Annotated in this window: 57 protein-coding genes and 1 pseudogene (1 of these 58 cut by a window edge); 27 read left to right on the top strand and 31 right to left on the bottom strand. The window is 65.9% G+C overall.

Annotated elements, in window-relative coordinates; translation table 11 throughout:
- Positions 1 to 652: the 3' portion of an ABC transporter substrate-binding protein gene (locus ACK6AU_RS11345; protein ID WP_185697086.1), read on the top strand. Its footprint begins 164 nt before the window's first position; only the last 652 of its 816 coding nucleotides appear in the window; the start codon falls outside the window, past its left edge; it ends in the stop codon at positions 650 to 652.
- Positions 653 to 876: 224 nt separating this feature from the next.
- Entirely contained in the window at positions 877 to 2,730 is a 1,854-nt protein-coding gene (locus ACK6AU_RS11340; RefSeq protein ID WP_409299356.1) for a DEAD/DEAH box helicase, read from the top strand.
- A gap of 153 nt (positions 2,731 to 2,883) precedes the next feature.
- On the opposite strand, the gene ACK6AU_RS11335 is transcribed toward ACK6AU_RS11340, so the two are convergent.
- Positions 2,884 to 3,480 carry a YceI family protein gene (locus ACK6AU_RS11335; RefSeq protein ID WP_185697084.1) on the bottom strand — a complete coding sequence of 199 codons (597 nt, stop codon included), beginning with the start codon at positions 3,478 to 3,480 and terminating at the stop codon, positions 2,884 to 2,886.
- A gap of 32 nt (positions 3,481 to 3,512) precedes the next feature.
- Entirely contained in the window at positions 3,513 to 4,064 is a 552-nt protein-coding gene (locus ACK6AU_RS11330) for a cytochrome b (protein ID WP_185697083.1), read from the bottom strand.
- A gap of 322 nt (positions 4,065 to 4,386) precedes the next feature.
- On the opposite strand from ACK6AU_RS11330, the gene ACK6AU_RS11325 reads away from it, so the two are divergent.
- Positions 4,387 to 5,793: an adenosylmethionine--8-amino-7-oxononanoate transaminase gene (locus ACK6AU_RS11325; RefSeq protein ID WP_185697082.1), complete on the top strand. Its 1,407-nt coding sequence runs from the start codon at positions 4,387 to 4,389 to the stop codon at positions 5,791 to 5,793.
- 70 nt (positions 5,794 to 5,863) lie between these two features.
- Positions 5,864 to 6,583, top strand: coding sequence for a 16S rRNA (uracil(1498)-N(3))-methyltransferase (locus ACK6AU_RS11320; RefSeq protein WP_185697081.1), 720 nt, complete (start codon positions 5,864 to 5,866; stop codon positions 6,581 to 6,583).
- Positions 6,584 to 6,667: 84 nt separating this feature from the next.
- Here ACK6AU_RS11320 and ACK6AU_RS11315 read toward each other — a convergent pair whose 3' ends face one another.
- From ACK6AU_RS11315 to ACK6AU_RS11305, 3 genes are read right to left on the bottom strand one after another with little or no spacing between them, the layout of a single operon-like run.
- On the bottom strand, positions 6,668 to 7,573 hold the full coding sequence (locus ACK6AU_RS11315; RefSeq protein ID WP_409299353.1) for a transporter substrate-binding domain-containing protein: 906 nt from the start codon (positions 7,571 to 7,573) through the stop codon (positions 6,668 to 6,670).
- A gap of 29 nt (positions 7,574 to 7,602) precedes the next feature.
- Complete coding sequence (locus tag ACK6AU_RS11310) at positions 7,603 to 7,953, bottom strand: RidA family protein (protein WP_409299351.1); 351 nt, start codon at positions 7,951 to 7,953, stop codon at positions 7,603 to 7,605.
- A gap of 22 nt (positions 7,954 to 7,975) precedes the next feature.
- Entirely contained in the window at positions 7,976 to 9,217 is a 1,242-nt protein-coding gene (locus ACK6AU_RS11305; protein WP_185697078.1) for a D-amino acid dehydrogenase, read from the bottom strand.
- Between the two features lie 107 nt (positions 9,218 to 9,324).
- On the opposite strand from ACK6AU_RS11305, the gene ACK6AU_RS11300 reads away from it, so the two are divergent.
- Positions 9,325 to 10,239, top strand: coding sequence for a LysR family transcriptional regulator (locus tag ACK6AU_RS11300; RefSeq protein ID WP_185697077.1), 915 nt, complete (start codon positions 9,325 to 9,327; stop codon positions 10,237 to 10,239).
- A 103-nt stretch (positions 10,240 to 10,342) separates the two neighbouring features.
- On the opposite strand, the gene trhA is transcribed toward ACK6AU_RS11300, so the two are convergent.
- Positions 10,343 to 10,960 carry a PAQR family membrane homeostasis protein TrhA gene (trhA, locus tag ACK6AU_RS11295; protein ID WP_409299348.1) on the bottom strand — a complete coding sequence of 206 codons (618 nt, stop codon included), beginning with the start codon at positions 10,958 to 10,960 and terminating at the stop codon, positions 10,343 to 10,345.
- 200 nt (positions 10,961 to 11,160) lie between these two features.
- On the opposite strand from trhA, the gene ACK6AU_RS11290 reads away from it, so the two are divergent.
- A complete protein-coding gene (locus tag ACK6AU_RS11290; RefSeq protein ID WP_409299346.1) occupies positions 11,161 to 12,075 on the top strand; it encodes a LysR substrate-binding domain-containing protein in 915 nt (304 codons plus the stop codon).
- A 35-nt stretch (positions 12,076 to 12,110) separates the two neighbouring features.
- Here ACK6AU_RS11290 and madM read toward each other — a convergent pair whose 3' ends face one another.
- The 9 genes from madM to mdcA form a co-directional block, all read right to left on the bottom strand.
- Entirely contained in the window at positions 12,111 to 12,875 is a 765-nt protein-coding gene (gene madM, locus ACK6AU_RS11285; protein ID WP_185697075.1) for a malonate transporter subunit MadM, read from the bottom strand.
- A gap of 1 nt (position 12,876) precedes the next feature.
- Positions 12,877 to 13,284, bottom strand: a complete 408-nt coding sequence (gene madL / locus ACK6AU_RS11280) for a malonate transporter subunit MadL (protein WP_185697074.1) — start codon at positions 13,282 to 13,284, stop codon at positions 12,877 to 12,879.
- A 67-nt stretch (positions 13,285 to 13,351) separates the two neighbouring features.
- Positions 13,352 to 14,287, bottom strand: a complete 936-nt coding sequence (mdcH, locus tag ACK6AU_RS11275; protein ID WP_409299343.1) for a malonate decarboxylase subunit epsilon — start codon at positions 14,285 to 14,287, stop codon at positions 13,352 to 13,354.
- Complete coding sequence (locus ACK6AU_RS11270) at positions 14,284 to 14,913, bottom strand: malonate decarboxylase holo-ACP synthase (RefSeq protein ID WP_409299341.1); 630 nt, start codon at positions 14,911 to 14,913, stop codon at positions 14,284 to 14,286. Before ACK6AU_RS11270 ends, mdcH begins: the two co-directional genes overlap by 4 nt.
- Entirely contained in the window at positions 14,907 to 15,710 is an 804-nt protein-coding gene (gene mdcE / locus ACK6AU_RS11265) for a biotin-independent malonate decarboxylase subunit gamma (protein ID WP_409299339.1), read from the bottom strand. The genes ACK6AU_RS11270 and mdcE overlap by 7 nt, the downstream gene beginning before the upstream one ends.
- Positions 15,707 to 16,558 (bottom strand): biotin-independent malonate decarboxylase subunit beta, encoded by an 852-nt coding sequence (locus ACK6AU_RS11260; RefSeq protein ID WP_409299337.1) that lies wholly within the window; start codon positions 16,556 to 16,558, stop codon positions 15,707 to 15,709. Before ACK6AU_RS11260 ends, mdcE begins: the two co-directional genes overlap by 4 nt.
- On the bottom strand, positions 16,551 to 16,850 hold the full coding sequence (locus ACK6AU_RS11255) for a malonate decarboxylase subunit delta (protein WP_022641603.1): 300 nt from the start codon (positions 16,848 to 16,850) through the stop codon (positions 16,551 to 16,553). Before ACK6AU_RS11255 ends, ACK6AU_RS11260 begins: the two co-directional genes overlap by 8 nt.
- Positions 16,850 to 17,719: a triphosphoribosyl-dephospho-CoA synthase gene (locus ACK6AU_RS11250; RefSeq protein WP_409299335.1), complete on the bottom strand. Its 870-nt coding sequence runs from the start codon at positions 17,717 to 17,719 to the stop codon at positions 16,850 to 16,852. The genes ACK6AU_RS11255 and ACK6AU_RS11250 overlap by 1 nt, the downstream gene beginning before the upstream one ends.
- A complete protein-coding gene (gene mdcA, locus ACK6AU_RS11245) occupies positions 17,719 to 19,395 on the bottom strand; it encodes a malonate decarboxylase subunit alpha (protein ID WP_185697068.1) in 1,677 nt (558 codons plus the stop codon). Before mdcA ends, ACK6AU_RS11250 begins: the two co-directional genes overlap by 1 nt.
- Before the next feature lie 246 nt (positions 19,396 to 19,641).
- On the opposite strand from mdcA, the gene ACK6AU_RS11240 reads away from it, so the two are divergent.
- Positions 19,642 to 20,208, top strand: coding sequence for an NADAR family protein (locus tag ACK6AU_RS11240; RefSeq protein WP_409299332.1), 567 nt, complete (start codon positions 19,642 to 19,644; stop codon positions 20,206 to 20,208).
- Here ACK6AU_RS11240 and ACK6AU_RS11235 read toward each other — a convergent pair.
- From ACK6AU_RS11235 to pilG, 6 genes are all read right to left on the bottom strand, one after another.
- Entirely contained in the window at positions 20,205 to 20,663 is a 459-nt protein-coding gene (locus tag ACK6AU_RS11235) for a chemotaxis protein CheW (RefSeq protein WP_409299330.1), read from the bottom strand. The two genes, ACK6AU_RS11240 and ACK6AU_RS11235, sit on opposite strands and share 4 nt — an antisense overlap.
- A complete protein-coding gene (locus ACK6AU_RS11230) occupies positions 20,656 to 26,535 on the bottom strand; it encodes an Hpt domain-containing protein (RefSeq protein WP_409299328.1) in 5,880 nt (1,959 codons plus the stop codon). The genes ACK6AU_RS11235 and ACK6AU_RS11230 overlap by 8 nt, the downstream gene beginning before the upstream one ends.
- Before the next feature lie 28 nt (positions 26,536 to 26,563).
- Positions 26,564 to 28,627 carry a methyl-accepting chemotaxis protein gene (locus tag ACK6AU_RS11225; protein ID WP_409299326.1) on the bottom strand — a complete coding sequence of 688 codons (2,064 nt, stop codon included), beginning with the start codon at positions 28,625 to 28,627 and terminating at the stop codon, positions 26,564 to 26,566.
- Positions 28,628 to 28,758: 131 nt separating this feature from the next.
- Positions 28,759 to 29,298 (bottom strand): chemotaxis protein CheW, encoded by a 540-nt coding sequence (locus tag ACK6AU_RS11220; protein ID WP_185697063.1) that lies wholly within the window; start codon positions 29,296 to 29,298, stop codon positions 28,759 to 28,761.
- A gap of 11 nt (positions 29,299 to 29,309) precedes the next feature.
- Positions 29,310 to 29,675 carry a twitching motility response regulator PilH gene (gene pilH / locus ACK6AU_RS11215; RefSeq protein WP_022641611.1) on the bottom strand — a complete coding sequence of 122 codons (366 nt, stop codon included), beginning with the start codon at positions 29,673 to 29,675 and terminating at the stop codon, positions 29,310 to 29,312.
- 57 nt (positions 29,676 to 29,732) lie between these two features.
- Positions 29,733 to 30,137: a twitching motility response regulator PilG gene (gene pilG, locus ACK6AU_RS11210; RefSeq protein ID WP_022641612.1), complete on the bottom strand. Its 405-nt coding sequence runs from the start codon at positions 30,135 to 30,137 to the stop codon at positions 29,733 to 29,735.
- Between the two features lie 294 nt (positions 30,138 to 30,431).
- Here pilG and gshB point away from each other — a divergent pair, with 294 nt between their 5' ends.
- From gshB to ACK6AU_RS11175, 7 genes are all read left to right on the top strand, one after another.
- Positions 30,432 to 31,403 carry a glutathione synthase gene (gshB, locus tag ACK6AU_RS11205; protein ID WP_185697062.1) on the top strand — a complete coding sequence of 324 codons (972 nt, stop codon included), beginning with the start codon at positions 30,432 to 30,434 and terminating at the stop codon, positions 31,401 to 31,403.
- 130 nt (positions 31,404 to 31,533) lie between these two features.
- On the top strand, positions 31,534 to 32,433 hold the full coding sequence (locus tag ACK6AU_RS11200; protein ID WP_085594470.1) for an energy transducer TonB: 900 nt from the start codon (positions 31,534 to 31,536) through the stop codon (positions 32,431 to 32,433).
- Positions 32,434 to 32,514: 81 nt separating this feature from the next.
- Positions 32,515 to 33,084: a YqgE/AlgH family protein gene (locus ACK6AU_RS11195; protein ID WP_185697060.1), complete on the top strand. Its 570-nt coding sequence runs from the start codon at positions 32,515 to 32,517 to the stop codon at positions 33,082 to 33,084.
- Entirely contained in the window at positions 33,084 to 33,521 is a 438-nt protein-coding gene (gene ruvX / locus ACK6AU_RS11190) for a Holliday junction resolvase RuvX (RefSeq protein ID WP_185697059.1), read from the top strand. Before ACK6AU_RS11195 ends, ruvX begins: the two co-directional genes overlap by 1 nt.
- Before the next feature lie 258 nt (positions 33,522 to 33,779).
- Positions 33,780 to 34,286, top strand: coding sequence for a bifunctional pyr operon transcriptional regulator/uracil phosphoribosyltransferase PyrR (gene pyrR, locus ACK6AU_RS11185; RefSeq protein WP_409299322.1), 507 nt, complete (start codon positions 33,780 to 33,782; stop codon positions 34,284 to 34,286).
- Positions 34,287 to 34,313: 27 nt separating this feature from the next.
- The gene (locus ACK6AU_RS11180) at positions 34,314 to 35,318 is read left to right on the top strand and encodes an aspartate carbamoyltransferase catalytic subunit (RefSeq protein WP_185697057.1); all 1,005 of its coding nucleotides are present in this window, start codon (positions 34,314 to 34,316) and stop codon (positions 35,316 to 35,318) included.
- Positions 35,315 to 36,586, top strand: a complete 1,272-nt coding sequence (locus ACK6AU_RS11175; protein WP_185697056.1) for a dihydroorotase — start codon at positions 35,315 to 35,317, stop codon at positions 36,584 to 36,586. The genes ACK6AU_RS11180 and ACK6AU_RS11175 overlap by 4 nt, the downstream gene beginning before the upstream one ends.
- A 70-nt stretch (positions 36,587 to 36,656) precedes the next feature.
- On the opposite strand, the gene ACK6AU_RS11170 is transcribed toward ACK6AU_RS11175, so the two are convergent.
- Complete coding sequence (locus ACK6AU_RS11170; RefSeq protein WP_185697055.1) at positions 36,657 to 37,076, bottom strand: TM2 domain-containing protein; 420 nt, start codon at positions 37,074 to 37,076, stop codon at positions 36,657 to 36,659.
- A 250-nt stretch (positions 37,077 to 37,326) separates the two neighbouring features.
- On the opposite strand from ACK6AU_RS11170, the gene ACK6AU_RS11165 reads away from it, so the two are divergent.
- A complete protein-coding gene (locus ACK6AU_RS11165; protein ID WP_409299319.1) occupies positions 37,327 to 37,950 on the top strand; it encodes a C40 family peptidase in 624 nt (207 codons plus the stop codon).
- 44 nt (positions 37,951 to 37,994) lie between these two features.
- On the opposite strand, the gene ACK6AU_RS11160 is transcribed toward ACK6AU_RS11165, so the two are convergent.
- Positions 37,995 to 39,029, bottom strand: coding sequence for a type IV pilus twitching motility protein PilT (locus ACK6AU_RS11160; RefSeq protein ID WP_409299317.1), 1,035 nt, complete (start codon positions 39,027 to 39,029; stop codon positions 37,995 to 37,997).
- 203 nt (positions 39,030 to 39,232) lie between these two features.
- Here ACK6AU_RS11160 and ACK6AU_RS11155 point away from each other — a divergent pair, with 203 nt between their 5' ends.
- The 11 genes from ACK6AU_RS11155 to ACK6AU_RS11105 all read left to right on the top strand — a co-directional run bounded on the left by ACK6AU_RS11155 (position 39,233) and on the right by ACK6AU_RS11105 (position 46,724).
- Complete coding sequence (locus ACK6AU_RS11155; protein WP_409299315.1) at positions 39,233 to 39,931, top strand: YggS family pyridoxal phosphate-dependent enzyme; 699 nt, start codon at positions 39,233 to 39,235, stop codon at positions 39,929 to 39,931.
- A 33-nt stretch (positions 39,932 to 39,964) separates the two neighbouring features.
- Positions 39,965 to 40,783 (top strand): pyrroline-5-carboxylate reductase, encoded by an 819-nt coding sequence (gene proC / locus ACK6AU_RS11150; RefSeq protein WP_409299313.1) that lies wholly within the window; start codon positions 39,965 to 39,967, stop codon positions 40,781 to 40,783.
- 23 nt (positions 40,784 to 40,806) lie between these two features.
- The gene (locus ACK6AU_RS11145) at positions 40,807 to 41,394 is read left to right on the top strand and encodes a YggT family protein (protein WP_022641623.1); all 588 of its coding nucleotides are present in this window, start codon (positions 40,807 to 40,809) and stop codon (positions 41,392 to 41,394) included.
- A complete protein-coding gene (locus ACK6AU_RS11140; RefSeq protein ID WP_185697050.1) occupies positions 41,394 to 41,687 on the top strand; it encodes a DUF167 domain-containing protein in 294 nt (97 codons plus the stop codon). The genes ACK6AU_RS11145 and ACK6AU_RS11140 overlap by 1 nt, the downstream gene beginning before the upstream one ends.
- A gap of 105 nt (positions 41,688 to 41,792) precedes the next feature.
- Complete coding sequence (locus ACK6AU_RS11135; RefSeq protein WP_409299310.1) at positions 41,793 to 42,932, top strand: homoserine O-acetyltransferase; 1,140 nt, start codon at positions 41,793 to 41,795, stop codon at positions 42,930 to 42,932.
- A 7-nt stretch (positions 42,933 to 42,939) separates the two neighbouring features.
- Positions 42,940 to 43,560: a methionine biosynthesis protein MetW gene (metW, locus tag ACK6AU_RS11130; RefSeq protein ID WP_185697048.1), complete on the top strand. Its 621-nt coding sequence runs from the start codon at positions 42,940 to 42,942 to the stop codon at positions 43,558 to 43,560.
- A 26-nt stretch (positions 43,561 to 43,586) separates the two neighbouring features.
- Complete coding sequence (locus ACK6AU_RS11125) at positions 43,587 to 44,021, top strand: DUF4426 domain-containing protein (RefSeq protein WP_185697047.1); 435 nt, start codon at positions 43,587 to 43,589, stop codon at positions 44,019 to 44,021.
- On the top strand, positions 44,018 to 44,614 hold the full coding sequence (gene rdgB / locus ACK6AU_RS11120) for an RdgB/HAM1 family non-canonical purine NTP pyrophosphatase (protein WP_085594454.1): 597 nt from the start codon (positions 44,018 to 44,020) through the stop codon (positions 44,612 to 44,614). The genes ACK6AU_RS11125 and rdgB overlap by 4 nt, the downstream gene beginning before the upstream one ends.
- A complete protein-coding gene (gene hemW / locus ACK6AU_RS11115; RefSeq protein ID WP_409299307.1) occupies positions 44,611 to 45,813 on the top strand; it encodes a radical SAM family heme chaperone HemW in 1,203 nt (400 codons plus the stop codon). The genes rdgB and hemW overlap by 4 nt, the downstream gene beginning before the upstream one ends.
- A 9-nt stretch (positions 45,814 to 45,822) precedes the next feature.
- Positions 45,823 to 46,146 carry a DUF3392 domain-containing protein gene (locus tag ACK6AU_RS11110; RefSeq protein ID WP_022641629.1) on the top strand — a complete coding sequence of 108 codons (324 nt, stop codon included), beginning with the start codon at positions 45,823 to 45,825 and terminating at the stop codon, positions 46,144 to 46,146.
- Between the two features lie 29 nt (positions 46,147 to 46,175).
- Positions 46,176 to 46,724 carry an RNA 2'-phosphotransferase gene (locus ACK6AU_RS11105; protein ID WP_185697046.1) on the top strand — a complete coding sequence of 183 codons (549 nt, stop codon included), beginning with the start codon at positions 46,176 to 46,178 and terminating at the stop codon, positions 46,722 to 46,724.
- 54 nt (positions 46,725 to 46,778) lie between these two features.
- Here ACK6AU_RS11105 and trmB read toward each other — a convergent pair whose 3' ends face one another.
- The 4 genes from trmB to ACK6AU_RS11085 form a co-directional block, all read right to left on the bottom strand.
- Positions 46,779 to 47,504 (bottom strand): tRNA (guanosine(46)-N7)-methyltransferase TrmB, encoded by a 726-nt coding sequence (gene trmB / locus ACK6AU_RS11100; RefSeq protein WP_409299304.1) that lies wholly within the window; start codon positions 47,502 to 47,504, stop codon positions 46,779 to 46,781.
- A 9-nt stretch (positions 47,505 to 47,513) separates the two neighbouring features.
- A complete protein-coding gene (locus ACK6AU_RS11095) occupies positions 47,514 to 48,308 on the bottom strand; it encodes a thiazole synthase (RefSeq protein ID WP_022641632.1) in 795 nt (264 codons plus the stop codon).
- A 168-nt stretch (positions 48,309 to 48,476) separates the two neighbouring features.
- Positions 48,477 to 48,677: a sulfur carrier protein ThiS gene (thiS, locus tag ACK6AU_RS11090; RefSeq protein WP_221775070.1), complete on the bottom strand. Its 201-nt coding sequence runs from the start codon at positions 48,675 to 48,677 to the stop codon at positions 48,477 to 48,479.
- Positions 48,678 to 48,749: 72 nt separating this feature from the next.
- A complete protein-coding gene (locus ACK6AU_RS11085; protein WP_185697043.1) occupies positions 48,750 to 49,130 on the bottom strand; it encodes a DUF423 domain-containing protein in 381 nt (126 codons plus the stop codon).
- 74 nt (positions 49,131 to 49,204) lie between these two features.
- Between ACK6AU_RS11085 and mtgA the strand changes: the two genes are divergently transcribed.
- A complete protein-coding gene (gene mtgA / locus ACK6AU_RS11080) occupies positions 49,205 to 49,927 on the top strand; it encodes a monofunctional biosynthetic peptidoglycan transglycosylase (protein WP_085594448.1) in 723 nt (240 codons plus the stop codon).
- A gap of 67 nt (positions 49,928 to 49,994) precedes the next feature.
- Here mtgA and rpoH read toward each other — a convergent pair whose 3' ends face one another.
- From rpoH to ftsY, 4 genes and pseudogenes are all read right to left on the bottom strand, one after another.
- A complete protein-coding gene (gene rpoH, locus ACK6AU_RS11075) occupies positions 49,995 to 50,849 on the bottom strand; it encodes an RNA polymerase sigma factor RpoH (protein ID WP_185697042.1) in 855 nt (284 codons plus the stop codon).
- 113 nt (positions 50,850 to 50,962) lie between these two features.
- Entirely contained in the window at positions 50,963 to 51,985 is a 1,023-nt protein-coding gene (gene ftsX, locus ACK6AU_RS11070; RefSeq protein WP_185697041.1) for a permease-like cell division protein FtsX, read from the bottom strand.
- Positions 51,982 to 52,653, bottom strand: a complete 672-nt coding sequence (gene ftsE, locus ACK6AU_RS11065) for a cell division ATP-binding protein FtsE (protein WP_022641638.1) — start codon at positions 52,651 to 52,653, stop codon at positions 51,982 to 51,984. Before ftsE ends, ftsX begins: the two co-directional genes overlap by 4 nt.
- Positions 52,650 to 53,579: pseudogene (gene ftsY, locus ACK6AU_RS11060) on the bottom strand (signal recognition particle-docking protein FtsY); the annotation flags it as partial. The gene ftsE and the pseudogene ftsY, both read right to left, overlap by 4 nt.
- Between the last annotated feature and the right edge of the window lie 146 nt (positions 53,580 to 53,725).

Here is a 53,725-nt window from a genome sequence, read left to right as displayed (position 1 = left end):
CCAGCGCCTGGGCATCGAGGTGCAATGGCAGTTCCTGCCCTGGAAGCGCTGCCTGGCGATGCTGGAAACCGGTCAGGCCGACGGCGCTCTGGATATCTTCCACAGCGACGAGCGCGACAGCACCCTGCTCTACCCCAGCGAGGCGCTATCGGAAGTCGAGTTCGTGATGTTCTACGCCAACCGCCGCCCCCATCCGTTCAAGCGCCTGGACGAGCTCAAGGGCCTGACCATCGGCACCTCCCCTGGCTACCTGTACAGCGAAGATTTCAGCAACTCCACGCTATTCAACCGTGAGCCCGCCCCCACCCACGAGGCCAACTTCGGCAAATTGCTGTTGGGCCGGATCGACCTGCTGATCACCGACAAGCGGGTCGGCCAGCACCTGCTGGACACCCTCGGCATCCGCGACCAGATCAGCCAGAACCCCCTGGTCGTCAGCCGCCAGCAGCAATACTTGGCGGTGCGCCGCCAGGCTGGCATGGACCTGCTGGTGCAGCGCTTCGGTGCCGAACTCAAGCGTTTCAAGCGTGAACCGGGCTATGCCGCGCTGAGCGCCAAATATGGCGCGGAACCCGTGCTGCCGCCTGTCAGATCCTCTTCGACCCGCGAATCGGAAAAAACCGTTGAGCAGCAGGAAAGCGGCGCGCATTGAATGCTCTGTTATACTCCGGCCTCCCGCCAGGCTCACGCCCGGACGCTGGGATCCTGTTCAAGACATCTCCACCCCGCTACGGCGCAGCCGACCGGCCCGCGCGAGCCCTCGGTGGATGTCTTCCCAGGCCAGCAGGACCGGACGGGATTGCGTCCTCTTGAACGCCATTCGCGCCCGGCAAGATCATCCCTTTGGGCCAAGCCCTCACTAAAACAGGATTACTCATGTCCTTTGCTTCCCTCGGTCTCTCCGAGGCTTTAGTCGGCGCCATCGAAGCAGCCGGCTATACCCAGCCTACTCCGGTGCAACAGCGGGCCATTCCCGCCGTGTTGCAAGGTCGCGATCTGATGGTCGCGGCACAGACAGGTACTGGTAAAACCGGCGGTTTCGCCCTCCCGATCCTGGAGCGGCTGTTTCCCAATGGTCATCCGGACAAATCCCAACGTCACGGCCCGCGCCAGCCTCGCGTCCTGGTCCTGACCCCGACTCGCGAACTGGCCGCGCAGGTGCACGACAGCTTCAAGCTGTACGCCCGCGACCTGAAGTTCGTCAGCGCCTGCATCTTCGGCGGCGTCGGCATGAACCCGCAGGTGCAGGCCATGGCCCGTGGCGTCGACGTGCTGGTGGCCTGCCCCGGCCGCCTGCTGGACCTGGCCGGCCAGGGCAGCATCGACCTGTCGCACGTGGAAATCCTGGTCCTGGACGAAGCCGACCGCATGCTCGACATGGGCTTCGTCCATGACGTCAAGAAAGTCCTCGCCCGCCTCCCGGCCAAGCGCCAGAACCTGCTGTTTTCCGCGACCTTCTCCAAGGACATCACGGACCTGGCCAGCAAGCTCCTGCACGACCCCGAGCGCATCGAGGTCACCCCGCCGAACACCACGGTGGAGCGGATCGAGCAGCGGGTCTTCCGCCTGCCGGCCAGCCACAAGCGCGCGCTGCTGGCGCACCTGATCACCGCAGGTGCCTGGGAACAGGTCCTGGTGTTCACCCGCACCAAGCACGGCGCCAACCGCCTGGCCGAATACCTGGACAAGCATGGCCTGAGCGCCATGGCGATCCACGGCAACAAGAGCCAGAACGCCCGCACCAAGGCCCTGGCCGACTTCAAGGCCGGCGAAGTGCGGATCCTGGTGGCGACCGATATCGCCGCCCGCGGCCTGGACATCGACCAACTGCCCCATGTGGTCAACTTCGAGCTGCCCAACGTCGACGAAGACTACGTCCACCGTATCGGCCGTACTGGCCGGGCCGGCCGTTCGGGCGAGGCCATCTCCCTGGTGGCCCCGGACGAAGAGAAGCTGCTCAAGAGCATCGAGCGCATGACCAAACAGAAGATCGCCGATGGCGACCTGATGGGCTTCGATGCCAGCGCGGTGGAAGCCGAGAAACCAGAAGTGCGCGAGCGTCCGGACACCCGTAACTCGCGCAACGCCCGCGCGCCCCGCGGCGACAACCCGAATGGCGGCGGTGGCGGTCGCAAGGACAAGGGCAAGGACAAGGGCGGCAAGGACAAGCCGGCCCGTGGCGAGCGCCAGGCTCGCGAGCAGAAGCCTCGCGAAAAAGCCGCGCCGCGCGAACAACGCCAGCCAGTCCCAAGCCCGGACCGGGCGCCGGACGAGTTCCTCGATGACGACGTGGACAACTTCGGCAACCGCGCCGACTACGTCAGCCCGTACCAGAACAAGGGCAACCAGCAAGGCCGCGGCCGTCGCCCCGCAACCCCGGGCCAGGGCACTGGCGGCAATGGGCAGCGCAACGGCGGCCAGGGTCGCAATGGCAATCCGCGCAACGGTAGCGGAGCCAGCAACAGCAACGGTGGCACGCCGGCCAAACGCAACGGCCAGCGCAATGGTGCTTCCCGTGATGGCCAGGGCCGTCGCGACGATTCGCGCAACCGTCGTGGCCGTGACGATCAAGGCCGCCAGGAACCTGCCGTGCAGAATCCTCGGAGCGTCCAGCCGAAGATCATGCACAAGGAGTCCAAGGTCGATCGCTTCCCGACGCCTGAACAACTGGAACAGTTGCCAAGCCGCCCACGGGGCGAAAAACCGGCCCTGCTGACGCGTAACCGCTAAGCGAGCTGCAATGCAAAACGCCCTCGGTTGGAGCCGGGGGCGTTTTCTTGTGCGTGCCGTGGGCGCGAACGCGCCGATGGCAGCAGCGCGGCGCAGATCGCGAAGGCCCTGCGGGCCTTGTCGCAGCCTGCGGCAGCGGCTACAGGCGAAGCATTACTTGGCTTTCACACCTTCGAAGGTGATGTACAGGTCGACGTTATTGGACGCCGGGCCCAGGTCCATCATCTTGCCGAAGTCCTGGCGATTGATGCTGGTGGTGCCTTCGAAGCCAGCGCGGTAGCCGCCCCATGGATCCTTGCCTTCACCCAGGAAGGTGGCCTTGACCACGACAGGCTTGGTCACGCCATGCAGGGTCAGGTCGCCGGCTACGTCGGCGGTCAGCTTGCCATCAGCGTTCTTGCCGGTTGGCTTGACGCTGGTGGAGACGAACTTGGCGTCGGCAAACTTGCCAGCGTCCAGGAAGTCCTTGCTGGTGATGTGCTTGTCACGCTCGGCGTGGTTGGTGAACACGCTGGCGGTACGCACGTTGACTTCGATCTTGGCGTCTTCAGGCTTGGCCGCGTCGAAGCTGAACTTGCCGTCCAGGTCCTTGAAGGTACCGGTGATGAAGCTGTAGCCCAGGTGGCTGATCTTGAAGTCGACGAAGGCGTGCTGGCCTTCCTTGTCGATCACGTAGTCCGCTGCCATTGCCTGGCCGGTCGCCAATACAGCAGATCCGATTGCCAGAGCGGCGAGAGTCTTTTTCAACATGCTTTCCATTCCTTTCGAGTCAAGGTTGAACATCAGGCTTTGCGGCCCAGCATACGGGTGAGGGTCGCATCACGATCGATAAAGTGGTGCTTCAATGCAGCCAGTCCATGGATGCCGGCAAAGACTACCAGCACCCAGGCCAGGTACAAATGCACCGCACCTGCCACATCTGCCTGGTCCGGGAGTCCGGATACCAGGGCAGGAATTTCGAACAAGCCGAATACCGGGATACCCACGCCGTCTGCGGTGGAGATCAGGTAACCGGCGATCATCACCGCGAACAGGCCCAGGTAGAGGAACGCGTGTCCCAGCTTGGCCCCCAGTCGGGTCAGGCGGCCATGATTGGCCGGGGCCGGCGGCGGTGGGCTGACGAACCGCCACAGCACCCGCAGCAGCATGATCGCAAACAGCGTCAGGCCAATGCTCTTGTGCAGGTCCGGCGCGTCTTTGCGCCAGGTACTGTAGTAGTCCAGGCCGACCATCCACAGGCCCAGGGCAAACAGTCCGAATACCGCCAGGGCCACGCCCCAGTGCAGAACAATGCTTACCCAGCCGTAGCGCGAAGAAGAATTACGTAACTGCATTGTGTCGCATCCTGTAAGAAACGCTGGCCAAGACTATCGATTTACCTATCGAATTAAAGCGGAAATTTTCGCTTTGAAATATCGAGAAATACGATCGATAGTCTGTACCGAGCGAGTTAAGTAAAGATTAAGTCCCTCAAGTTCCTCTACGGGCAAGTCCCCCGTCCCCGTGCCTTGGCCTCCATCACCGGCGTCTTTGTCCAGGATGGGCCACACCCGCGGCGCTACCTCGCACAACCAGGTTGTCCCACGGCCATGCATTGCATAGGCTTGCTCGATCGTTTGCCCGCGCCATTTTGCGAGCACCTCCAGGAGACTGTACATGGGCCTGAATAACCAGTGGATGCAACGCGATCTCGCGGTGTTGTGGCATCCCTGCACCCAGATGAAAGACCACGAACAACTGCCGTTGATCCCGATCCGGCGGGGCGAAGGTGTCTGGCTGGAAGATTTCGAGGGCAAGCGCTACCTGGATGCGGTCAGTTCCTGGTGGGTCAACGTGTTCGGCCACGCCAACCCGCGCATCAACCAGCGCATCAAGGACCAGGTCGACCAGCTGGAGCACGTGATCCTGGCCGGCTTCAGCCACCAGCCGGTGATCGAGCTGTCCGAGCGCCTGGTGGCCATGACCCCCGCCGGGCTGGACCGGGTGTTCTACGCCGACAACGGCTCGTCGTGCATCGAAGTGGCGCTGAAGATGAGCTTCCACTACTGGCAGAACACCGGCAAACCGGCGAAGAAGCGCTTCGTCACCCTGACCAACAGCTACCACGGCGAGACCATCGCCGCCATGTCGGTGGGCGACGTGCCGCTGTTCACCGAGACCTACAAGGCCCTGCTGCTGGACACCCTCAAGGTGCCCAGCCCCGACTGCTACCACCGCCCTGAAGGCATGGGCTGGGAAGCGCATTCGCGCAACATGTTCGCCGCCATGGAGCAGACCCTGGCCGAACACCACGAGACGATCTCGGCGGTGATCGTCGAGCCGCTGATCCAGGGCGCCGGCGGCATGCGCATGTACCACCCGGTCTACCTCAAGCTGCTGCGCGAGGCCTGCGACCGCTACGACGTGCACCTGATCCACGACGAAATCGCCGTGGGCTTCGGTCGCACCGGCACCCTGTTCGCCTGCGAGCAGGCCGGCATCCGCCCGGACTTCCTGTGCCTGTCCAAGGCCCTGACCGGCGGCTACCTGCCCCTGGCTGCCTGCCTGACCACCGACAAGGTCTACCAGGCCTTCTACGACGACTACCCGACCCTGCGCGCCTTCCTCCACTCCCACAGCTACACCGGCAACCCGCTGGCCTGTGCCGCGGCGCTGGCGACCCTGGATATCTTCGAACAGGACAACGTGATCCAGGCCAACCAGGCCCTGGCCGCACGCATGGCCAGCGCCACCGCGCACCTGGCCGATCACGCCCACGTCGCCGAGATCCGCCAGACCGGCATGGCGCTGGCCATCGAGATGGTCCAGGACAAGGCCAGCAAGGCCGCCTATCCCTGGCAGGAACGCCGTGGCCTGAAGGTCTTCGAACACGCCCTGAGCCGTGGCGCCCTGCTGCGTCCGCTAGGCAGCGTGGTGTACTTCCTGCCGCCCTACGTGATCACCCCGGAGCAGATCGACTTCCTCGCCGAAGTGGCCAGCGAAGGCATCGACATCGCCACCCGGGACAGCGTCAGCGTGGCGGTGCCCAAGGACTTCCACCCGGGTTTTCGCGATCCGGGCTGAGGCCCGCCCGAGCGTGGCCGCACAGGCCACGCACCCGCCCCCACCGATCCGACTTCAACAGAGACCACAGATGAGATTGTCCCGCTTCTTTATCGACACCCCCCTGGGCCTTGGCGAGCACGAGCTGCCCGAAGCCCAGGCCCACTACATCGCACGGGTGCTGCGCATGGCCGAGGGCGATGCGTTGCAGGTGTTCGACGGTTCGGGGCAGGAGTTTCGCGGCACCCTGGTGGAGGTGGGCAAGAAGCGCGTGCGGATCAGCCTCGACGAGAGCTTCGCCGGCCAGCCCGAGTCGCCGCTGCGTATCCACCTGGGCCAGGGCCTGTCCCGTGGCGAACGCATGGATTGGGCGATCCAAAAAGCCACCGAGCTGGGTGTCGACCAGATCACGCCGATCTTCAGCGAACGCTGCGAGGTGCGGCTCAAGGATGAACGGGCCGACAAGCGCCTGCTGCATTGGCGCCAGGTGGCCATCAGCGCCTGCGAGCAGTGCGGGCGCTCCAAGGTCCCGGTGATCCACCCGCCGCTGTTGCTGGCGGATTGGCTCAAGCAGACCGCCGCCGACCTCAAGCTGGTGCTGCACCCGGTGGCCCAGCCACTGGAAAGCCACGCCCGCCCGGGCACCCTGGCCTTCCTGATCGGCCCCGAGGGCGGCCTGTCCGACGCCGAAGTCGAACAGGCCCAGGGCGCCGGTTTCCTGCCGGCGCGCCTGGGTCCACGGGTACTGCGTACGGAAACCGCGCCAGTGGTGGCCCTGGCCGTGGCCCAGCAGCTCTGGGGCGACTTCTAGCCCCCCGCCGTTGCCTGGCACACCGTGGCGCCCCATCGCCGGCAAGCCTGGCTCCTACAACAGCCGGCAGGCCACGGGACGGCGTTACTGCACCGGATCGCTGGTGGGCTTGGCGATGATCGCCTTCAGCTCGCTGGTCATGGGGAATTCCAGGTTCAGCCCCTTGGGCGGGATCGGCTGCTCGAACCAGCGCTGGTAGATCCCGTTGATCTCGCCGGAACGATACAGATCCGCCAGGGCGGTGTTGACCAAGGCCAGGAACTGCGGGTCGTCCTTGCGCACCATGCAGCTGTAGATCTCCCGCGACTGCTCCTCGCCCACCACGATCCAGTTGTGCGGATCACGGGCCTTGGCCCGCTCGCCGTAAAGCAGCGCATCGTCCATGTAGAACGCCGCCGCGCGCCCCGACTGGAGCATCTGGAAGGCTTCGCCGTGGTCCTTGGCGCTGATCACGAACATGTCGATCTTGTGCTCGACGTTGTAGCTCTTGAGAAAGCGCTCGTTGGTGGTGCCGGCGGTGGTCACCACATTCTTGCCCCGCAGGTCGGCGAAGCTCTTGATCCCGCTGTCCTTGGCGGTCAGCAACTGGCCCTTGACGTAGATGAAGCCATAGGAGAAGGCCACCTGCTTCTGGCGCTCGGCCGTCACCCCGGTGGAGCCGCATTCCAGGTCCACGGTGCCGTTCTGCACCAGCGGAATGCGGGTCTGGGAGGTCACCAGGTTGTACTTCACCGCCAGCTTGGGCAGCTGCAACTGCTGCTGGATGCGTTCCACCACCTTGCCCGCCAGCTCCACGGAATAACCCATGGGCTTGCCGCTGTTGTCCGCCACGTAGGAAAACGGCACCGAGGCATCGCGATATCCCAAGGTAATACTGGCGCTGTTGGCGATCTTGGCCAGGGTTCCCTCCAGGGGCGCCTCGTTGGCCTGGGCCATGGCGCTGAACAGCAGGCCCAGGGTGCAGCCGAGCAACGTGATCTTCTTGTGCATTGTTATTCTCCGTTGGGGATGAAGGCGCTTCAGCGACGGGTGGCGATGATACTGATTTCGACGAGGATGTCCGGGCGCGCCAGGGCTGCCTGCAAAGTGGTGCGCGCCGGAGCCTGGCCGGGGGACAGCCAGGCCGACCACACCTCGTTCATGCCGGCGAAATCCGCCTGGATGTCCTTGAGATAAATGGTGGCGTTGAGCACGTGGTCCTTGTCGCTGCCGACCTCGGCCAGCAGCGCATCGATCTTCTCCAGGACCTCGCGGGTCTGGCCGGCGATGTCCTGGCTGGCCTCCGGCACCTGGCCGGAAAGGAACACCAGTTCGGCGAAGGTCACGGCGCCACTCAGGCGGTTGTTGCTATGCAGACGCTGGATACTCATTGGAAACACTCCTGGTGATGACTCAGGCGGCGCGTGGCGCCAGGCCCTGCATGTCGATACTGGTGGGACGCTGGCCGATCAGTTCGCCCAGCAACTGGCCGCTGCCACAGGCCAGGGTGAAACCCAGCGCGCCATGGCCGAGGTTGAGCCACAGGTTGCGGTAGGCGGTGCCCCCCACCAGCGGCACGCCGCTGGGGGTCGCCGGGCGCATGCCGGCCCATTCCACGGCGGCCTGGTAATCGCCGGCATGGGCGAAGGTCTGCGCCGCCTGGCGCCGCAGCAGGGCCAGGCGCCCGGGGTCCGGGGCCGGGTCGAAGCCGACGATATCGACCATGGCCGCGACCCGTAGCTGCTGGCCGATCCGCGCGTAGACGATCTTGCGGTTGTAGTCGGTGATGCTGATTTCCGGCGCTCGGTGCTGCGGGCCGATGGGCGCGCTGAGGCTGTAGCCCTTGAGCGGGTACAGCGGCAGCTTGAGCCCAGGCAGCTGCAACTCGGAGCTGCGGTGCCCGGCAGCCAGCACCAGGTGGTCCACCGCCAGCTGGCGCTCGCCCAGGTCGATGGCCTGTACCCGGTCGCCCTGGTGCCGGATGCCGCGAACTCGCTGCCCAAGGAGGATCTGGCAACGTCCGGACGCCCGCAGGCGTGCCGCCAACTGCTGGCAGAAAGCATGGCAGTCGGCCACCTCTTCGTCCGGGGTATAGATGCCACCGATGAAGGGCGCATCGCCCAGGGCCGGCTCCAGGCTGGCGCATTCGGCCCCCGTCAGCACCTGCTGCTGGCGCGGGTCGGACAGGTTGTGCCGGGCGTGTTCGAAACTGCCGGCCTCACGAAAGGTCACCAGCTTGCCGTTGCGCCGCCAGTCGAAGTCCGCCAGGCCGTCGGCTTCGCGCCAGGTCTTGAGGGTCTCCTGGCTGAGCAGCGCCAACCGCAGCAAATGGGCGCCATTGCGCTGGTTCACCGAGTGCCGGCAAGCCCCCAGGAACCCCGCCAGCCAGCGCCACTGCGCCGGGTCCAGGCGTGGCCGCAGGCGCAACGGCGAATCGCCCTTGAGCATCCAGCCCAGGGCCTGCCAGGGCACGCCAGCATCGGCCAGCGGCGCCACGTAGCGATAGGACAGCTGGCCGCCGTTGGCGAAGCTGGTCTGGCTGCCGAGGCTGTCCTGGGCTTCCACCAGGGTCACCTCCAGGCCCTGGCGGACCAGGGCATAGGCGCTGGCCAGGCCAATGACGCCACCACCGATGATGCAAACCCGCTGACTCATGATTGCCCCTGGACCGTCGTTCGATGGACCCAAGGTTAGGGGCAGGTGACAGGCGCCGGACAATGAATAAAGATGGACCACCCATAAACAAAGGTTATGGACTTGCCATGCGCCTTCGCCATATCGAGATCTTCCAGGCCATCCGCCAGACCGGCTCCATCAGCGGTGCCGCGCAATTGCTGCACGTCTCGCAGCCGGCGGTGACCAAAGTGCTGCAGCACGCCGAACTGCAGCTGGGTTTCCCGCTGTTCCTGCGGGTGCGCGGCAAGCTGCAACCGACCCCGGAAGCCCTGGAGCTGGAGCGGGAGGTGGACAAGGTCAGCGAGAGCCTGCAGGGCGTGCGCCGCCTGGCCCAGAACCTGCGCCGGGCGCCGGGCCACAGCCTGCGCATCGGCGCCACCCCGGCCCTGGCCCTGGCCTTGCTGCCGCCGGCCATCAGCGAGTGGACCCGGCGCTACCCGGACAGCCTCTGCGAGCTGTCCAGCGCCCACAGCCGCGAACTGGTGCAGAACCTGTTGATGCGCGAAATCGATGTGGCCCTGACCCTGCAACGCCCGGATCACCCCGGCCTGAACGGCCAGGTCCTGGCCCAGGGCGTGCTGGTGGCCCTGGCCCCGAGCGGCTATTGGCCCGATGGCAGCCTGGGCCAGCCCCTGGCGCTGCAAGAACTGGCAGGCGCACCGCTGATCGGCCTGAGCAGCGCCGACCCGCTGTCGGCCCGGCTCGACGGTTATCTCAAGGCCGTGGAACCACCACCCCGGGTGAGCATCGCGGTCCAGACCTATTCCCTGGCCCGGGCCATGGTGGAGTCCGGCGCCGGCCTGGCGCTGATCGATCCCTTCACCGCCCTGGGCGCGTCCTCGGCCAGCACCGCGATCCGCCCCCTGAGCCCGTCGCTGCCCATCACCCTGTATGCCGTGAGCCGGGCCGCCGAACCGCCGCCCCATACCTTGAGCAGCTTGCTGGAGATCTTTGGCGGGCAGGCCCAGGAGCAACTGGATCGGTTGATGGCCGCCGATTGAGGCCGCCGGTCAGGATGTCATCGCGAGCCAGCTTCGCTCCTACACAGGGATCACCGTACCTGTAGGAGCGAGGCTACCCGCGCGGAACGATAAGGCGTGCCGATCACAACACATAGAACAGGATGGCGACGAAGTGCAGCAGGCTGCCGGCGATGACGAACAGGTGCCAGATGCCGTGGGCGTGGCGCAGGCGGTTGTCGAGGGCGAAGAAGATGATCCCCACGGTGTACACCCCCCCGCCCGCCGCCAGCCAGGTGAAGCCCGCCGGCCCCAGGGCCGCCAGCAGCGGCTTGACCGCCACCAGCACGATCCAGCCCATCACCGCGTAGATCACGATGGACAGGACCCGCGCTTCGGAGCGCGGCTTGATCTCCTGCAGGATGCCGATCAAGGCCAGGCCCCAGACGATGCCGAACAGGGTCCAGCCCCAGGGCCCGCGCAAGGTCACCAGGCAGAACGGCGTGTAGCTGCCGGCGATCAGCAGGTAGATCGAGAAGTGATCGACCTTCTGCATGATGTTCTTCGCCCGCCCCCGCACGCTGTGGTAGACCGTGGACACGCTGTAGAGCACCAGCAAGGTGAAGGCATAGATCGCCACCCCGACGATCTTCCACGGGCTGCCGTCGAGGCTGGCCAGCACCACCAGCCAGATACCGCCGATAAACGCCGCGACCGCCCCCAAGAGGTGGGTCCAGGCGTTGAGTCTTTCTCCGTGATACATCGATCAGTCACCCTGAAAACATCCACAACCATCCCAGCAGACCCACTGCGGGCCGCTGCGTTCGACCGCAAGGCCAGCGACGGGCCTGCGCCTGCAGTGTGCAAGCGCAATATGTCCATGGGGGCGCGCCGCTGAAAAAACCAGCGGTCACATGACGACTCATCGGGCATCATCAGGCCCTCGCCACCAGAGTCCGGACCATGCTCATCGACGAAGAGTTGACCCTCAAAAAACTCGAAGTGTTTCTGGCCTTCATGCGCACCGGCAACCTGGCTCGCGCCGCCAGCGAACTGCAAACCAGCAATGTCAGCGTGCACCGGGCCATCCACTCCCTGGAAAACGCCCTGCGCTGCCCGCTGTTCAAGCACGAAGGACGCAACCTGACCCCGCTGGAAAGCGCCTTTGTGCTGGAAGAGCGGGCGCAGAAGCTGGTGCAGGACGTGGTCGAGAGCGTGCGCCTGACCCGTGAAGCCGCTGGTTTCTCGGCAGAACGTTTCAAGCTCGGCGCGCTTTACTCCCTGACCGTGAAAACCGTGCCGCAACTGATCATGGGCCTGAAGCTGCGGCGCAGCGAGCTGAACATCGACCTGATCCTGGGCTCCAACATCGATCTTTTATACAAGCTCAAGAACATGGAAGTGGATGCGATCCTGGTATCCCTGGACGACAGCGTCAGCGATCCGGACTGCGAACAGCTGCCGCTGTTCTCCGACGATATCTTCCTCGCCACCCCGGCCGACTCGCCCTTCGCCCAAGAGCGCGAAGTGGACCTGGCGGCTGTGCGCGACGCCACGTTCATCACCCTGACCCAGGGTTTCGCCACCCACCAGGACGGCGTGCGGGTGTTCAGGCAAGCGGGGTTCGAGCCGAAGGTGGCGATGCAGGTCAACGATATCTTCACCCTGCTGAGCATGGTCAGCTCGGGGGTGGGTTATGCGCTGCTGCCGGGCAGGATCGCCGCCGTCTACGAGAACCGCGTGAAGCTGATACCGCTGCAGGCGCGCTACCGCCTGCAGCAACATATCGGCGTGGTCTTCCTCAAGGCCAAGGAGCGCGACCCGAACCTGCTGGCGCTGCTGGCCGAATGCCGGATGTATGCCAACCGGCAGGGTTAGAGCGCCAGAGTGTCGCAGGTGTGCATGACATCGGGTCAGCCCACCAGCCCACGCACGATGAAAAACAGCAGCGACGGCCCCAGCAGGCACCCCAACCCGGTGTGGAAGGTCGCCGTCAGCGCCCCATAGGGCACCAGGCGCCGATCGGTGGCCGCAAGCCCGGCGGTGACCCCACTGACGGTCCCGGCCAAGCCACCGAACACCATGGCCGAACGCGGGTTGTCCAGGCCCATCCAGCGGGCCGCCATGGGCGTGCCCACCATCACCAGGATCGCCTTGATCAGGCCGGTGGCGATCGACAGCGCCACCACATCGGAGCTGGCGCCGATGGCCGCGCCGGTCACCGGGCCGACGATGTAGGTCACGGCGCCGGCACCGAGGGTGGTCATGCTCACCGCATCGCGATAGCCAAAGCTCCAGGCGATGCTCGCCCCGACGATGAACGGCAGCACCGTGCCCAGCAGCAGCGCCACGGCGCCGATCAACCCGGCCTTGCGGGCCTCGGTGGCCTGGACTTCGAAGGCCGTGGCGACGATGGCGAAATCCCGCAGCATGGCACCGCCCATCAGGCCGATGCCGGAAAACAGCGCCAGGTCCGCCAGACCTTTCTGGCCGCCGGTCAGGGTGCCGCCGACCCAGGCCAGGGCCAGGCCGATGACGATGGCGATCGCCGATCCATGCACGCGACCGAAAGTCAGGTGCCGGGACAGCAGCACCGAGACCCACATGATCACGCCGACGAAGGCGAAGGCGGTGACCAGGCCGTTGTGTTCCAGGCCTTTCTCGATCAGGTCCCACATTTCAGCGCCCTCCCGCCGGCGCGGCTTCGATGCCCGGCTCCTGCGGTAGCGGATCGCCCTTGTGGGTCCGGCTGATCAGGGCGATGGTGCAGCCGCACACCAGCACCGAGCCGATGGCTGCCAGCACCGCCACCGGTCCGCCATGTAGCGCGGTGACCACATTCTGCTGGGCGGCCATGGCCACCACCACCGGGATGTACAGGGCGCCCCAGAAGCCGACGCCCATTTCACAGTCCTTGCTCATGCCGCCATGGCGCTGCATCCACAAGCGCGCGCAGATCAGCAGGATCATGGCGATGCCGACCCCGCCGACGTTGGACTTCACCCCCAGCAACACGCCGAGCATGTCGCCGATAATCACTCCCGCCAGCGTGCAGATCGCCAGCAATGCCACACCATAGATAATCATTGTCGTTGTCCTCGCAGTGCATCGTCGAAGTTGTTGTTCTTGTGCTTCGCCAGCCTGGGTCGCGGTTCTATCGGTCGCGGCGGCCCTCCTCGCGCAATAGCGCCTGCAAGGTGTCCGGACGGGCGCCATCGAAGGCGAGCACCGAACCCTGCTCGAACACCCGGCGCGCCAAGCCGCTGAGCACCGCCCCGGGCGGCAGTTCGATCTGCAACCGTACGCCGCGCTCATAGGCGCCCTGCACGGTGCCGCGCCAGTCCACCAGCCGGCACATGTTGAAGGCCAGGTCGTCGCGCAATTGCTCCACCGTGCGCAATGGCCGCGCGCGGCTAGCACTCAGGTACCCCAGCCGGGGCGGCCCCATCGGCACCCTGGCGAACGCCTCGGCCAACCGTTGGGCCGGCTGCTCCAGCAACGGGCAATGGGACGGCACGCTGACCGCCAGGCGCCTGGCCACCACGGCGCCACGGGCCCGGGCCAGTTCGGCCACGGCCTGCATCGCCGCCTCGCTGCCGGCGATCACCACCTGGGTGTCGGCGTTGATATTGGCCAGGTACACCGGCGATTCGCGGCCATGGACCCGGGCCAGCAATGCCTCCACCGTGCCCAGGTCCAGGCCCATCAGCGCGGTCATCCCGTAGCCCTGTGGATAAGCCTGCTGCATCAGCTCCCCGCGCAAGCTCACCAGGCGCAGGGCATCGGCGAAATCCAGGGCCCCGGCCACCACCGCCGCCGGATAGGCGCCGATGGACAGGCCAGCCACGTAGTCCACCGGGCAATCGGCGTGCAGCAGGGTCCGGGCACAGGCCACCCCGGCAATCAGCAGGCACAGCTGCACCGCCCGGGTCCCGGCCAGGGCCTGGGGCGAGTCCAGGCCCAGCACGTCCTGCCCCAGCACATCACTGGCCTCGCGCAGGCAGGCCACGACCTCCGGCCGCTCGGGCAGTCGCTGGAGCATCCCCGGCTGCTGCGCCCCCTGGCCCGGGAATACCAGCAAGCTGCTCATGCCGCCAACTCCCCTGGGCACCAGGGATCGCGCACCAACCGCGCTCCGCTGGCGCTCTTGAGCAGTACCCGCGAGGCGCCCCCGGCCCACTCCCGCAGGGCCAGGCCCCCGGCCGGCAGTTGCAATTGCAGGTCGACCCGGCACACGGCGCCATCGAGCAGTGCCAGCAGCTCCCGCGCCCGGGCCCGGGACAGCGGCTCAGGTGCCCGGAGAATCAGGTCCAGGTCGCTGTCCTGGTGCAATGCGGCCACCCCGCTGGCCAGCTCGAAGCCGGCGCTGCCGCCCACGCCCCAGGCCAGCCCCAGGGCGTCCAGCGGGCCACGCAACTGGTCCAGGGCCTGGAGCGCCGGCCAGGCCCGGCTCGACGGCACGTGGCGCAACGCCTCCGGGCGGACGCCACGCTGCACCGCGTCCAGCGCCAGCAACGCCGGGTAACGCTGCTCCCGGGCCGGGCCACGCAGCCCCACGGCGACCGAACCGGCAGCGCTCACCGCCCGGCGCACCACCACCGGTTGCCCCTGCTCCAGCACCTGCCGCGCCCACTCCGGCGCATCCACCGCCAGTTGCCCGGGCTCCAGGCCCCACAGCAGGTCATGGGGCAACCAGTGAGCGCCGGCGCTCACCATTGCTCCCGCAGCAGTTGGCGGACCCGGCTCGAGGCCTCCCGGTTCGCCGCCCCCAGGCGCCCTTCGAGCCCAACGCCAGCGGCCCGTACATCGACAATGGCTTGCAGCAGGCATTCGCTGACCTGGTCCAGGTCCTGGGGGGTCGGTTGTTCGATGCGCTGCACCGGCAGGGTTTTCCACAAGAGGCCCAGGCCGGCATAGCTGTCGATGTCGTAGGCCATGGGCGGCACGCTGGCGGCCAGGGCTTCCAGTTCCTCGACGCTGCGCAGGGTGACCCGCGCCGCCGAGGCCTTGCCCATGGCGTGCACCATCACGCCCGGGTCGCGCAGGGCGATCAGCCGGTTGGCCTGGTAGCCGTGGGCCAGGAACGCCCCGGACATGGCCTTGCCCACCAGCAAGCCGAGCACCGGATGCCCCGCCAGGCGGGCCCGGGCGTAGCTGTCGGCGGCGCCGGCCAGGGCCTGGTGGATGCCCAGGGCTTCTTCGCGCCGGCCATAGGCCTGGCTCGGCACATCGACGATGGCGATCAGCGGTCGCTTGCGCGGCTGATCGCGGTCGGCGTCGATCACTTCATCCACCGCTTTGGCCAGGCCCCAGCCCTCCAGCAGGCCGACCTCGCCCTGGCGGGCGCGGGGAAAACGATTCTCCGGGTCGGCCACCACAGCGATAAAACGAACCGATTGCCCCCCCAGTTCACCATCGGCCACCCGCAGCGATGGCGGCAGGCCGGCCACCGAAGCGGCGCCGCCACTCAGGGCGTTGAACCAGTTCAGGCCCCGCAAAGAACGTGCACTCATGAGCGGTCTCCTTGATACAGATCGCGAACCGTCGCCGCATCGATTTGCGCCGCCGTGTCCAGCCGGGCCAGGCATTGCAGATAGTGTTCGGCCTGGTGGCTGCGTTGCCGCTCGGGCAGACCGAGGGCCAGCAATTCGCGAACCTGGGCCCGGATCTGCGCCACGTCATCGGCCACATAGCGATCCACCAGGCCGCTGGCGAAACGCTGCTCGCCGCCGCTCAGGCTCCAGATGAAAGGCCGGTCGCGGGAGTCGTACTCCTCGATCCCGGCTTCCTGTTCGATCACCTGCGGCCCGTTCAGGCCCAGCCGCGCTTCTTGGGTCACCAGCAGGTAGCTGCACAGGCCGGCGGCGATCGACATGCCACCGAAGCAGCCGACGCTGCCAGCCACCACGCCAAGCACCGGCTGGTACTGGCGCAGGTCGACGATCGCGGCATGGATATCGGCGATCGCCGCCAACCCCAGGTTGGCCTCCTGCAACCGCACACCGCCGGTCTCCAGCAGCAGCACGGCGCGGGTGGCGATGCCCTGGCGGTTGTCCTCGGCCGCCAGCTCAAGGGCGCCGGCGATCTTCGCCCCGCCCACTTCGCCGAGGCTGCCGCCCTGGAATGCGCCTTCGATGGCGGCGATCACCACCGGCAGCCCAGCGATGCTGCCCTTGGCGATCACCACCCCATCATCGGCCTGGGGCACCACGCCCTGGCGCGGCAACCAGGGCGACATGACCCGCTGGAAAGGGTCGAGCAGTTCGCGAAAGGTGCCGGCGTCCAGCAACGCCCGGGCTCGCTGCCGGGCACCCAGTTCGACGAAGCTGTGCTGGTCGAGCAAGCGTGCGCTGTCAGTCATGGGCGATTTCCTCCAGGCCCTGTTCAAGGCGTAGGCGCACCACCCCCGGGGTGGCGCCGAAGTCATGGATGTCGATCAGCAGCGCCGGTGGCGTCTGCCCGGCGAACATGCGCTGGAACAGGTGCTGCCAGCGTGCGGCGCTGCCATTGACCGAGGTCTGGACCTGGATCTTCAAGGTGCCGGCCGGCGCCGGCTCCAGCAGTACTTCCAGGTCGCCGGAGCCGACACAACCCACCAGCGCACGGCCGCGACCGGAAGGGCCGGCGGGAAATTCAAAGGACAAGGTTTCCATCAGTTCGCTCCCTGGTCGGCGGCGGCCTCGATCCGGTCGAGCAGCAGGCAGGCGGCCAAAAGGTCGGCGGCGCCACCGGGCGAGGCATTCAAGGTCAGAAGTTGCAGGTCCAGCTGGTGCAAGCGCCGGCGTCCGGCCAGGCTGGCGCTGCCGCCGGCCTCCAGCACCGCCCGGGCGCCATCCTGCATGGCCCGCAGGCCCGCTTCGCCCGCGCGGTAGAGCACGCAGGTGTCGGCCAGCCGGGTCATGATCGCCAGCAGCGCATCGAGCCGGGCGTTCTGCTCGCCATGACCCCGGGCACGACTGCGCCGCAGTTGCGGCAGGCCCCATTGCAGCACCGCGGGAAAGCCCTGCTGGGCCTCCTCCCGGGCGCCGCCTACGCCGTAGCGCTGCGCCACCTGGGCACCATGGCTCAAGGGCCGTGGCGCATGCCGGTCTTCCAGCAGCGCCAGGCGCGCGGCGCGCCAGGCGACGCTGCCGGCCGCCCCGGAGCCGGGCTCCAGGGCGGCGGCGGCCACCAGCAGGCCCAGGGCCCAGATCGCCCCACGATGGGTGTTCACCCCGCCGGTGGTGGCCAGCATCGCCCGCTCGCCTTCGCGACCGCTGCGCCCCAAGGCTTCGCGCAGCGGCAAATCGATACGGGCGAATTGTTGCGCGGCCTCGGCCATGTCCTTGAAGGCCGGCCACAGGCTCAGGGCCGAGGCGTGCATCAGGCCCAGGTGCAGGTCACTGTGGGCACCACTGCCACGGCGGTCCACCAGGGCCGGCTTGGGCGACAGGTCGGCCTCGTCGATCAGCGCGTCCACCGCCAGGTCCGCCAGGCGCTCGGCCAGCCCCAGGGGCCGGGATTGCAGGTTGAATGCATGCATTACCAGCTCCTGAACTTGGCAGGTGGGTGATACAGGCCGCCGGACCACTGCACCAGGTCGGCGATGCTCTTGGCCGCCAGCAACTCGCGGCTGGCGTCGGTGCGGCGAATGCCCAGGTCCTCGGGCAAGGCGACCAGGCCCTCGCGGCGCATGCGCTGGGTATCCCTGGGGTCATGCCGCAGGCCGATGGCGGTGACTCCGGCCACGGCGGCGATCATCGCTCGGCGCTCCTCCAGGGTGCGGGCCTTGTACAGGTAGGCGATGCCTTCTTCGGTGAGCAGGTGGGTGACGTCGTCGCCATAGATCATGATCGGCGCCAGGGGCATGCCGCTTTTCTTCGCCACGTCCACCGCGTCCAGGGTCTCGACGAAGGTCGGTTTGCCGCCCTCCTGGAAGGTCTCGACCATCTGCACCACCAGCTTCTTGCCCCGCTCCAGCAGGGCCTGCGGCGCCGCGCCCTGGTCCAGGCGCATGTCCAGCCAGGCCGGGGTGCCATGGCGCCGGCCCCGGGGATCGTGGCCCATGTTCGGCGCTCCGCCGAAACCGGCCAGGCGGCCACGGGTCACGGTGGAGGAATGGCCGTCGCCATCCACCTGCAAGGTGGCGCCGATGAACAGGTCCACCGCGTATTGCCCGGCCAGCTGGCAGAACATCCGGTTGGAGCGCAGGGAACCGTCGCGACCGGTGAAGAACACATCGGGACGGGCGGCAATGTAGCTTTCCATGCCCAGTTCGGTGCCAAAGCAATGCACGCTGTCCACCCAGCCGCTTTCAATGGCCGGGATCAGGGTCGGATGGGGATTGAGGGTCCAGTTGCGGCAGATCTTGCCCTTGAGCCCCAGGGACTCGCCATAGGTGGGCAGGATCAGCTCGATGGCCGCGGTATTGAAGCCGATGCCGTGGTTCAGCGATTGCACGTTGTGCTTCTCGTAGATGCCACGGATCGCCATCATCGCCATCAGCACGTGCACCGGCTTGATATGGCGCGGGTCGCGGGTGAACAGCGGCTCGATGTAGAACGGCTGGTCGGCCACCACCACGAAGTCCACCCAGGAGGCCGGGATATCCACCCGGGGCAACTCGCTGACGTCGTCCACCAGCTGGTTGACCTGGACGATGACGATGCCATCGCTGAAGGCCGCCGGTTCCACCAGCGCCGGGGTGTCCTCGGTGCTCGGGCCGGTGTAGATGTTGCCGGCGCGATCGGCCATGAAACCGGCGCACAGCACCACGTTGGGCGTCAGGTCCACCACCAGCCGGGCATAGAGTTCGATGTAGGTATGGATGGCGCCGACCTCCAGCAGCCCGTCTTCGAGCAACTGGCTGATGCGCAGGCTCTGGGTCCCGGCGAAGGAGAAGTCGAGCTTGCGGGCGATACCGCGTTCGAACAGGTCCAGGTGCTCGGCGCGACCGACGCTGGGCATGATCATGTGCAGGTCGTGGAGCCTGGCCGGATCGACCTTGGCCAGGGACCGGGAAAGGAAGTCCGCCTGCTTCTGGTTGTTGCCCTCCAGCACCACCCGGTCGCCGGGCAGGATCAGCGCCTCCAGCGCCGCGACGATCTTGTCGGTCGGCAACACCACGCCATCGGCGATGGCCCGCACCTGCTCGAGGCGCCGCTGCTTCTCGCTGCGCCGCCGCGACCAGCGCGGGTCGGGAGATAGTGTCGTTGTCATGCTCGCTCCACAGGTTCGCTGTCGTGGCAGCCACCATAGGAGCGCAGCCCGGCGGGCATCAATCAAGCTCGGCGTGGAAAAGTTACGCCAAGCGTAACGATTCGCCGGCCGGTTCCAGGCCCGGCGCGTTCCTGGCGCGACTCAACGATCTTCATACCACCCGGCGATGGCATCCCTCCTGGCGCCCGGTACACAATGCGCGCCGGATTGGCCGCTCAACGGCCGGAACACATGATGAGAGTCAGCATGGACACACCGATTCGCTCCAACCAGGACTTGCTGGGACAACTACAACGCGGCCTCAAGCCCGACTACCTGATGTTCTGGGGCCACCAGCCGCCCCGGGACGGACGGGTTTCCCAGAGCTGTTTCAGCCAGTGGTTCGACGCTGGCTTCGAGATCGATGGCATTCACTACCCCACCGCCGAGCACTACATGATGGCCGGCAAGGCCCTGCTGTTCGACGACCAGCAAACCCACGGGCGCATCCTCAAGGCAACCACCCCGGCGGACGTCAAACAGTTGGGCCGCGAAGTACGCGGCTTCGATGACACGCAATGGCAGGCAGCGCGTTTCGACATCGTGGTGCGCGGTAACCTGGCCAAGTTCAGCCAGCATCAGGCCCTGGGCGAATACCTGCTGTCCACGCGGGATCAAGTGCTGGTGGAAGCCAGCCCGGTGGATCGGATATGGGGCATTGGCCTGGCAGCGGACGATGCCAAGGCCAGCCGGCCTGAGCAGTGGCGCGGACTCAACCTGCTGGGCTATGCCCTGATGGAAGTGCGCGACCGCCTGCTGGCGGCCGAGGCCTAAGGCGCCAGCCCGGCCTCCACCAGCAGCTCCTCGAGGGCCGGCAGGTCCGGCACCCTGGCCACCTGCTCGGCGACCTGCACCGCGGCTTTCTCCAGGGAGGCCAGGGGTACGTCGACATAGCTGAGCTGGCTGTCGAGCTTGCAGGAGCGCGGGATGCCCTGCACCAGCAAGGCGATGAACTTCAGCTCCGGGCGCCCGCCCAGGGCATTGAGCACGACGATTCGCGCTCGCTCGCCGATCACCGTGGGGTTGCCACAGGCCGCCTCGAAGCTGACCAGCGCGATCTGCCGGTCGCGCCACAGCACTCGCCCCAGGTACCAGGGTGGCGCGTCCAGGTCGAAGCGCCCCTGCTGGTAGTCGATCAGCTCGGCCACCGCCACGTTGGGCAGGATCAGGGTGCGGTCGGCCAGGGGCAGCAACAGCCCGGTGAGGGTGCTGGAGCGATGGTCAAGCATGGTTCTTGCTCCACAGGGCGATGCTTTCCAGCAGCACCGACTCTTGATAGGGCTTGCCGAGGTAGTCGTTGACGCCGATGGCCATGGCCCGGTCGCGGTGCTTCTGGCCGGTGCGCGAGGTGATCATGATGATCGGCAAGCGGTGCAGGCGCGGATCGTTGCGCACCTGGATCGCCACTTCGAAACCATCCATGCGCGGCATCTCGATATCCAGCAGCATCAGGTCCGGCGTGTGCTCGGCCAGCAACGCCATGGCGTCGACGCCGTCCTTGGCGGTCAGCACGCTCATGCCATGGCGCTCCAGCAAGCGGCTGGTGACCTTGCGCACGGTCACCGAGTCGTCCACCACCAGCACCAGCATCGGCCGCGTCGCCTGCGCCTCGCCGGCACCCTCCTCGCCAGGCGCCCGGGGCTGCGGCGGCGCGTCCTGGCGGGCGCGGATATGGGCCAGCAGGTCGAGGATCAGCACCACCCGGCCATCGCCGAGGATGGTCGCCCCGGACAGCCCCTGGACCGCGGCGAACTGCGGCCCCAGGCTCTTGACCACGATTTCCCGGGTGCCGAAGGTAGCATCCACCTGCACCGCGACCCGCTGTTCGTTGCATTGCACCAGCAACACCGGCAGCGCCTGCACCTGGCCCAGCAGCTTGGGCCGCGGCACGGTGTGCAGCAACTCGCCCAGATAGCACAGCTGGTAGCACTGGCCGGCGTACTCGTAGCGCGGCGGGTCGAGCTGGTAATAGGCGGCCAGCTCTCCCGGCATGACCCGCACGATGCCGTCCACGGTGTTGAGCGGGATCGCGTAGTGCTCGTCGCCACACTGGACCATCAACGCCCGGTTGACCGAAACGGTGAACGGCAGGCGGATGCGAAAGTGCACGCCCCTGCCGGCCACCGAGTCGATGCTCATGCTGCCGCCCAGCTGGCGCACTTCCTCGTGGACCACATCCATGCCCACCCCGCGCCCGGAGATCTGGGTGATCTTCTCGGCGGTGGAAAACCCCGGCTGCATGATGAACTGCAGCACCTCGCGGTCGCTGACCTGCGCCTGCGGGTCCAGCAGGCCACGCTTGATGGCCTTCTTGCGCACGGCTTCCAGGGGCACGCCGGCGCCATCGTCACGCATGTCGAAGACGATATCGCCGCCCTCGCGGGACAGGTCCAGGGTGATCCGCCCCTGCTCCGGCTTGCCCGCCGCGCGCCGCACCTGGGCTGACTCCAGGCCGTGGTCGACGGCGTTGCGCAGCATGTGCTCGAGGGGCGCGACCATGCGTTCCAGGACATTGCGATCCATTTCGCCTTCGGCGTTGCCGACCACGAACTCCACATCCTTGCCCAGCTCTTCGGCCACCTGGCGGACGATACGCCGCAAGCGCGGCACCATGCGCTCGAACGGCACCATGCGGGTACGCATCAGGCCTTCTTGCAACTCGGTGTTGATGCGTCCCTGTTGTTGCAGCAAGTCGGCAGCATCATGGTTGCGCCGGTCGAGGGTGTCCTTGAGGTCCAGCAGGTCCGAGGCCGACTCGAACAAGGCCCGGGATAGCTGTTGCAGCTGGGAATGGCGGTCCATCTCCAGCGGGTCGAATTCTTCGTAGCCCAGGCGCTCGGCTTCCACCTGCTGGCGGCTGAGGATCCGGCCCTGGGTCTCGGTATCCAGGCGGCGCAACTGGTCGCGGATCCGCTCGATGGTGGTTTCCATCTCGGTCAGCGCCACCCGGGCGTCATTGACCTGTTGTTCGATGCGGCCGCGAAAGATCGAGGTCTCCCCGGCCAGGTTCACCAGGTCGTCCAGCAGCTCCGCCGAGACCTTGACCATGTCGGCCGCGGCCGCCACTTCCGGCTGCGGCGCGACCGGCTCGGGTTTGCCGACCGGCGCTGCCAGCTCCGGGGTCGGGGTCGCCGGCCCCCGCGGATGGCTCAGGTCGTGGATGGCATCGATGAGCTTGCGGGCGGCCTCGATCGGTTGCCCGGCCCGGGCGGCGTCGAGCATCTGGGCCAGGCGGTCGTGGCTCTTCTGCAACAGGGTGAAGAGTACCGGGCTGGGTTGCAGCAAGCCGGCGGACAAGCCTTCGAAGAGAAACTCCAGTTCATGGGCCAGGTCGCCGATGGCGCTGATCTCCACCATCCGCGCGCCGCCCTTGAGGGTGTGCAGGTCGCGCAGCAGGGTCTCCACCTCCTGGCGGGACTGGGGATCGGCCTGCCAGCGGCTCAGGGCGGCGGCGGAGCTGTCGATGATGTCGAAGCCTTCTTCGAGGAAGATTTCCAGCAGTTCCGGGTCCTGGGCCGAGTGATCCGTCTCCTCGCTCTCGGCCCCGCTCTCGCCAGGGCCACTGGCCTGCTGCCGATAGCTGCGCAGTGCCTCGACCTGGGCCCGGGAGTCGTCCAGCGGCCGTTGGCCCTGCAACTGCCGGAGCAGCACCGCCAGTTGCTCATGGCTGCCACGCAGCAGCAGGCCCAGGGGCTGGCCATGGCTGTAGCGACGATCCACCAAGCCTTCGTACAGCGACTCCAGCTCCTGGGCCAGCTCCGCCACCGGCGCCACCTCGGCCATCCGCGCACCGCCCTTGAGGGTGTGCATGTCCCGTTGCAGGGAGGACAGCGGCGCGCCGTTTTCCGGATCGGACAGCCAGCGTTGCAGGGCCTGGTCGGCGCTGTCGAGGATATCCACCGCTTCCTCGAGGAAGATGTCCACCAGCTCGTCATCGGCTGCCTGCGGCGCCTGTTGCGCAAGGCCCGCGGTGGCAGCGCCCAGCTCGCTGATGCTCAGGGCCCGGCTGCCATCGCTCTTGACCAAGCCGGTGGCGGACGGATCCAGGCTTTCGTCCAGCAGCGCACGCAAGGCCCGGAGCCGCTCGGGCTGCGGGCTGACTTCCTGGCCGGCGGCCAGTTCGTCGAGCATGTTGATCAGCGCCTCATGGGCGCCCTGGGCCTCGTGGAAAAAGCGCTCGCTGACCGCCAGGCTGCTTTCTTCCACCGCGCCGTACAGGTCGAGCAAGGCTTCGCACAGTTCATCCACCGGCTGCAGGTCGGCCAGGTGCGCGCCTTCGCCCAGGGTGGTCAGCTCATCCAGCAGGTCGTTGAGTTCCTGGCGCTCGCCGGGATGCTGCTGCCAGCGCAGCAACAGGGTTTCGGCATCCAGCAGGATGTCCATGCCCTGGGCCAGGAAGTCGTTGATCAGTTGCGGGGCGCGCTTGGCCCGCGGTGCGCTGTCCGGGGCATCGAGCACGGCTTCCAGGCGTTCGCCGAGCAGGGCCAGGGCCCGGCCGGCCAGTGCCCGGGCGCCGTCGATGGCCGCCAACGGCGTGCTGTCCAACTGACGCAGGCCCTTGCGCAGCAGGCCCTCGGCCTCCAGCAGCAGCTCTACCTCGTCCAGGTCCAGGGGGATCAGGTGGGCGCGATACTCGCGCGCCAGCTGGTCGAAAGGACCGGCCAGCTCGGCGATCGGCCACACGCCGGCCATCGAGGCGCTGCCCTTGAGGGTGTGCAGGGCCCGTTGCAGGGCATCGCTGGCCTGCAACGGCAATTGTTCGGCGGCCTGGTCGAGGAAACGGTTGACGCTGTCCAGGTGGGTCTGGGCCTCGGCACGGAAGATCTCCAGCAACTGCGGGTCCAGGGCATCGTCGCGCGGCGCCGTGGGCGTGGCGCCGCTGGCCAGGGCATGGGCCCGGGCCGCCAGGCGGTCGACATCATCACGCTGGCGCTGGGCATGGGCGGCGTACTCGGCGATCAGTTCCGGCAACAGGCCCAGGGTATCGCCCACCAGCTGGCGCACCTGGACACTGGGCTCCACGCTGTGTTCCAGCACCCGGTTGAGCAGGTTCTCCACCGCCCAGGCCAGCTCACCCAGCACCAGGGCCCGGACCATCCGCCCGCTGCCCTTGAGGGTATGGAAAGCCCGGCGCAACTCGCTCAGGGCGGACCGGCCCTGGGGATCGGCCTCCCAGCGCGGCAGGTACTCGCGGAGCATCTCCAGCACTTCCTCGGTTTCTTCGAGAAAGACTTCGCGCAGCTCGTCGTCCACCGGCGCCTCGCCCACCGGCGGCGGCAGCAGGCTGCCGGGGGTGCTCAGGGCCGGCGGATTGAGGAGCGAAACCGGCGCGGCCAGGGCGTCGGCGAGGGACTGCGCGACCTGGGGATCGTCCGCCAGCGTCAGCGCCTGCTCTTCGTGCGCCGGCAGCGGTGCCTGGGCCTGCGGCGCATACCCCAGGGCCACCAGCCCCTGCTGGGCGATGTCGAGGATCTTTTCTCCCGGCGCCTCGGGATCTTCGTTCAAGCGTTCCAGGTAGTAGTCCAGGCTAGCGATCACGTCCGCCAGGTGATCCAGCTGCTGCCAGTCCGGCAGGGCCCTGGCCGTCAACAGCCGCTCGCCGATAAAACCATTGCAGGCCTGCAGCAGCCCCGCCGCCCGGGGCAAGGGGATCATCGCCAGGGCTCCGCGCACCTGGGTCAGCAGCTCGGGCAGGGCCAACAGTGGCTCATGCTCCCAATCGGCCTCGATGGATTCGAGCAACAGTTCCTTGGCCTGTTGCAGGCAGGCCCGCGACTCCTTGATCACCAGTTGGTGGATCTGGGTCAGGTCGGTGGTGGGCAGGCGGCTTTCCTCGCGGCTCTCCGGCTCCACGGTGCCGGCCATGCCCGCCAGGGTAGCCTCGACGTACAGCAGCGCCCCGGCCACGTCCATCAGCACCGCGTCGTCGGGCGCGCGCTGGCCCTGGGCCAGGCTCTGGATCACCGCCAACTGGTCGATGATCACCTTGCGCGGCTGGCCGAAACCCAGCACTGCCAGGGTGTCGGCGATCTGCCGCAGGGGCGCGAGCAGGCCATCCAGGTCGTCGGCATGCTGGCGGTCGCTGCGCACGAACAGGTCCAGGCGTTCCTTGACCCGCACCAGGCCGTCGCACACCGCGGTCAGCACCGAGCGCAGGGCATCGCGGTCGGGGCCGGCCATGCGCGCCCGCTCTTCATCGACCACTGCGCTGTCGGGCAATGCGTCGTCCAGTCCGTAACGTTCTTTCATGGTCAGCATCAATGGGGTGGGATGGCGCGCCTTGGCGATATAGAACAACAGGCTCTTGAGCAGCTCTTCGGGGGCGGCCCGGTTGACCCCGGGCATGCCCTGCTCTTGCAGGCGCTTGAGTTCCTTCTCGGCATCCTTGAGCAAGCTGCGCACCGCCGGGCTGTTGGCAACCACGCCCTGGCGCATGCCTTCCACCAGCGCCGAGGCGATATGCCACAAGGGGGCCAGCGGCGCATCCTGGCACAGGGCTTCCAGGCGCTCGAAGACCTTGGCCATATGGCCCAGGCTGATTTCGTCGTCCTGCTCGCGCAGCAGGTCCACCAGGGCGGTTTGCAGCATATGCCGCAACTTGCGCAACTGGGTCGCCAGCTCCTGGGGCTCCAGCGCCGCCAGGGCCTTGTCGGTCAGCGGCGGCAGGCTGGGCAACTGCGGGCTGAACAGGCTGGTTTCCGAAAGCAGGCTCTCGCCACGGGCGCTGCGCAGGTCGTTGAGCAACGGCAGCACCACCAGCGGCAGGTCGCGACGTGCGCTCTGCACCCGGTCCAGGTACTGCGGCAACTGGCCAATGGCCTGGCGCAGCAGGCGCAGGGCTTCGTCGCGTTGGGCCACGCGCTCCTGCTGCAGGGCCAGGGCGAGCTTTTCCATCTCTTCGGCCAGCAGCGCCGCGCCGTAGAACTCCGCCATCTGCAAGCTGCCGTGGACCTGATGGATGCCTTCCAGGCATTGCTCGAGGGCATCGGGCGCCCGGGGATCCTCGGCCAGATGCTCCAGCGCCTGATACGCCAGCTTCAGGGTTTCGGCCATTGCGCCCTTGACCCATTCCAGGGCCACGTAGTCGTGCCGATCAACCATAACCACTCCAGTCAAAGCCTTGTTTCAGTCAGCGGTTGTCATTGGTGGCAGGCGCCCGGGTCGCCGGCAGGGTGAAGCCGGAAACCGAGCGGCGCAGCTGGCTGGCCATCTTCGCCAGGTTGCCGATGCTCTCGGCGGTCGCCGTGGAGCCGGACGAGGTCTGCGAGGTGATCTGCTGGATCACGTTCATGGTCAGGGAAATCTGCCCGGCCGAGGAAGTCTGCTGCTGGGCCGCGTTGGAGATGCTCTGGATCAGCGCCGCCAGGGTCTTGGATACGCCTTCGATCTCCTCCAGCGCCACTCCGGCATCCTGCGCCAGGCGCGCCCCGCGCACCACTTCGGTGGTGGTCTGCTCCATGGAGATCACCGCTTCGTTGGTGTCGGTCTGGATCGCCCGGACCAGGGTCTCGATCTGCCGGGTCGCGGCCGAGGAACGTTCCGCCAGCCGCTGTACCTCGTCGGCCACCACGGCAAAACCGCGACCGGCATCACCGGCCATGGACGCCTGGATGGCCGCATTCAAGGCCAGGATATTGGTCTGGTCGGCAATGTCGTCGATGAGGCTGACAATATCCCCGATCTCCTGGGAAGACTCGCCAAGGCGCTTGATCCGCTTGGCGGTGTCCTGGATCTGCTCGCGGATGTTGTCCATGCCATGGATGGTGTTGTGCACCACCTCGTTGCCCTTGTTGGCGATCTCCACCGAACGCTCGGCCACCGCCGAGGACTCGGCGGCGTTGGCCGATACCTGGTCGATGGATTGGGCCATTTCGTTGATCGCCGTGGAGGCTTCGGAAATCTGCTGCGCCTGGTGCTCGGAGGCTTCGGCCAACTGCATGGCGGTGGTCTGGGTTTCCTGCACCGCGCTCGCCACCTGGCCGGCGGTGAGGTTGATGGTGGCCACCAGGTCACGCAACTGGTCGACGGAGTAATTGATGGAGTCGGCGATGGTCCCGGTGAAGTCCTCGGTCACCGAGGCGGTCACCGTCAGGTCGCCATCGGCCAGGTCCTCGATCTCGTCCAGCAGGCGCATGATCGCGTTCTGGTTGCGCTCGTTCTTCTCGGCGGTCTCGCGTAGCTGGCGGTTGGTCTCGCGGACCATCACCAGGCCGATAAGGATGATCGAGGCCAGGGCCAGCAGGCCCAGGACATAACCGCCGATGGTGTCCAGCTTGCGGCTGCCGGCCAGGTTCTCGAAGCCGATGGCCAGGCGCGAGGCTTCGTCCAGCAGTGTCTGGGACAGGCTGAAGATATTGCCGGCCGACTCACGCACCTGGAACAGCTCGGGGGAGGTCTCGAGGATTTCGTCCACGGAGCCTGAGACGAACTCGAACAGCTCGGAAATCTCCGTCAGCCGCGCCCTGGCATCAGGGTCCTCGACCTGGCTGATCTTCAATCCCGGGTTGCCTTGCAGCATGCCGTTGAGCACCTGGCCGAAGCGTGCGGCGTCGCGACCGAAGGCATCGGCGGCCTGCACGGCATTCTCGTCCCCGGCCAGCACGGTGTTGACCGCGCCGAGGATCCGCTCGGCCAGCAGCGACTGGCGCTGGGCCATGGCCACCTGGCTGGCGGGGGCGCCGCGCTGGAGGAGGATCTCCACCACCTTCTCGTATTCCACCTGCAATTGCGGCACGGTCTCGGCCAGGGTCGCGGCCACCTGGTGCAGCGACAGCACCGTCTGCTCGCTGGCGAGGATCGCGTCGGCGTTCTTCAGCAGTTTTTCCCAGTCCAGCTGCACCGCGCGCATCTCCTGGTGCAGCGCCACCGGGGCACCCGGCAGGCCGGTGGCCGGGTCGCCCTTCTTCAGGTAGCCCCAGCGCTGGGCAAAGTCATTGCGGGCATCGGCCAGCAGCTTGAACGCGGCAGCCTTGCCGGCCGCGGCCTCGGTGGCGTTCTTGGCGATGCGCTGGGACAGTACCCGCAGCTCGCCGGCATGGCCGATGTACTGCTTGTCGTAGGTGGCCTGGGTGTTGAGGTAGGCGAAGTTGGCGAACAGCAACATGATGAACACGATCAGCGCGATGAACAGCGCGACGATCTGCGAGCGGCTGCGGGAGCCTTCCTGGGGCTTGCCGGGTTTGGCTTTGGTCATCGATCAGGCCTGTGGCGAGCGGGGGATCCCGCATTCGGTCGCCCGGGACAGCCAGGCGGCATGGATAGATCCAGGAAGGCCGGGGCCTCCCGTGGTACTGCGAACGGGTAATGCAGGCGCCTGGGCGCGGTTCACGCCGCCACCTCCAGGAACCCTGGCGAACGGACCAGGGCGAAGGGGCTGAACACTTGCCAGATCTGCTCGCGGCGAAACTGTCCCTGCAGATAGGGATTGATCGCGGTGTCGGCAAGATCGCTGAGGCCGGGCTCCAGGGTGTCCTGGGCAAAATGCTTGAGGCCCGCCACTTCATCCACCAGAAGGCCGACGAACAGCTCCTTGTATTCCACCACCAGCACCCGCCGCTGCAAGCGCAAGGGCGACACCTCGTGGCCGAGGAATGCGCACAGGTCCATGATCGGCAGCAGCCGCCCGCGCAGGTTGGCCACACCGCGAACCCAGGGCTTGACCCTCGGCAACAGGGTATGGCGCGGCTCGTGCAGGACTTCACTGACCTCGCCCATGGCCGCCACGTACCAGCGGTTGCCCAGGCGGAAACCGATGCCGCTCCAGCTGTGCTGGCGGGTTTCCTGGGATGGCAGGTCGGCGGCCAGCAAGCGGCAGCGCTGGTCGATCTCCAGCAGCAGTTCGAAGGCGGTCCGGGATTCGCTCATGGCACGGGCGGTCAGCCGGCCAGGACGTTGTTCAGGGTCTTGATCAGGGTCTCTTCTTCCACCGGCTTGGTCAGGTAGTCCCTGGCGCCCTGGCGCGTGCCCCAGACCTTGTCGGTTTCCTGGTCCTTGGTGGTGATGATGATCACCGGGATATGGCTGGTCTCGGCATCCTTGGTCAACTGGCGGGTGGCCTGGAAGCCGTTGAGGCCGGGCATGACGATGTCCATCAGCACTGCATCGGGCTTCTCTTCCCGGGCCAGGGCCACGCCGTCGGCGCCATTCTCGGCCTTGAGCACTTCGTGGCCGTGCTTTTCCAGCATGCCGGTGAGTTTGTACATTTCGGTCGGCGAGTCATCGACGATCAGGATACGAGCCATGGTCTTCCCCATACGGTATAGGCGCGCGATCCACTGGCCGGGCGCCGCTGTGCGTGTCTACTGTGGCGCAAGCGCGACGAAGTCCGGGACATGGGCCCTGATCGCGCTGAGCAGTTCTTCCTTGCTGAAGGGTTTGGTCAAAAACTGGTCGGAGCCGACGATGCGGCCCTTGGCCTTGTCGAACAGCCCGTCCTTGGAGGACAGCATGATCACGGGAGTGGACTTGAACGCGCTGTTGTTCTTGACCAGCGCACAGGTCTGATAACCGTCGAGGCGCGGCATCATGATGTCGACGAAGATGATCCCGGGGTGATGGTCGACGATCTTGGCCAGGGCTTCGAAGCCATCCACCGCGGTGATGACCTCGCAGCCGACGTTCTTCAGCAGCATCTCGGCCGTGCGGCGAATCGTCTTCGAATCGTCGATCACCATCACCTTCAAGGCGTTGGATTGCTGTTCCATGTCTGCTCTACCGTCGCCCCAGCGAATCGATTTGATCGGGTACCGCTGGCCAATGCCCCAAACCCTTGAACTTCAAGGCCCCGGCCCGGCATGCGAGCCTTTTTAGCACACTCTCCCCCCTGCAATCCATGGACTACGCAGGGCAGTGGTTTTTCCTTGACCCAGGTCTCTGTCAGCGCCACTCTGACGCCACTTTCAGGAGCTGTTCCCGTGTGTCCGGCAACGCCGGCCCGTCACCGGACAGCGACCGACCCCCAGCCTGCTTCCACCCATTTGATTGAAGGAATCCGCCCCATGAGCGTTCGCGTCGGGATTGTCATGGACCCTATCGCCAGCATCTCCTATAAAAAGGACAGCTCGCTGGCCATGTTGCTGGCCGCCCAGGAACGCGGCTGGAGCCTCTTCTACATGGAGCAGCGCGATCTCTATCAGAGCGCCGGCGTGGCCCGGGCCCGCATGCGCCCGCTGCAGGTCTTCGCCGACCCACAGAAGTGGTTCACGCTGGAAGACGAGATCGACAGCCCGCTGAGCGACCTGGACGTGATCCTGATGCGCAAGGATCCGCCCTTCGACATGGAGTTCGTCTACTCCACCTACCTGCTGGAGCAGGCCGAGAGCGCCGGCGTGCTGGTGGTCAACAAGCCCCAGAGCCTGCGCGACTGCAATGAAAAGCTGTTCGCCACGCTGTTCCCGCAGTGCACCCCGCCCACGGTGGTCAGCCGCCGCGCCGATGTCCTGCGCGAGTTCGCCGCCCAGCATGGCGACGTGATCCTCAAGCCCCTGGACGGCATGGGCGGCACCTCGATCTTCCGCCACCGCGCGGGCGACCCGAACCTGTCGGTGATCCTGGAGACCCTGACCGTGCTGGGCAGCCAGCAGATCATGGCCCAGGCCTACCTGCCGGCGATCAAGGACGGCGACAAGCGCATCCTGATGATCGACGGCGAACCGGTGCCCTATTGCCTGGCGCGGATTCCGGCTGCCGGCGAAACCCGGGGCAACCTGGCCGCCGGAGGACGTGGCGAAGCCCGCCCGCTGAGCGACAAGGATCGCTGGATCGCCGCCCAGGTCGGCCCGACCCTGCGGGCCAAGGGCTTGCTGTTCGTCGGCCTCGACGTGATCGGCGAGCACCTGACGGAAATCAACGTCACCAGCCCGACCTGCATCCGCGAAATCGACAATGCCTTCGGCACCAACATCGGCGCGATGCTGATGGATGCCATCGCAAGCAAGCTGCAAGCCGCAAGCAACAAGCCGCAAGCTTGACCTGCATCACATGCAGCTGGTCGCTTGAAGCTTGAGGCTTACAGCTTGAAACCAACATTGCGTTATCATGCGCCGCCTGTGAAACCGTGATGTTGGTTTGTGCAATGCCTGCTGTGATGTCGAACTGCCAATGAGCCTTACGTCCGACCTGCCACCCGAGCTGGCCCACGGTGGCGTCCGCGCGGCCGATCGCCTGGGATTCACCCTGTTCCTCGCGGCGCTCCTGCACCTGGTGCTGATCCTCGGCCTGAGCTTTTCCTTCGCCGAGCCCCAGCAGATCAGCAAGACCCTGGAAATCACCCTGGCCACCTTCAAGAGCGAGACCAAGCCGAAGAAGGCCGACTTCCTGGCCCAGGACCACCAGCAGGGCAGCGGCACCCTGGACAAGAAGGCCATTCCCAAGACCACCGAAGTAGCGCCCTTCCAGGACAACTCGGTGAAAAAGGTCGTACCGCCACCGTCGGTCAAGCCGCAAGTCAAGGAGGCCGCGCCCAAGGCGGCCGTGGCCACCACCGCGCCCAAGCCGAAGAAGACCGTGACCCAACGCGAAGAGGTCAAGCGCGAACCGACGCCCAAGGCCGACGCGCCATCGTTCGACAGCTCGCAGCTGTCCAGCGAGATCTCCAGCCTGGAAGCCGAACTGGCCAACGAACAGCAGCTGTACGCCAAGCGCCCACGGATCCACCGCCTGAGCGCGGCCTCGACCATGCGCGACAAGGGCGCCTGGTACAAGGACGAATGGCGCAAGAAGGTCGAGCGCATCGGCAACCTCAACTACCCCGAGGAAGCCCGGCGCAAGCAGATCTACGGCAACCTGCGGTTGATGGTGTCGATCAACCGCGACGGCTCGCTGTATGAAGTGCTGGTACTGGAGTCTTCCGGCCAGCCACTGCTGGACCAGGCCGCCCAGCGCATCGTGCGCCTGGCCGCGCCGTTCGCCCCCTTCACTGGCGACCTGTCGGACATCGACCGCCTGGAAATCATCCGTACCTGGCGCTTCGCCCGGGGCGACAAGCTGTCCAGCAACTGACCGCCCGGCCAGCGCCACGCCCCTGCTCGCGGGCGCATCGCCAGCTTGTCAGCCGGGCCCGCCACCGCCACACTAGCGCTCATGAAGAACCTCAGCCCCAGCTACCTCAAGCATCATTTCCTGATCGCCATGCCGCACATGGCCGACCCGAACTTTGCCCAGACCTTGACCTACATCGTCGAGCACAACGCCAATGGCGCCATGGGGCTGGTGATCAACCGCCCGCAGGACCTGAGCCTGGCCGATATCCTGGAGCAACTGCGCCCTGACGAAGACCCGTCGCTGCTGTGCCAGCACGTGCCGATCTTCAGCGGCGGCCCGGTGCAGACCGATCGCGGCTTCGTCCTGCACCCCAGCGGCCCGATCTACCAGGCCACGGTGGAGCTCGATGGCGTCTCGCTGTCGACCTCCCAGGATGTCTTGTTCGCCATCGCCGACGGCGTGGGCCCGACCAAGAGCCTGATCGCCCTGGGCTACGCCGGCTGGGAAGCCGGGCAACTGGAAGCCGAGCTGGCCGACAACGCCTGGCTGACCTGCCCGTTCGACGCCGACATCCTGTTCAACACCAGCAGCGAACTGCGCCTGGAAGCGGCCGCCCGTCACCTGGGGGTCAACCTCAGCCTGCTCACCAGCCAGGCGGGCCACGCCTGATGGCCTTGCGACTGATCCTGGGCTTCGACTACGGCACCCGGCAGATCGGCGTTGCCGTGGGCCAGGCCATCACTGGCCAGGCCCGCGAGCTGTGCACCTTGAAGGCGCAGAATGGCGTGCCGGACTGGAACCAGGTCGAGGCCCTGTTCAAGGAATGGCAACCCGATGCGGTGGTGGTGGGCCTGCCCCTGAACATGGACGGCACCCCGAGCGAGATGTGCCAGCGCGCCGAGAAGTTCGCCCGGCGCCTGAACGGCCGCTTCAACGTGCCCTTCTATACCCACGACGAACGCCTGACCACCTTCGAGGCCAAGGGCGAACGCCTGGCCCGGGGCGGCCAGAAAGGCAGCTACCGCGATAACCCGGTGGACGCCATTGCCGCCGCCCTGCTGCTGCAGGGCTGGCTCGACGAGCACGCCACGCTGCTGAATACCTAGCGACCGAATCCTGAGGATGCGCGGCCTGCGGCTGCGCGCCTCCTGGCCCGACACCAGCCACAAGAACCTGCCGACGATCCAGCGAGCGATGCTCGGGCGAGTCAGGAATGGCGCAGAAAGCGGAGTTTAGACACCTAAATGAGCATTTCGAAGCCACTTGCAACGCCCCACGAGCCAAGCGCAGCAGATCCCGGGCAAGTTCCAAGTCACCGCGCCCCGCTATCGGACAACAAGGCGCGAGCCCAAGAAGGAGCCACCATGAGCCTGCCCAATCCCGCCGCCCTGATCAGCCAGATGGCCATCGATCTCAACGCCCACCTGGCCCAGCGCGCCATCAGCGAGCCTCGCTTCATCGGTATCCGGACCGGCGGTGTCTGGGTCGCCCAGGCGCTGCTGGAAGCCCTGGGCAGCGACGCGCCCCTGGGCACCCTGGACGTTTCCTTCTACCGCGATGACTTCAGCCAGAACGGCCTGCACCCTCAAGTGCGCCCGTCCGAGCTGCCGTTCGAGATCGAAGGCCAGCACCTGGTGCTGATCGATGACGTGCTGATGAGCGGCCGGACCATCCGCGCCGCCCTCAACGAGCTGTTCGACTATGGCCGCCCGGCCAGCGTGACCCTGGTCTGCCTGCTGGACCTGAACGCCGCCGAGCTGCCGATCCGGCCGAATGTGGTGGGCGCGACCCTGTCGCTGGCGGCCCACGAGCGGGTAAAATTGTCCGGTCCTGCGCCGCTTCAACTCGAGCTCCAAGACCTCGCCCTCTAAACCCGCCCTTTTAAAGAGTCCATTGCGATGACGCCTCTAGACGCCAAGCGCCCGCTGCAGCTCAACGATCAGGGCCAGCTGCGCCACTTCCTCTCCCTCGACGGCCTGAACCGCGAGCTGCTGACGGAAATCCTCGACACCGCCGACTCCTTCCTCGAAGTCGGCGCCCGGGCGGTGAAGAAAGTCCCGCTGCTACGCGGCAAGACCGTATGCAACGTGTTCTTCGAGAACTCCACCCGCACCCGCACCACCTTCGAACTGGCCGCCCAGCGGCTGTCGGCGGACGTGATCACCCTGAACGTGTCCACCTCCTCGGCGAGCAAGGGCGAGACCCTGCTCGACACCCTGCGCAACCTCGAGGCCATGGCCGCCGACATGTTCGTGGTGCGCCACGGCGATTCCGGCGCCGCGCACTTCATCGCCGAACATGTGTGCCCGCAGGTGGCGATCATCAACGGCGGCGACGGCCGCCACGCCCACCCGACCCAGGGCATGCTCGACATGCTGACCATCCGCCGGCACAAGGGCGGCTTCGAGAACCTCTCGGTGGCCATCGTCGGCGACATCCTGCACTCGCGGGTCGCGCGCTCGAACATGCTGGCGCTCAAGACCCTGGGCTGCCCGGATATCCGCGTGATCGCGCCCAAGACCTTGCTGCCCATCGGCATCGAGCAGTACGGGGTGAAGGTCTACACCGACATGGCCGAAGGCCTGAAAGACGTCGATGTGGTGATCATGCTGCGCCTGCAGCGCGAGCGCATGCAGGGCGGCCTGCTGCCCAGCGAAGGCGAGTTCTACCGCCTGTTCGGCCTGACCACCACCCGCCTGGCCGGCGCCAAGCCCGACGCCATCGTCATGCACCCGGGCCCGATCAACCGTGGCGTGGAGATCGAGTCGGCGGTGGCCGACGGTCCGCATTCGGTGATCCTCAATCAGGTGACCTACGGCATCGCAGTGCGCATGGCCGTACTGTCCATGGCCATGAGCGGGCAGACCGCCCAGCGACAATTCGAGCAGGAGAACGCCCAGTGAAGCTCAGCATTCTCGGCGCCCGCGTCATCGATCCAAGCAGCGGCCTGGATCAAGTTACCGATCTGCACCTGGAAGCCGGCAAGATCGCCGCCATCGGTGCCGCTCCGGAAGGTTTCAACGCCGTCACCGTGATCGACGGCAAGGGCCTGGTGGCCGCCCCCGGCCTGGTGGACCTGAACGTCGCCCTGCGCGAGCCCGGCTACAGCCGCAAGGGCAGCATCGCCAGCGAAACCCGCGCCGCCGCTGCCGGTGGCGTCACCAGCCTGTGCTGCCCGCCACGCACCAAGCCGGTGCTGGACACCTCGGCGGTGGCCGAGTTGATCCTCGACCGCGCGCGCGAAGCCGGCAACAGCAAGGTGTTCCCGATCGGTGCCCTGAGCAAGGGCCTGGACGGCGAGCAACTGGCCGAGCTGATCGCCCTGCGCGACGCCGGTTGCGTGGCCTTCGGCAATGGCCTGGAGGGTTTTCGCAGCACCCGGACCCTGTGCCGGGCCCTGGAATACGCCGCCACGTTCGACCTGACGGTGATCTTCCATTCCCAGGACCGCGACCTGGCCGAAGGCGGCCTGGCCCATGAAGGCGCCACCGCCAGCTTCCTCGGCCTGCCGGGGATTCCCGAAAGCGCCGAAACCGTGGCCCTGGCCCGTGACCTGCTGCTGGTGGAACAAAGCGGGGTGCGCGCGCACTTCAGCCAGCTGACCAGCGCCCGCGGCGTGGAACTGATCGCCCAGGCCCAGGCTCGCGGCCTGCCGGTCACCGCCGATGTCGCCCTGTATCAGTTGATCCTGACCGACGAGGCGCTGATCGACTTTTCCAGCCTCTATCACGTGCAGCCGCCCCTGCGTTCGCACGCCGACCGCGAGGCCCTGCGCGCAGCGGTGAAATCCGGCGTGGTACAAGCCATCGCCAGCCATCACCAACCTCACGAGCGCGATGCCAAACTGGCGCCGTTCGGCGCCACCGAGCCGGGTATCAGCAGCGTCGAGTTGCTGCTGCCGCTGGCCCTGACCCTGGTGCAGGACGGCCTGCTGGACCTGCCGACCCTGATGGCCCGCCTGAGCGCCGGCCCTGCCGACGCCCTGCGCCTGCCGGCCGGCAAGCTGGTGGTGGGTGGCGCGGCCGACCTGGTGCTGTTCGACCCTGCCAGCTCCACCGTGGCCGGCGAGCGCTGGCTGTCCCGTGGCGAGAACTGCCCGTTCCTTGGCCACAGCCTGCCGGGCGCAGTGCGCTACACCCTGGTGGACGGCCATATCAGCCACCAGGGCTGATTGACCCTGTAGCCGCTGCCACAGGTGGCGGCTACAAGGATCGCCATCACCCCAGGCGCCGATGACGGGATCAAAGGCGCTTGGCGTTCTCCAGGGAGACCTGGTCGTTCAGGGTCCAGAAGTCATACAGCACCCCGATGAAGAACAAGCCACCGGTGAACAGGTAGAGCACCCCGCTCAGCCATTTGCCCTGGTACATGCGGTGCACGCCGAACACCCCGAGGAAGGTCAGGAGTATCCAGGCCACGCTGTATTCCAATGGACCGGCGGTAAAGCGCAGGTCCGCTTCCCGATCCATGGAAGGGATCAGGAACAGGTCGATCAGCCAGCCAATGCCCAGCAGGCCGAAGGTGAAGAACCAGAGGGTCCCGGTCACTGGCTTGCCGTAATAGAAGCGATGGGCGCCGGTAAAACCGAATATCCAGAGCAGGTAGCCGATCACCTTGCTGTGGGTGTCGTGGGTCGCGGAATCCTGGCGATAGCTGTTCATCAAATGCCTCTTGGCGGGTGATAGATAAATTTTCTCAAAAACTTTGTGACTTTTTTACAGGCGCTCGACGTGTGGTCGATGCTACCTTCTCTTCCGCCAAAGCCTTGTGTTGCCTGACTTCTGACGGTTTTCTGCGTCAAGTTGCCGCCTCTTTGCCGAAGTTGACCCCAAGGTCTAGTCGACAAACGGCCTCGGAAGTGACCTGAAAGCTGTTATAAAGTTGCGCGCTAATCAATAAGAGCCTTGCCTAATGCGTCCATTTATCAAGACATGGCTGACCATTTGCCTATTAATGCCACTGGCCGCCCACGCCACCAACCGTGAGCAACGACTTCCCAACATCAACGGCTACACCCCGAAACCCCATGTTTCGACGGTCTCGGCCAAGCACAAGACCACGAACCGGCACTCCAGCCAACTGGCCAAGGTCGACAGCAAGCTGGTACCCCAGATGGGCGCCAAGCAAAGCAGCAACGTCCTCAGCCGCGCCGTCAATGCCCTGGGCACGCCTTATCGCTGGGGCGGCAGCAGCCCGAGCAAGGGTTTCGACTGCAGCGGCCTGGTGAAATACGCCTTCAACGACGTCGCCGCCGTGGACCTGCCACGCACGTCCAATGCCATGGCCAGCGGCCATGGGCAGAAGGTCGAGCGCAAGGATCTCAAGCCGGGCGACCTGCTGTTCTTCAACATCAAGAGCCGCAAGGTCAACCATGTAGCCATCTACCTGGGCAACGATCGCTTCATCCATGCTCCACGGCGCGGCAAGTCGGTCACCATCGACACCTTGAAGAAACCCTACTGGGACAATCACTACGTGGTTGCCAAGCGGGTCCTGCCCAAGGAACAGAAGACCCTGCGGGTCGTCCAGCGCTGATCCCGCCTCGCCGCCAGGCCAGCCTGGCGGCGCTTGCCCTCCCCTCACAGGCTCTGCGGCATTCGTGCCTTCTCCCGCGCCTGTTCGCGACTGATCAAGCCCTTTGCCAGCAATGCCTTCAGGCTCATGTCCAGGGTCTGCATGCCCTGGGCCCCGCCAGTCTGGATCGCCGAATACATCTGCGCCACCTTGTCCTCGCGGATCAGGTTACGGATCGCCGTGGTGCCCAGCATGATCTCGTGGGCCGCCACCCTTCCCCCCCCGATGCGCTTGAGCAGTACCTGGGCGATCACCGCCTGCAATGACTCGGCCAGCATCGAGCGTACGAGGGCCTTCTCTTCCCCTGGAAACACATCCACCAAGCGATCGATGGTCTTGGCCGCCGACGAGGTGTGCAGGGTGGCGAACACCAGGTGCCCGGTTTCCGCAGCGGTGAGCGCCAGGCGGATGCTCTCCAGGTCCCGCAGCTCGCCCAGCAGGATCACATCCGGGTCCTCGCGCAGGGCCGCGCGCAAGGCTGTGGCGAAGCTCTGGGTGTCGCGGGCCACTTCGCGCTGGTGCACCAGGCAGCCTTGCGGCGGGTGGATGAATTCGATGGGGTCCTCGATGGTCAGGATGTGCTGGCGGCGAGTCCGGTTCAGGTGATCGACCATCGCCGCCAGGGTGGTGGACTTGCCGCTGCCGGTGGGACCGGTCACCAGCACCAGCCCCCGGGGCAACTCGCTGACCTGCCGGAATACCGGCCCCAGCCCCAGCTCTTCCAGGCTCTGCACCCGCGCCGGAATCAACCGCAGCACCGCTCCCGCACCACGGGCATGCTGGAACGCATTGACGCGAAACCTGGCCACCCCGGGCAGTTCATGGGCGAAATCCAGGTCCTGCTGGCGGGCGAAGGCCTCGCGCTGCGACTCGCTCATCAGCTCATGGATCAACGCCAGCACCTGGGACGCATCCAGTACTGGCCCCTGCAGAGGGCAGATATCGCCATCGATGCGCAACAGCGGCGCCAGCCCAGCGGACAGATGCAGGTCGGAAGCGCCGCGCGAGACGCTCGATAGCAACAACTCGGTGATGTCCATAGTGCCCCCCAATTCCAGTAGAATGCCGCGAGCTTCAGACCCGTGCGCAGCCAACAGCCCGGCGGCCTGGTGCCGGACAATGCCCGGCGGGGCCCAGGGGCGTGGCTCGGGCCGATCGGCAGGCAGGGACTGGTGGATTCACGCGGCAGGTGGCGGCCCGGTTCGCAGGCGCCCGGCCGCAGATACTTTTGAGACGGAATCGAATGTCCACGATAGCAGACAACATCGCCCAGGTAGCCGAACGCATCCGCAGCGCCTGCCAGGCCGCACAGCGTGCCCCGGACAGCGTCCGGTTGCTGGCCGTGAGCAAGACCAAGCCCGCCGCCGCGCTGCGCGAGGCCCATGCCGCCGGCCTGCGCGATTTCGGCGAGAACTACCTGCAAGAAGCCCTGGGCAAGCAACAGGAACTGGCCGACCTGCCCTTGAGTTGGCACTTCATCGGCCCCATTCAGTCGAACAAGACTCGCGCCATCGCCGAACACTTTGACTGGGTGCATTCCGTGGACCGCCTGAAAATCGCTCAACGCCTGTCCGAGCAACGCCCGGCCGAGCTGCCGCCGCTGAACATCTGCCTCCAGGTCAATGTCAGTGGCGAAGCCAGCAAGTCCGGCTGCACGCCCGCCGAGTTGCCGGAGCTGGCCCGCGCCATCGCTGCCTTGCCACGCCTGCGCCTGCGCGGGCTGATGGCGATTCCCGAACCCACCGAGGACCCTGCGGCCCAACACGCTGCGTTCGCTGCGGTACAGGATCTGAACAACCACCTGCGCGGCAGTCTCGGACTGCCCGTGGACACTCTATCGATGGGCATGAGCCACGATCTCGAAGCGGCCATCGCCCAAGGCGCCACCTGGGTGCGGATCGGTACCGCGCTGTTTGGCGCCCGCGACTACAGCCAGTCCTGAGGGACTGGCCCTGACCCCTGATAAGGACCTGTCATGAACACGACTCGTATCGCTTTTATCGGTGCCGGCAACATGGCGGCCAGTCTCATCGGTGGCCTGCGGGCCAAGGGCCTGGACGCCTCGCAGATCCGTGCCAGTGACCCGGGCGCCGAAACCCGGGCCAAGGTGGCCGCCGAACACGGTATCCAGGTTTTCGCCGACAACGCCGAAGCCATTGCCGGGGTCGATGTGATCGTCCTGGCGGTCAAGCCCCAGGCCATGAAGGCCGTTTGCGAAGCCCTGCGCCCGAGCCTGCAACCCCGGCAACTGGTGGTTTCCATCGCCGCCGGCATCACCTGCTCGAGCATGAGTGCTTGGCTGGGCGAGCAACCGATCGTGCGCTGCATGCCCAACACCCCGGCCCTGCTGCGCCAGGGCGTCAGCGGCCTGTATGCCACCGACCGGGTGAGCGCCGAGCAACGCCGCCAGGCCGAAGAACTGCTGTCCGCCGTGGGCACCGCCCTGTGGCTGGAGCAGGAGCAGCAACTGGATGCGGTAACCGCGGTTTCCGGTAGCGGCCCCGCGTACTTCTTCCTGCTGATCGAGGCCATGACCGCCGCCGGCGAGAAACTCGGCCTGCCACGGGAAACCGCCGCCCAACTGACCTTGCAGACCGCCCTGGGCGCTGCCCACATGGCGGTTTCCAGCGATGTCGACGCCGCCGAGCTGCGCCGTCGCGTGACCTCGCCGGCCGGCACCACGGAAGCGGCGATCAAGTCGTTCCAGGCCGACGGCTTCGAGGCCCTGGTGGAAAAAGCCTTGGGTGCCGCCGCGCACCGTTCGGCGGAAATGGCCGAACAACTCGGTCGCTAATTCGCCCCTACAAAGGAATCGATATGTTCGGACTCAACGACGCTGCCATCCTGGTGATCCAGACCCTGGGCAGCCTGTACCTGCTGGTCGTCCTGCTGCGCTTCATGCTGCAAGCGGTGCGGGCCAACTTCTACAACCCCATCAGCCAGTTCATCGTGCGGGCCACCCAGCCGCTGCTCAAGCCGCTGCGCCGAGTGATCCCCAGCATGTTCGGCCTGGACATGTCCTCGCTGGTGCTGGCCCTGGTGGTGCAGATGGTGCTGTTCGCCATCGTCCTGACCCTCTACGGCATCCCCTTCAACGTGCTGGGGCTGCTGATCTGGGCGCCGATCGGCATCTTCGCGCTGTTCCTCAAGATCTGGTTCTTCGCCATGATCATCAGCGTGATCCTGTCCTGGGTCGCGCCTGGCAGCCAGAGCCCCGGCGCCGAGCTGGCCTATCAGCTGAGCGAGCCGCTGCTGGCGCCGTTCCGCCGCATCGTGCCGAACCTGGGCGGCCTGGACATCTCGCCGATCCTGGCGTTCCTGGTGATCCAGCTGTTGCAACAGGGGCTGATCCCGCGCCTGGCGTACTACGCCTTCATGCCCCGCGAGCTGTTCGGGCTGATCTGATGAGCTACTTCCGCTGGGACGGCGACGACCTGTTGCTCGATTGCCACCTGCAGCCCAAGGCCAGCAGCGATGAGTTCGCTGGCCTGCATGGCGATCGGCTGAAGATCCGCCTCACCGCCCCGCCCGTCGAAGGCAAGGCCAACGCGCACCTGATGGCGTTCCTGGCCAAGGCCTTCGGCATTCCCAAGAGCCATGTCAGCCTGGTCAGCGGTGAGTTGAACCGGCAGAAGCGGGTACGCCTGCAAGCGCCGAAGAAACTCCCCGAGCTGCCGGGCCTGGCACGTCCGGCCTGATTCGCAGGCCGTCCTTTCCAGTAGCCAAATCCAGGCCCGGGCTTTGCTTGCCGCTGGACACAGCGGTCTTTAGACTTACGCCTCATTTGAATGAGAGCAGGGTCGATGCCAACTGCCTTTCCCGCCGATTCCGTTGGTCTGGTCACACCTCAGGTTGCGCACTTCAGCGAGCCCCTGGCCCTGGCGTGTGGCCGCTCGCTACCGGCCTACGACCTGATCTACGAAACCTATGGCCAGCTCAACGCCAGCGCCAGCAACGCGGTGCTGATCTGCCATGCCCTGTCGGGCCACCACCATGCGGCCGGCTACCACAGCCCGGAGGACCGCAAGCCCGGCTGGTGGGACAGCTGCATCGGCCCGGGCAAGCCGATCGACACCAACAAGTTCTTCGTGGTCAGCCTCAACAACCTCGGTGGCTGCAACGGCTCCACCGGCCCCAGCAGCATCAACCCGGAGACCGGCCGGCCGTTCGGCGCCGATTTCCCGGTACTGACCGTGGAAGACTGGGTGCACAGCCAGGCCCGCCTGGCCGACCGCCTGGGCATTGGCCAGTGGGCCGCGGTGATCGGCGGTAGCCTCGGGGGCATGCAGGCCCTGCAATGGACCATCACCTACCCGGACCGGGTCCGGCATTGCCTGGCCATCGCCTCGGCGCCCAAGCTGTCGGCGCAGAACATCGCCTTCAACGAAGTGGCCCGCCAGGCGATCCTCACCGACCCGGAATTCCACGGTGGTTCGTTCCAGGAACAGGGCGTAATTCCCAAGCGCGGCCTGATGCTGGCGCGAATGGTGGGGCACATCACCTACCTGTCCGACGACTCCATGGGCGAGAAATTCGGCCGCGGCCTCAAGAGCGAAAAGCTCAACTACGACTTCCACAGCGTGGAATTCCAGGTGGAAAGCTACCTGCGCTACCAGGGCGAGGAGTTCTCCGGGCGTTTCGACGCCAACACCTACCTGCTGATGACCAAGGCCCTGGACTACTTCGACCCGGCGGCCAACTGCGACGACGACCTGGCCAGGACCTTCGCCAACGCCACGGCCAAGTTCTGCGTGATGTCCTTCACCACCGACTGGCGCTTCTCCCCGGCCCGCTCGCGGGAACTGGTGGACGCGCTGATGGCCGCGCGCAAGGACGTCTGCTACCTGGAGATCGACGCCCCCCAGGGCCACGACGCCTTCCTGATCCCGATCCCGCGCTACCTGCAGGCATTCGGTCACTACATGAACCGCATCACGCTGTGAGGACACGATGAGAGCCGATCTGGAAATCATCCAGGAATGGATCCCCGCCGGCAGCCGCGTCCTCGACCTGGGCTGTGGTAATGGCGAACTGCTGAGCTGGTTGCAGCAACACAAGCAAGTCACCGGCTACGGCCTGGAGAACGATGCCGACAACATCGCCCAGTGCGTGGCCAAGGGCATCAACGTCATCGAGCAGGACCTGGACAAGGGCCTGGGCAATTTCGCCAGCAACAGCTTCGACGTCGTGGTCATGACCCAGGCCCTGCAAGCCGTGCACTACCCCGACCAGCTGCTGGACGAGATGCTGCGGGTCGGCCGCCAGTGCATCATCACCTTCCCCAACTTCGGCCACTGGCGCTGCCGCTGGTACCTGGCCAGCAAGGGCCGGATGCCAGTGTCGGAATTCATGCCGTACACCTGGTACAACACGCCGAACATCCACTTCTGCACCTTCGAGGACTTCGAGGAACTGTGCCGCGAGCGCCAGGCGCGGGTGATCAATCGCCTTGCGGTCGATCAACAACACCGCCATGGGTGGGCCAGTAAGCTATGGCCTAATCTGTTGGGAGAGATCGGCATCTACCGCCTCAGCAGTCCCGGCCTGCAGGATCACCAGGTCGCGGTTTGACCCACATCGCATCGAGGAGAACGATCATGGGACGTCTGGTCACTTTTCTATTGTCTGCCTGCCTGAGCCTCTCGGCCCTGGCGGCGGACCCGATCAAGGGCGAACGCCAGGAAGTGTTCGGCGACATCACCGTGCACTACAACACCTTCAACTCCACCTACCTGCAACCTGACATCGCCAGGGCCGCGGAGCTGGTTCGCAGCAAGAACCAGGGGGTGATCAACGTTTCACTGATCAAGGACGGCAAGCCATTGGTCGGCCAGGTCAGCGGCACGGTCAAGGACCTGACCAGCAAGAGCTTTCCCCTGAAGTTCCGCCAGATCACCGAACAGGGCGCGATCTACTACATCGCCCAATTCCCGGTGGAACAGCAGGAAAACCGCACCTTCACCATCAGCGTGCAAGCGGGTGGCGATACCAACAGCTTCAGCTTCAACCAAGAGCTATTCCCGGGCGAATGATGAACCTCACGCAACTCGTACTGGCCAGCCATAACGCCGGCAAACTCAAAGAACTCCAGGCCATGCTCGGCGCCTCGGTGCAACTGCGCTCGATCGGCGAATTCAGCAGCATCGAGCCCGAGGAAACCGGACTCTCGTTCGTCGAGAACGCCATCCTCAAGGCCCGCAACGCCGCGCGCATCTCCGGCCTGCCGGCCCTGGCGGACGACTCCGGCCTGGCGGTGGACTTTCTCGGCGGTGCCCCGGGTATCTATTCGGCGCGCTACGCCGATGGCCAGGGCGACGCGGCCAACAACGCCAAGCTGCTGGAGGCCCTCAAGGAGGTTCCCGAGCAACAGCGCGGTGCGCAGTTCGTCTGCGTCCTGGCCCTGGTTCGGCATGCCGACGACCCGCTGCCGATCCTCTGCGAAGGCCTGTGGCATGGGCGCATCCTTACTGCCGCCAGCGGTGCACACGGCTTCGGCTACGACCCGCTGTTCTGGGTGCCGGAGCGCAATTGCTCCAGCGCCGAACTGGACCCGGTGGAAAAAAACCAGCTCAGCCACCGCGCCCGCGCCATGGCCATCCTGCGGCAACGCCTGGGCCTGCAATGAACCATGATCCCGCCGCGTCGCCGCTGATCCTGGGCGGCGCGCAAGCGCCCCGGCCGGCCCTGCCCCAATTGCCGCCCCTGGCGCTGTACATCCACATCCCGTGGTGTGTACGCAAATGCCCCTATTGCGACTTCAACTCCCACGCCGCCAGCCCGACGCTGCCGGAAGAGGAGTACGTGGACGCCCTGCTGGCCGACCTCGACCAGGACCTGCCTGCCGCTCATGGCCGGGAACTGAGCTCGATCTTCTTCGGCGGCGGCACCCCGAGCCTGTTCAGCGCCCAGGCCCTGGGCCGGCTGCTGGCCGGGGTACAGCAACGCATCCCGTTCGCCAGCGATATCGAGATCACCCTGGAAGCCAACCCCGGGACCTTCGAGCAGGAGAAGTTCACCGCCTACCGCGCCCTGGGGATCAACCGCCTGTCCATCGGCATCCAGAGCTTCCAGGAGCAGAAGCTCCAAGCCCTGGGCCGCATCCACAGCGGTGCCGAAGCCGTACGGGCCGCCGACATGGCGCGCCAGGCCGGGTTCGACAACTTCAACCTGGACCTGATGCACGGCCTGCCAGACCAGTCCCTGGAAGATGCCCTGGGCGACCTGCGCCAAGCCATCGCCATGAAGCCGACCCACCTGTCCTGGTACCAGCTGACCCTGGAGCCCAACACGGTGTTCTGGAGCCAGCCGCCGACCCTGCCGGAAGACGACATCCTGTGGGACATCCAGGAAGCCGGCCAGGCACTGCTGGCCGCGCATGGCTACGCCCAGTACGAGGTCTCGGCCTATGCCCAGCCCGGCCGTGCGGCGCGGCATAACCTGAACTACTGGAGCTTCGGCGACTTCATCGGCATCGGCGCCGGGGCCCACGGCAAGCTCAGTCACTCGGACGGGCGCATCCTGCGTACCTGGAAGACCCGCCTGCCCAAGGATTACCTGAACCCGGCCAAGCCGTTCAAGGCCGGCGAAAAGGCCCTGGATAACGATGAGCTGCCGTTCGAGTTCCTGATGAACGCCCTGCGCCTGACCGATGGCGTGGACGCGGCGCTGTTCGCCCAGCGCACCGGCCTGGACCTGGCCAGCCTCGCCGAAGGCCGGCGCCAGGCCGAACAAAGCGGCTTGTTGCAGGTCGAACCGTCACGCCTGGCGGCCACTCCCCGTGGGCAACTGTTCCTCAACGACCTGCTGCAATTCTTTCTGATCTAAGGAAATCACATGGATCTGGTACTCGACCTGCTTGCCACCGTGTCCCGCTGGAGCCGCAGCAACCTCTCGGAAATCTCCCTGGCGCTGGTGGGCTGCCTGCTGGTGCTGTTCGGCGCCGACATCAAGGGTTGGGTCGAAGCGCGCCTGGGCGGCCTCGCCGGCGCCCTGCGGGTACCGTTGATGGCCCTGCTGTGCATGATCGGCAGCGGCCTGGCGCTGATCTATGCCACGCCGTGGATCGTCCGCGGCCTGAGCCAGTTCAACAACTACAGCCTGGCGCCCGTGCTGCTGGTGGTGCTGGTGCTGATCGGCGTGGTCGCCGATCGCCGCTGATGCGGATCCCTGATTGAACAAGGATGCCTATGAGCAAGAGCCTCATGGAGACCACCAGCAAGTTCCTCAGCTATGTGCTGCGCCATGAGCCCCAGGCCATTGGCCTGGAACTGGACAGTGAAGGCTGGGGCGAGATCGACGCGCTGATCGCCGGCGCGGCCAGCGAGGGCCGGCCACTGACTCGGGAACTGATCGAGCAGGTCGTGCGCGACAACGACAAAAAACGCTTCACCCTGTCGGCCGACGGCCAGCGCATTCGCGCCGCCCAGGGCCACTCCAGCAAGGCCGTGCAGCTGCAACTGGAAGAACGCCAGCCGCCCGCGGTGCTTTATCACGGCACTGCCACGCGCTTCATGGATTCAATCAACCGGAAGGGCCTGATTCCAGGCTCACGCCATCACGTGCACCTGTCCCAGGACCCCGACACTGCCCGCTCGGTGGGCCAACGCTACGGCCAGGTGGTGCTGCTGCAGGTCGACACCCAGGCCATGCAGGCCCAGGGCTGCAAGTTCTACCAGGCGGAGAATGGCGTGTGGCTGGCCGACCAAGTGCCGGCCAGCTGCATCACCGAGGTGTAGCGACCGGGCCATTGCAGGGCCCGGCAAGAGCCCCTCGGGAAGAGGGGCGGCAGGTCAGTCGAGCTTCTCGAACTTCAGGTCCCAGACGCCATGGCCCAGGCGCTCGCCGCGGCGTTCGAACTTGGTGATCGGACGCTCGGCCGGACGCGGCACGTACTTGCCGTCCTCGGCCAGGTTGCGATAACCCGGGGCGACGTTCATCACTTCCAGCATGTACTCGGCATAGGGCTCCCAATCGGTGGCCATGTGCAGGATACCGCCGACCTTGAGCTTGCTGCGCACCAGCTCGGCGAAGGACGCCTGGACGATACGGCGCTTGTGGTGCCGGCTCTTGTGCCACGGATCGGGGAAGAACAGCATCAGGCGATCGAGGCTGTTATCGGCCACGCAGCGGTTGAGCACTTCGATGGCGTCGCAGTCGTAGACCCGCAGGTTGGTCAGGCCCTGGGTCAGCACGCCGTTGAGCAGCGCGCCGACGCCCGGACGGTGGACCTCCACGCCGATGAAATCCTGCTCCGGGGCCGCCGCCGCCATTTCCAGCAGCGAGTGGCCCATGCCGAAGCCGATTTCCAGGGAGCGCGGCGCCGAACGGCCGAACACCTGGTCGTAATCCACCGGGGCATCGGCCAGGGGCAGCACATACAGCGGGGCGCCCTGCTCCAGGCCGCGTTGCTGGCCTTCGGTCATGCGTCCGGCGCGCATCACGAAGCTCTTGATACGGCGGTGCTGGCGTTCGTCGCCAGCTTCCGGCTGGATTGGCGTGTCGTTTGATTCAGTCATCAATGGCTCTTACTTGATCAGACCATCCAGCGGCGAGGATGCGCTGGCATAGAGTTTCTTCGGCATGCGACCGGCGAGGTACGCCAGGCGGCCCGCGACAATCGCGTGTTTCATGGCTTCGGCCATCAATACCGGTTGCTGTGCATGGGCGATGGCCGAGTTCATCAGCACCGCCTCGCACCCCAGCTCCATGGCGATGGTGGCATCGGAGGCGGTGCCGACACCGGCATCCACCAGTACCGGGACCTTGGCTTCTTCGAGGATGATCTGCAGGTTGTAGGGGTTGCAGATTCCCAGCCCGGTGCCGATCAGGCCGGCCAGGGGCATGACCGCGATGCAGCCCATTTCCGCCAACTGGCGGGCGATGATCGGGTCGTCGCTGGTGTAGACCATCACGTCGAAACCTTCCTTGACCAGCACTTCGGCGGCCTTGAGGGTTTCCAGCACGTTGGGGAACAGGGTCTTCTGGTCGGCCAGGACTTCCAGCTTCACCAGGTTGTGGCCATCGAGCAGCTCGCGGGCCAGGCGGCAGGTACGCACGGCTTCCACCGCGTCATAGCAACCGGCGGTGTTGGGCAAGATGGTGTAGCGGTCCGGCGGCAGGACATCCAGCAGGTTCGGTTCGCCCGGGTTCTGGCCGATGTTGGTCCGGCGCACGGCGACGGTCACGATCTCGGCTCCGGAGGCCTCGATGGCCAGGCGGGTTTCTTCCAGGTCGCGGTACTTGCCGGTGCCTACCAGCAAACGCGACTGGTACGTCCGACCGGCCAGGACGAAAGGCTTGTCACTACGAACGTTGCTCATCGGAAATCCTCTGTTGGGGTGAGGTTCTTGCAGAATTCTTTGGTAGATCGAACGCCACGGGCAGGTAGTGCGCAGGAAAGGCAGAACAGGCGCCAATGCAAGGCCAGCCGACTGGCTGGGCATCGTGGGCGGCTTCAGCGCAGCGCTGCCGGGCGCGGCAGTTGCTGGCTAGCCGCCGCCGATGGCATGGACCACTTCCACCTGGTCACCCTCGTTGAGGGAGGTTTCAGCGTGCTGGCTGCGCGGAACGATATCCATGTTGAGCTCTACCGCGATTCGCCGTCCGCTCAGGTCCAGGCGCGTCAGCAGGGCCGCGACGGTCGAGCCATCGGGCAATTCAAAGGATTCACCGTTCAACTGAATGCGCATGCTCGAGGCCGCCATCACTTTTTAGGGGCCAGCATTCTAGCCCGATCATGACCTAAAGGTCAGCTACAAGCGTCAGGCCGCCGCCTGCAGGCGCCAGGCGGCCAGCCCCAGCAACAGCCAGCCGGCAAGGAAGGCCAGGCCGCCAAGCGGAGTGATGATGCCCAGCTTGCCGATACCGGTCAGGGTCAGCAGGTACAGGCTGCCGGAAAACAACAGGATGCCCAGGGTGAAGGCCGCTCCCGCCCAGGTCACCAGGCGTCCCGGCACTTGGGTGGCCAGCAGCGCCACGCCGAACAAGGCCAGGCAGTGCACCAGCTGGTAAGTGACTCCGGTGTGAAAAATGGCCAGGTACTCGGCGCTGAGGCGATTCTTCAGGCCGTGGGCGGCAAAGGCACCCAGGCCCACCCCGGTGAAACCGAAGAAAGCAGCCAGCATCAGGAAGCCACGCAACATGGGGAACTCCAGTCAGATTCCGCGCAAAGGGCCTGTATAATGGCGCGCTCAAACGGTTCGGCCAAGCCATCTCTATGCTGCGTTATCTGTTTCGTCGTCTGGTAAAAGCCTTGAAGTGGTTCGTCGTCGGCAGTATCGCGCTGGTGCTGCTGTTGCGCTTCATACCGCCGCCAGGCACGGCCTTGATGGTGGAGCGCAAGATCGAATCCTGGGTCGACGGCGACCCCATCGACCTGCAGCGCAGCTGGAAACCCTGGGATGAGATCTCCGATAACCTCAAGGTCGCGGTGATCGCCAGCGAAGACCAGAAATTCCCCGAGCACTGGGGTTTCGACTTCGATGCCATCCAGGCAGCCCTGGCCTACAACGAACGCGGCGGCAAGATCCGCGGCGCCAGCACCTTGAGCCAGCAAGTGTCGAAGAACCTGTTCTTGTGGTCCGGCCGCAGTTACTTGCGCAAGGGCCTGGAAGCCTGGTTCACCGCCCTGATCGAGGTGCTCTGGCCGAAGCAGCGAATTCTCGAGGTCTATCTCAACAGTGCAGAGTGGGACGAAGGCGTGTTCGGCGCCGAAGCCGCCGCACGCCATCACTTCGGCGTCAGCGCCGCCAATCTCAGTCGCCAGCAAGCCAGCCTGCTGGCGGCGGTCCTGCCCAACCCCCGGGTCTGGAGCGCGGCTCGCCCCAGTACCTACGTGCTCCAGCGTGCCGGTTGGATCCGACGGCAGATGAGCCAACTGGGCGGGGCCGACTACCTCAATCGCCTGGACGAATCACGCCGGGCGCCCTGGGCCGAGTAGAACATCAAGGCACAAACAAAAACGCCCCGATCATCTCGGGGCGTCTGGTTTGTGGCCTGGCTGGCGCTTAGGCGGCAATGGACAGCTTCAGTTTGTTCATCGCGCTCTTTTCCAGCTGGCGGATCCGCTCGGCGGAAACGTTGTACTTCTGCGCCAGGTCATGCAGCGTGGCCTTCTCTTCGGCCAGCCAGCGCTGGTAGAGGATGTCGCGGCTACGCTCGTCCAGCACTTGCAACGCTTCATGCAGGTTGCTGGTGGAGTTGTCGCTCCAGTCAGCGTCTTCCAGCTGCAACGCTGGATCGTAGCGGTGATCTTCCAGGTAGTTGGCCGGCGACTGGAAAGCGCTGTCGTCATCGGCTTCGACAGCCGGGTCGAAGGCCATGTCCTGGCCGGTCAGGCGACTTTCCATTTCCCGCACTTCACGCGGCTCAACGCCGAGGCTTTCCGCCACGCGATGGACTTCCTCGTTGTTCAGCCAGGCCAGGCGCTTCTTCTGGCTGCGCAGGTTGAAGAACAGCTTGCGCTGGGCCTTGGTGGTCGCGACCTTGACGATCCGCCAGTTGCGCAGGATGAACTCGTGGATTTCCGCCTTGATCCAGTGCACGGCAAAGGACACCAGGCGCACGCCCATCTCGGGGTTGAAGCGCTTCACGGCTTTCATCAGGCCGACGTTGCCTTCCTGGATCAGGTCGGCCTGGGCCAGCCCGTAGCCGGAATAGCTGCGGGCGATATGTACGACAAAACGCAGGTGGGCAAGCACCATCTGCCGAGCTGCCTCAAGATCCTGCTCATAGTAGAGACTCTCGGCCAGTTCACGCTCCTGCTCCGGCGTCAGCAATGGAATGCTGTTCACCGTATGCACATAGGCCTCCAGGTTTGCGCCTGGAACCAATGCGTAAGCAGGTTGCAAAGAAGTGGTCATACGAAAAAACCTCCGACTCACATAACTCGTGCAGTTCAGCACTGCGAAAATTGACCGGAAACCGCTAAACAAGTTCCCATGAACGCTGAAAGGTCAATACAAGCAAAAAGACACTACTTCGGTGCCAGCTCCCTCAGGTGACGGGCCACCGCAATCCACGCACCGATATAACCCAACAGCACCGCCCCTAGCAAGAGCGACAGACCGTCGGCGACAGGTACCCCCGCCAGGGCGAAATCGCTGCCGTAGAGGCCTGCCAGGCCCACCACCGCATCGTTCAACCAGTCCAGGCCGAAGGCCAGGACACCCCAGGACAAGATCCCCGCGCCGAAGCCATACAACGCGCCCATATAAAGGAAAGGACGTCGCACGTAGCTGTCTGTGCCGCCGACGAGTTTAATCACTTCGATCTCCGTGCGGCGGTTTTCAATATGAAGACGAATGGTATTGCCTATCACCAAAAGTAATGCAGAGACCAGCAGCACCGTCAGGCCGAAGACAAAACGATCGCCCAGCTTGAGGATCGCCGCCAATCGCTCGACCCAGACCAGGTCCAGCTGGGCCAACTGCACCTTGGGCATTTCCGCCAGGCGCTGGCGCAGGGCCTCCAGGGTGGTCTTGTCCACTTCCTGCGGCGTGACCAGGACCACGCCCGGCAGCGGGTTATGCGGCAGCTCGCGCAAGGCCTCGCCCAGCCCGGACTGCTGCTGGAACTCTTCCAGGGCCTTTTCCTTGCTGATGAATTCGGCATCCGCCACGCCCGGCAGGCCCTTGATCTGCTCGCTGAGGCTCTCGCCCTCGTTGGCCGATGCCCCCAGATCCAGGTACAGCGAGATCTGCGCCGCCCGCTGCCAAGAGCCGCCCAGGCGCTCGATGTTGTTGAGCAGCAGCGACAGGCCCATGGGCAGGCTCAAGGCCACGGCCATCACCAGGCAAGTGAAGAAACTGCCGATCGGCTGCTTGCCCAGGCGCCGCAGGCTGTCCAGCAGACTGGCGCGATGGCTTTCGATCCAGGCGTGCAGCAAAGTACCGAAGTCGGGACCATCGTCTTCGTCGCGTTTTTTCTTCGGCGGCGGTGCCTCGGAGGCCTTGGGCGCCACGCGCTCCGCCACTTTAGGGGTACGGGTGGCACTCATACGCCGGCCTCCCCATCGCCGATCAGGCGGCCACGTTGCAGGGTCAGCATGCGATGGCGCATGCGGGCAATCAGGGCCAGGTCGTGGCTGGCGATCAGCACGCTGGTGCCCAGACGGTTGATATCTTCGAATACGCCCATGATTTCCGCCGCAAGACGCGGGTCGAGGTTACCGGTGGGTTCATCCGCCAGCAGCAAGGCCGGACGGTGGACGATGGCGCGAGCGATGCCGACCCGCTGCTGCTGGCCGGTGGACAGGTCGCCCGGGTAGAGCTCGGCCTTGTCCGACAGGGCCACGCGTTCCAGGGCCGAGTCCACGCGCTTGGCGATCTCGGCCTTGGACAGGCCGAGGATCTGCAGCGGCAGGGCCACGTTGTTGAAGACCGTACGATCGAACAGCAGCTGGTGGTTCTGGAACACCACGCCGATCTGCCGGCGCAGGAACGGGATCTGCGCATTGCTGATCTGCCCCAGGTCCTGGCCGGCCAGCAGCAGTTTGCCCGAGGTCGGACGCTCCATGGCCAGCAGCAGGCGCAGCAGGGTGCTTTTACCGGCGCCGGAATGGCCGGTGACGAACAGGAATTCGCCGCGCCGGACGCGAAAGCTCAGCTCATGCAGGCCAACGTGACCATTGGGATAGCGCTTACCGACCTGTTCGAAACGAATCATGAACGCTCCCGCTCGGCAAACAGTGCCTGGACAAAGGGTTCTGCTTCAAAGGTGCGCAAGTCGTCGATGCCTTCGCCGACGCCGATGTAGCGGATCGGCAGGCCGAACTGCTTGGCCAGGGCGAAGATCACCCCGCCCTTGGCGGTGCCATCGAGCTTGGTCAGGGCCAGGCCAGTCAGCTCCACGGTCTGGTTGAACTGCTTGGCCTGGTTGATGGCGTTCTGGCCAGTACCGGCGTCCAGCACCAGCAGCACCTCATGGGGTGCGTCGGCATCCAGCTTGCCGATAACCCGACGAACCTTCTTCAGTTCTTCCATCAGGTTGTCCTTGGTGTGCAGGCGCCCCGCCGTATCGGCGATCAGCACGTCGATGCCACGGGCCTTGGCGGCCTGCACGGCGTCGAAGATCACCGAGGCCGAGTCGGCGCCCGTGTGCTGGGCGATCACCGGGATCTTGTTGCGCTCGCCCCAGACCTGCAACTGCTCCACCGCCGCGGCGCGGAAGGTGTCGCCAGCGGCCAGCATGACCTTCTTGCCTTCCAGCTGTAGCTTCTTGGCCAGCTTGCCGATGGTGGTGGTCTTGCCGGCGCCGTTGACGCCGACCACCAGGATCACGAACGGCTTGTTCTGCGCCACGACTTTCAGCGGCTGCTCCACCGGCTTGAGCATGCTCGCCAGCTCGGCTTGCAGCGAGGCGTACAGCGCGTCGGAGTCGGTGAGCTGCTTGCGCGCCACCTTCTGGGTCAGGTTCTGGATGATCACCGAAGTGGCCTCGACCCCGACGTCGGCGGTCAGCAGGCGGGTCTCCAGGTCCTCGAGCAGTTCGTCGTCGATGGCTTTCTTGCCCAGGAACAGGCTGGCCATGCCCTCGCCGATGCTGGCGCTGGTCTTGGACAGGCCTTGCTTGAGGCGGGCGAAGAAACCGACCTTGCTCTCCTCGTTGGGACGAACCGGCTCGACCCGTCTCTTTTACACATCTGTCGCAGCCGACGAAAAGGAGAAGGGAGGAGCCGGCGGGGGGACCGGCATCTAAAAAAAAAAAAAAAACAGTGCACCACGGAGTGGGCGAGGCC

Origin of the sequence: Pseudomonas sp. KCJK8993 (assembly GCF_046230915.1) — a bacterium.
In the GTDB taxonomy this organism is placed as follows: Bacteria; Pseudomonadota; Gammaproteobacteria; order Pseudomonadales; family Pseudomonadaceae; genus Aquipseudomonas; species Aquipseudomonas piscis.
Note: the sequence above shows the minus strand (reverse complement) of the source record. Positions and strands in the feature narration are given on the sequence as shown.

Excerpts from the sequence above, each read along its gene's own strand:
- ACK6AU_RS11330 (WP_185697083.1), bottom strand. The coding sequence starts at position 4,064 with ATGCAGTTACGTAATTCTTCTTCGCGCTACGGCTGGGTAAGCATTGTT.
- pilG (WP_022641612.1), bottom strand. The coding sequence starts at position 30,137 with ATGGAACAGCAATCCAACGCCTTGAAGGTGATGGTGATCGACGATTCG.
- ruvX (WP_185697059.1), top strand. The coding sequence starts at position 33,084 with ATGGCCTTGCGACTGATCCTGGGCTTCGACTACGGCACCCGGCAGATC.
- ACK6AU_RS11155 (WP_409299315.1), top strand. The coding sequence starts at position 39,233 with ATGTCCACGATAGCAGACAACATCGCCCAGGTAGCCGAACGCATCCGC.
- rpoH (WP_185697042.1), bottom strand. The coding sequence starts at position 50,849 with ATGACCACTTCTTTGCAACCTGCTTACGCATTGGTTCCAGGCGCAAAC.
- ACK6AU_RS11145 (WP_022641623.1), top strand. The coding sequence starts at position 40,807 with ATGTTCGGACTCAACGACGCTGCCATCCTGGTGATCCAGACCCTGGGC.
- ACK6AU_RS11220 (WP_185697063.1), bottom strand. The coding sequence starts at position 29,298 with ATGAGCGAATCCCGGACCGCCTTCGAACTGCTGCTGGAGATCGACCAG.
- ACK6AU_RS11250 (WP_409299335.1), bottom strand. The coding sequence starts at position 17,719 with ATGCATGCATTCAACCTGCAATCCCGGCCCCTGGGGCTGGCCGAGCGC.
- ACK6AU_RS11315 (WP_409299353.1), bottom strand. The coding sequence starts at position 7,573 with ATGCACAAGAAGATCACGTTGCTCGGCTGCACCCTGGGCCTGCTGTTC.
- trmB (WP_409299304.1), bottom strand. The coding sequence starts at position 47,504 with ATGACTGAATCAAACGACACGCCAATCCAGCCGGAAGCTGGCGACGAA.
- ACK6AU_RS11325 (WP_185697082.1), top strand. The coding sequence starts at position 4,387 with ATGGGCCTGAATAACCAGTGGATGCAACGCGATCTCGCGGTGTTGTGG.
- madM (WP_185697075.1), bottom strand. The coding sequence starts at position 12,875 with ATGTGGGACCTGATCGAGAAAGGCCTGGAACACAACGGCCTGGTCACC.
- gshB (WP_185697062.1), top strand. The coding sequence starts at position 30,432 with ATGAGCGTTCGCGTCGGGATTGTCATGGACCCTATCGCCAGCATCTCC.
- ACK6AU_RS11270 (WP_409299341.1), bottom strand. The coding sequence starts at position 14,913 with ATGGTGAGCGCCGGCGCTCACTGGTTGCCCCATGACCTGCTGTGGGGC.
- ACK6AU_RS11290 (WP_409299346.1), top strand. The coding sequence starts at position 11,161 with ATGCTCATCGACGAAGAGTTGACCCTCAAAAAACTCGAAGTGTTTCTG.
- proC (WP_409299313.1), top strand. The coding sequence starts at position 39,965 with ATGAACACGACTCGTATCGCTTTTATCGGTGCCGGCAACATGGCGGCC.
- ACK6AU_RS11235 (WP_409299330.1), bottom strand. The coding sequence starts at position 20,663 with ATGCTTGACCATCGCTCCAGCACCCTCACCGGGCTGTTGCTGCCCCTG.
- ACK6AU_RS11170 (WP_185697055.1), bottom strand. The coding sequence starts at position 37,076 with ATGAACAGCTATCGCCAGGATTCCGCGACCCACGACACCCACAGCAAG.
- madL (WP_185697074.1), bottom strand. The coding sequence starts at position 13,284 with ATGATTATCTATGGTGTGGCATTGCTGGCGATCTGCACGCTGGCGGGA.
- ACK6AU_RS11135 (WP_409299310.1), top strand. The coding sequence starts at position 41,793 with ATGCCAACTGCCTTTCCCGCCGATTCCGTTGGTCTGGTCACACCTCAG.
- ACK6AU_RS11335 (WP_185697084.1), bottom strand. The coding sequence starts at position 3,480 with ATGTTGAAAAAGACTCTCGCCGCTCTGGCAATCGGATCTGCTGTATTG.
- ACK6AU_RS11140 (WP_185697050.1), top strand. The coding sequence starts at position 41,394 with ATGAGCTACTTCCGCTGGGACGGCGACGACCTGTTGCTCGATTGCCAC.
- mdcE (WP_409299339.1), bottom strand. The coding sequence starts at position 15,710 with ATGAGTGCACGTTCTTTGCGGGGCCTGAACTGGTTCAACGCCCTGAGT.
- ACK6AU_RS11240 (WP_409299332.1), top strand. The coding sequence starts at position 19,642 with ATGGACACACCGATTCGCTCCAACCAGGACTTGCTGGGACAACTACAA.
- ftsE (WP_022641638.1), bottom strand. The coding sequence starts at position 52,653 with ATGATTCGTTTCGAACAGGTCGGTAAGCGCTATCCCAATGGTCACGTT.
- ftsX (WP_185697041.1), bottom strand. The coding sequence starts at position 51,985 with ATGAGTGCCACCCGTACCCCTAAAGTGGCGGAGCGCGTGGCGCCCAAG.
- ACK6AU_RS11260 (WP_409299337.1), bottom strand. The coding sequence starts at position 16,558 with ATGACTGACAGCGCACGCTTGCTCGACCAGCACAGCTTCGTCGAACTG.
- hemW (WP_409299307.1), top strand. The coding sequence starts at position 44,611 with ATGAACCATGATCCCGCCGCGTCGCCGCTGATCCTGGGCGGCGCGCAA.
- ACK6AU_RS11200 (WP_085594470.1), top strand. The coding sequence starts at position 31,534 with ATGAGCCTTACGTCCGACCTGCCACCCGAGCTGGCCCACGGTGGCGTC.
- ACK6AU_RS11320 (WP_185697081.1), top strand. The coding sequence starts at position 5,864 with ATGAGATTGTCCCGCTTCTTTATCGACACCCCCCTGGGCCTTGGCGAG.
- metW (WP_185697048.1), top strand. The coding sequence starts at position 42,940 with ATGAGAGCCGATCTGGAAATCATCCAGGAATGGATCCCCGCCGGCAGC.
- ACK6AU_RS11230 (WP_409299328.1), bottom strand. The coding sequence starts at position 26,535 with ATGGTTGATCGGCACGACTACGTGGCCCTGGAATGGGTCAAGGGCGCA.
- ACK6AU_RS11255 (WP_022641603.1), bottom strand. The coding sequence starts at position 16,850 with ATGGAAACCTTGTCCTTTGAATTTCCCGCCGGCCCTTCCGGTCGCGGC.
- ACK6AU_RS11165 (WP_409299319.1), top strand. The coding sequence starts at position 37,327 with ATGCGTCCATTTATCAAGACATGGCTGACCATTTGCCTATTAATGCCA.
- trhA (WP_409299348.1), bottom strand. The coding sequence starts at position 10,960 with ATGTATCACGGAGAAAGACTCAACGCCTGGACCCACCTCTTGGGGGCG.
- ACK6AU_RS11195 (WP_185697060.1), top strand. The coding sequence starts at position 32,515 with ATGAAGAACCTCAGCCCCAGCTACCTCAAGCATCATTTCCTGATCGCC.
- ACK6AU_RS11310 (WP_409299351.1), bottom strand. The coding sequence starts at position 7,953 with ATGAGTATCCAGCGTCTGCATAGCAACAACCGCCTGAGTGGCGCCGTG.
- thiS (WP_221775070.1), bottom strand. The coding sequence starts at position 48,677 with ATGCGCATTCAGTTGAACGGTGAATCCTTTGAATTGCCCGATGGCTCG.
- ACK6AU_RS11225 (WP_409299326.1), bottom strand. The coding sequence starts at position 28,627 with ATGACCAAAGCCAAACCCGGCAAGCCCCAGGAAGGCTCCCGCAGCCGC.
- ACK6AU_RS11160 (WP_409299317.1), bottom strand. The coding sequence starts at position 39,029 with ATGGACATCACCGAGTTGTTGCTATCGAGCGTCTCGCGCGGCGCTTCC.
- mtgA (WP_085594448.1), top strand. The coding sequence starts at position 49,205 with ATGCTGCGTTATCTGTTTCGTCGTCTGGTAAAAGCCTTGAAGTGGTTC.
- ACK6AU_RS11305 (WP_185697078.1), bottom strand. The coding sequence starts at position 9,217 with ATGAGTCAGCGGGTTTGCATCATCGGTGGTGGCGTCATTGGCCTGGCC.
- ACK6AU_RS11105 (WP_185697046.1), top strand. The coding sequence starts at position 46,176 with ATGAGCAAGAGCCTCATGGAGACCACCAGCAAGTTCCTCAGCTATGTG.
- ACK6AU_RS11125 (WP_185697047.1), top strand. The coding sequence starts at position 43,587 with ATGGGACGTCTGGTCACTTTTCTATTGTCTGCCTGCCTGAGCCTCTCG.
- ACK6AU_RS11180 (WP_185697057.1), top strand. The coding sequence starts at position 34,314 with ATGACGCCTCTAGACGCCAAGCGCCCGCTGCAGCTCAACGATCAGGGC.
- ACK6AU_RS11300 (WP_185697077.1), top strand. The coding sequence starts at position 9,325 with ATGCGCCTTCGCCATATCGAGATCTTCCAGGCCATCCGCCAGACCGGC.
- pilH (WP_022641611.1), bottom strand. The coding sequence starts at position 29,675 with ATGGCTCGTATCCTGATCGTCGATGACTCGCCGACCGAAATGTACAAA.
- mdcA (WP_185697068.1), bottom strand. The coding sequence starts at position 19,395 with ATGACAACGACACTATCTCCCGACCCGCGCTGGTCGCGGCGGCGCAGC.
- mdcH (WP_409299343.1), bottom strand. The coding sequence starts at position 14,287 with ATGAGCAGCTTGCTGGTATTCCCGGGCCAGGGGGCGCAGCAGCCGGGG.
- ACK6AU_RS11340 (WP_409299356.1), top strand. The coding sequence starts at position 877 with ATGTCCTTTGCTTCCCTCGGTCTCTCCGAGGCTTTAGTCGGCGCCATC.
- rdgB (WP_085594454.1), top strand. The coding sequence starts at position 44,018 with ATGATGAACCTCACGCAACTCGTACTGGCCAGCCATAACGCCGGCAAA.
- ACK6AU_RS11110 (WP_022641629.1), top strand. The coding sequence starts at position 45,823 with ATGGATCTGGTACTCGACCTGCTTGCCACCGTGTCCCGCTGGAGCCGC.
- pyrR (WP_409299322.1), top strand. The coding sequence starts at position 33,780 with ATGAGCCTGCCCAATCCCGCCGCCCTGATCAGCCAGATGGCCATCGAT.
- ACK6AU_RS11085 (WP_185697043.1), bottom strand. The coding sequence starts at position 49,130 with ATGTTGCGTGGCTTCCTGATGCTGGCTGCTTTCTTCGGTTTCACCGGG.
- ACK6AU_RS11095 (WP_022641632.1), bottom strand. The coding sequence starts at position 48,308 with ATGAGCAACGTTCGTAGTGACAAGCCTTTCGTCCTGGCCGGTCGGACG.